This is a genomic window from Phenylobacterium sp. NIBR 498073, from assembly GCF_027286305.1.
Taxonomy (GTDB): domain Bacteria; phylum Pseudomonadota; class Alphaproteobacteria; order Caulobacterales; family Caulobacteraceae; genus Phenylobacterium.
Map to the genome: position 1 here is coordinate 549911 of NZ_CP114599.1, position 53776 is coordinate 603686.

The 53776-nt window shown below is 69.7% G+C and carries 59 protein-coding genes (2 of these 59 cut by a window edge); 27 read left to right on the top strand and 32 right to left on the bottom strand.

The annotated features are described in order from the left end of the window. Positions 1-118: the beginning of an amidohydrolase family protein gene (locus O4N75_RS02780; protein ID WP_269627863.1), read on the bottom strand. It extends 1235 nt beyond the left edge of the window; 118 of the gene's 1353 nt are visible here — the first part of the coding sequence; its start codon is at positions 116-118; its stop codon lies off the left edge, out of view. A gap of 76 nt (positions 119-194) precedes the next feature. Between O4N75_RS02780 and O4N75_RS02785 the strand changes: the two genes are divergently transcribed. The 4 genes from O4N75_RS02785 (at position 195) to O4N75_RS02800 (ending at position 3144) form a co-directional block, all read left to right on the top strand. After that, complete coding sequence (locus O4N75_RS02785; RefSeq protein WP_269627864.1) at positions 195-581, top strand: VOC family protein; 387 nt, start codon at positions 195-197, stop codon at positions 579-581. Between the two features lie 67 nt (positions 582-648). Continuing rightward, positions 649-1527, top strand: a complete 879-nt coding sequence (locus O4N75_RS02790; RefSeq protein WP_269627865.1) for a TauD/TfdA family dioxygenase — start codon at positions 649-651, stop codon at positions 1525-1527. A gap of 63 nt (positions 1528-1590) precedes the next feature. Continuing rightward, the gene (locus tag O4N75_RS02795; RefSeq protein WP_269627866.1) at positions 1591-2403 is read left to right on the top strand and encodes an SDR family NAD(P)-dependent oxidoreductase; all 813 of its coding nucleotides are present in this window, start codon (positions 1591-1593) and stop codon (positions 2401-2403) included. Between the two features lie 69 nt (positions 2404-2472). After that, on the top strand, positions 2473-3144 hold the full coding sequence (locus O4N75_RS02800) for an MOSC domain-containing protein (RefSeq protein WP_269627867.1): 672 nt from the start codon (positions 2473-2475) through the stop codon (positions 3142-3144). Here the strand turns inward: O4N75_RS02800 and O4N75_RS02805 are convergent. Next, positions 3141-3866, bottom strand: a complete 726-nt coding sequence (locus tag O4N75_RS02805; protein ID WP_269627868.1) for a glutathione S-transferase N-terminal domain-containing protein — start codon at positions 3864-3866, stop codon at positions 3141-3143. The genes O4N75_RS02800 and O4N75_RS02805 overlap by 4 nt on opposite strands. A 179-nt stretch (positions 3867-4045) precedes the next feature. Here O4N75_RS02805 and O4N75_RS02810 point away from each other — a divergent pair, with 179 nt between their 5' ends. Both O4N75_RS02810 and O4N75_RS02815 read left to right on the top strand, forming a co-directional pair. Further along, entirely contained in the window at positions 4046-4411 is a 366-nt protein-coding gene (locus tag O4N75_RS02810; protein ID WP_269627869.1) for a response regulator, read from the top strand. Then, positions 4408-5235: a protein-glutamate O-methyltransferase CheR gene (locus O4N75_RS02815; RefSeq protein ID WP_269627870.1), complete on the top strand. Its 828-nt coding sequence runs from the start codon at positions 4408-4410 to the stop codon at positions 5233-5235. Before O4N75_RS02810 ends, O4N75_RS02815 begins: the two co-directional genes overlap by 4 nt. A gap of 113 nt (positions 5236-5348) precedes the next feature. Here O4N75_RS02815 and O4N75_RS02820 read toward each other — a convergent pair whose 3' ends face one another. Genes O4N75_RS02820 through O4N75_RS02835 form a run of 4 tightly spaced genes read right to left on the bottom strand, consistent with a single transcriptional unit; the run spans position 5349 to position 8054 of the window. Then, a complete protein-coding gene (locus tag O4N75_RS02820) occupies positions 5349-5486 on the bottom strand; it encodes an entericidin A/B family lipoprotein (protein ID WP_267233848.1) in 138 nt (45 codons plus the stop codon). Positions 5487-5523: 37 nt separating this feature from the next. Then, complete coding sequence (locus tag O4N75_RS02825) at positions 5524-7248, bottom strand: sensor histidine kinase (RefSeq protein ID WP_269627871.1); 1725 nt, start codon at positions 7246-7248, stop codon at positions 5524-5526. Positions 7249-7260: 12 nt separating this feature from the next. Further along, entirely contained in the window at positions 7261-7866 is a 606-nt protein-coding gene (locus O4N75_RS02830; protein WP_269627872.1) for a sigma-70 family RNA polymerase sigma factor, read from the bottom strand. Continuing rightward, entirely contained in the window at positions 7866-8054 is a 189-nt protein-coding gene (locus O4N75_RS02835) for a NepR family anti-sigma factor (protein WP_269629426.1), read from the bottom strand. Before O4N75_RS02835 ends, O4N75_RS02830 begins: the two co-directional genes overlap by 1 nt. A gap of 223 nt (positions 8055-8277) precedes the next feature. On the opposite strand from O4N75_RS02835, the gene O4N75_RS02840 reads away from it, so the two are divergent. Next, positions 8278-9069 (top strand): response regulator, encoded by a 792-nt coding sequence (locus tag O4N75_RS02840; RefSeq protein ID WP_269627874.1) that lies wholly within the window; start codon positions 8278-8280, stop codon positions 9067-9069. 20 nt (positions 9070-9089) lie between these two features. On the opposite strand, the gene O4N75_RS02845 is transcribed toward O4N75_RS02840, so the two are convergent. Beyond that, positions 9090-9368: a hypothetical protein gene (locus tag O4N75_RS02845; protein ID WP_269627875.1), complete on the bottom strand. Its 279-nt coding sequence runs from the start codon at positions 9366-9368 to the stop codon at positions 9090-9092. A gap of 20 nt (positions 9369-9388) precedes the next feature. Next, the gene (locus O4N75_RS02850) at positions 9389-9589 is read right to left on the bottom strand and encodes a hypothetical protein (protein ID WP_269627876.1); all 201 of its coding nucleotides are present in this window, start codon (positions 9587-9589) and stop codon (positions 9389-9391) included. 131 nt (positions 9590-9720) lie between these two features. Between O4N75_RS02850 and O4N75_RS02855 the strand changes: the two genes are divergently transcribed. Beyond that, positions 9721-10038 carry a hypothetical protein gene (locus O4N75_RS02855; protein ID WP_269627877.1) on the top strand — a complete coding sequence of 106 codons (318 nt, stop codon included), beginning with the start codon at positions 9721-9723 and terminating at the stop codon, positions 10036-10038. 205 nt (positions 10039-10243) lie between these two features. Here the strand turns inward: O4N75_RS02855 and O4N75_RS02860 are convergent, their stop codons facing one another. Then, complete coding sequence (locus tag O4N75_RS02860; protein ID WP_269627878.1) at positions 10244-10702, bottom strand: OmpA family protein; 459 nt, start codon at positions 10700-10702, stop codon at positions 10244-10246. 83 nt (positions 10703-10785) lie between these two features. Beyond that, positions 10786-11121 (bottom strand): YMGG-like glycine zipper-containing protein, encoded by a 336-nt coding sequence (locus O4N75_RS02865; RefSeq protein ID WP_269629427.1) that lies wholly within the window; start codon positions 11119-11121, stop codon positions 10786-10788. 141 nt (positions 11122-11262) lie between these two features. Between O4N75_RS02865 and O4N75_RS02870 the strand changes: the two genes are divergently transcribed. Further along, positions 11263-12141: a diacylglycerol kinase family protein gene (locus tag O4N75_RS02870; RefSeq protein ID WP_269627879.1), complete on the top strand. Its 879-nt coding sequence runs from the start codon at positions 11263-11265 to the stop codon at positions 12139-12141. Then, positions 12138-12938, top strand: coding sequence for a metallophosphoesterase (locus tag O4N75_RS02875; protein ID WP_348649519.1), 801 nt, complete (start codon positions 12138-12140; stop codon positions 12936-12938). The genes O4N75_RS02870 and O4N75_RS02875 overlap by 4 nt, the downstream gene beginning before the upstream one ends. A gap of 33 nt (positions 12939-12971) precedes the next feature. Here O4N75_RS02875 and O4N75_RS02880 read toward each other — a convergent pair whose 3' ends face one another. The 4 genes from O4N75_RS02880 to O4N75_RS02895 all read right to left on the bottom strand — a co-directional run bounded on the left by O4N75_RS02880 (position 12972) and on the right by O4N75_RS02895 (position 14625). Further along, positions 12972-13145 carry a DUF1328 domain-containing protein gene (locus tag O4N75_RS02880; protein ID WP_183771352.1) on the bottom strand — a complete coding sequence of 58 codons (174 nt, stop codon included), beginning with the start codon at positions 13143-13145 and terminating at the stop codon, positions 12972-12974. A 63-nt stretch (positions 13146-13208) separates the two neighbouring features. Continuing rightward, a complete protein-coding gene (locus O4N75_RS02885) occupies positions 13209-13835 on the bottom strand; it encodes a superoxide dismutase (protein ID WP_269627880.1) in 627 nt (208 codons plus the stop codon). 77 nt (positions 13836-13912) lie between these two features. After that, positions 13913-14305 carry a hypothetical protein gene (locus O4N75_RS02890; protein WP_269627881.1) on the bottom strand — a complete coding sequence of 131 codons (393 nt, stop codon included), beginning with the start codon at positions 14303-14305 and terminating at the stop codon, positions 13913-13915. Next, positions 14302-14625, bottom strand: coding sequence for a hypothetical protein (locus O4N75_RS02895; RefSeq protein ID WP_267233861.1), 324 nt, complete (start codon positions 14623-14625; stop codon positions 14302-14304). The genes O4N75_RS02890 and O4N75_RS02895 overlap by 4 nt, the downstream gene beginning before the upstream one ends. A gap of 173 nt (positions 14626-14798) precedes the next feature. On the opposite strand from O4N75_RS02895, the gene O4N75_RS02900 reads away from it, so the two are divergent. After that, positions 14799-16211, top strand: a complete 1413-nt coding sequence (locus O4N75_RS02900; protein ID WP_269627882.1) for an HWE histidine kinase domain-containing protein — start codon at positions 14799-14801, stop codon at positions 16209-16211. A gap of 136 nt (positions 16212-16347) precedes the next feature. Here the strand turns inward: O4N75_RS02900 and O4N75_RS02905 are convergent, their stop codons facing one another. Together O4N75_RS02905 and O4N75_RS02910 are read right to left on the bottom strand one after the other, a co-directional pair. After that, positions 16348-17394 (bottom strand): hypothetical protein, encoded by a 1047-nt coding sequence (locus O4N75_RS02905; RefSeq protein ID WP_269627883.1) that lies wholly within the window; start codon positions 17392-17394, stop codon positions 16348-16350. Positions 17395-17436: 42 nt separating this feature from the next. Beyond that, on the bottom strand, positions 17437-18240 hold the full coding sequence (locus tag O4N75_RS02910; protein WP_269627884.1) for an alpha/beta fold hydrolase: 804 nt from the start codon (positions 18238-18240) through the stop codon (positions 17437-17439). Positions 18241-18339: 99 nt separating this feature from the next. Between O4N75_RS02910 and O4N75_RS02915 the strand changes: the two genes are divergently transcribed. Continuing rightward, on the top strand, positions 18340-18891 hold the full coding sequence (locus tag O4N75_RS02915; RefSeq protein WP_269627885.1) for a cytochrome b: 552 nt from the start codon (positions 18340-18342) through the stop codon (positions 18889-18891). A 25-nt stretch (positions 18892-18916) separates the two neighbouring features. After that, on the top strand, positions 18917-19612 hold the full coding sequence (locus tag O4N75_RS02920; RefSeq protein ID WP_269627886.1) for a VIT family protein: 696 nt from the start codon (positions 18917-18919) through the stop codon (positions 19610-19612). A 126-nt stretch (positions 19613-19738) separates the two neighbouring features. On the opposite strand, the gene O4N75_RS02925 is transcribed toward O4N75_RS02920, so the two are convergent. Then, positions 19739-19948, bottom strand: a complete 210-nt coding sequence (locus tag O4N75_RS02925; protein WP_269627887.1) for a cold-shock protein — start codon at positions 19946-19948, stop codon at positions 19739-19741. 256 nt (positions 19949-20204) lie between these two features. On the opposite strand from O4N75_RS02925, the gene O4N75_RS02930 reads away from it, so the two are divergent. Beyond that, positions 20205-20384 carry a hypothetical protein gene (locus O4N75_RS02930; protein WP_348649520.1) on the top strand — a complete coding sequence of 60 codons (180 nt, stop codon included), beginning with the start codon at positions 20205-20207 and terminating at the stop codon, positions 20382-20384. Positions 20385-20427: 43 nt separating this feature from the next. On the opposite strand, the gene O4N75_RS02935 is transcribed toward O4N75_RS02930, so the two are convergent. Then, positions 20428-21636, bottom strand: a complete 1209-nt coding sequence (locus O4N75_RS02935; RefSeq protein ID WP_269627890.1) for a CaiB/BaiF CoA-transferase family protein — start codon at positions 21634-21636, stop codon at positions 20428-20430. A gap of 104 nt (positions 21637-21740) precedes the next feature. Here O4N75_RS02935 and O4N75_RS02940 point away from each other — a divergent pair, with 104 nt between their 5' ends. The 4 genes from O4N75_RS02940 (at position 21741) to O4N75_RS02955 (ending at position 24516) form a co-directional block, all read left to right on the top strand. Then, positions 21741-22328, top strand: a complete 588-nt coding sequence (locus O4N75_RS02940) for a DUF4142 domain-containing protein (RefSeq protein ID WP_269627891.1) — start codon at positions 21741-21743, stop codon at positions 22326-22328. A gap of 235 nt (positions 22329-22563) precedes the next feature. Beyond that, positions 22564-23259, top strand: coding sequence for a fumarylacetoacetate hydrolase family protein (locus tag O4N75_RS02945; protein ID WP_269627892.1), 696 nt, complete (start codon positions 22564-22566; stop codon positions 23257-23259). Beyond that, positions 23256-23900 (top strand): maleylacetoacetate isomerase, encoded by a 645-nt coding sequence (maiA, locus tag O4N75_RS02950; RefSeq protein ID WP_269627893.1) that lies wholly within the window; start codon positions 23256-23258, stop codon positions 23898-23900. The genes O4N75_RS02945 and maiA overlap by 4 nt, the downstream gene beginning before the upstream one ends. Further along, a complete protein-coding gene (locus O4N75_RS02955; RefSeq protein ID WP_269627894.1) occupies positions 23893-24516 on the top strand; it encodes a carbonic anhydrase in 624 nt (207 codons plus the stop codon). Before maiA ends, O4N75_RS02955 begins: the two co-directional genes overlap by 8 nt. Before the next feature lie 180 nt (positions 24517-24696). Here O4N75_RS02955 and pbpC read toward each other — a convergent pair whose 3' ends face one another. Together pbpC and O4N75_RS02965 are read right to left on the bottom strand one after the other, a co-directional pair. Next, complete coding sequence (gene pbpC / locus O4N75_RS02960; protein WP_269627895.1) at positions 24697-26748, bottom strand: penicillin-binding protein 1C; 2052 nt, start codon at positions 26746-26748, stop codon at positions 24697-24699. A gap of 173 nt (positions 26749-26921) precedes the next feature. Further along, positions 26922-31958, bottom strand: a complete 5037-nt coding sequence (locus O4N75_RS02965; RefSeq protein WP_269627896.1) for an alpha-2-macroglobulin — start codon at positions 31956-31958, stop codon at positions 26922-26924. 170 nt (positions 31959-32128) lie between these two features. Here O4N75_RS02965 and O4N75_RS02970 point away from each other — a divergent pair, with 170 nt between their 5' ends. After that, the gene (locus O4N75_RS02970; protein WP_269627897.1) at positions 32129-33562 is read left to right on the top strand and encodes a DUF1254 domain-containing protein; all 1434 of its coding nucleotides are present in this window, start codon (positions 32129-32131) and stop codon (positions 33560-33562) included. Between the two features lie 79 nt (positions 33563-33641). Further along, positions 33642-34670: an MBL fold metallo-hydrolase gene (locus O4N75_RS02975; protein ID WP_269627898.1), complete on the top strand. Its 1029-nt coding sequence runs from the start codon at positions 33642-33644 to the stop codon at positions 34668-34670. 8 nt (positions 34671-34678) lie between these two features. Here the strand turns inward: O4N75_RS02975 and O4N75_RS02980 are convergent, their stop codons facing one another. From O4N75_RS02980 to O4N75_RS03005, 6 genes are all read right to left on the bottom strand, one after another. Next, positions 34679-35182: a GNAT family N-acetyltransferase gene (locus O4N75_RS02980; RefSeq protein ID WP_269627899.1), complete on the bottom strand. Its 504-nt coding sequence runs from the start codon at positions 35180-35182 to the stop codon at positions 34679-34681. Then, the gene (locus O4N75_RS02985; protein WP_269627900.1) at positions 35179-35502 is read right to left on the bottom strand and encodes a MazG nucleotide pyrophosphohydrolase domain-containing protein; all 324 of its coding nucleotides are present in this window, start codon (positions 35500-35502) and stop codon (positions 35179-35181) included. The genes O4N75_RS02980 and O4N75_RS02985 overlap by 4 nt, the downstream gene beginning before the upstream one ends. A 26-nt stretch (positions 35503-35528) precedes the next feature. Next, entirely contained in the window at positions 35529-35954 is a 426-nt protein-coding gene (locus tag O4N75_RS02990; RefSeq protein WP_269627901.1) for an acetyltransferase, read from the bottom strand. Positions 35955-36051: 97 nt separating this feature from the next. Next, positions 36052-36861 (bottom strand): methyltransferase domain-containing protein, encoded by an 810-nt coding sequence (locus O4N75_RS02995; protein ID WP_269627902.1) that lies wholly within the window; start codon positions 36859-36861, stop codon positions 36052-36054. A 65-nt stretch (positions 36862-36926) separates the two neighbouring features. Then, the gene (locus O4N75_RS03000; RefSeq protein WP_269627903.1) at positions 36927-37904 is read right to left on the bottom strand and encodes a nitronate monooxygenase family protein; all 978 of its coding nucleotides are present in this window, start codon (positions 37902-37904) and stop codon (positions 36927-36929) included. A gap of 138 nt (positions 37905-38042) precedes the next feature. Further along, positions 38043-38411 (bottom strand): hypothetical protein, encoded by a 369-nt coding sequence (locus tag O4N75_RS03005; protein ID WP_269627904.1) that lies wholly within the window; start codon positions 38409-38411, stop codon positions 38043-38045. Between the two features lie 96 nt (positions 38412-38507). On the opposite strand from O4N75_RS03005, the gene O4N75_RS03010 reads away from it, so the two are divergent. Genes O4N75_RS03010 through O4N75_RS03025 form a run of 4 tightly spaced genes read left to right on the top strand, consistent with a single transcriptional unit; the run spans position 38508 to position 41948 of the window. After that, positions 38508-39380 carry a crotonase/enoyl-CoA hydratase family protein gene (locus O4N75_RS03010; protein WP_269627905.1) on the top strand — a complete coding sequence of 291 codons (873 nt, stop codon included), beginning with the start codon at positions 38508-38510 and terminating at the stop codon, positions 39378-39380. Positions 39381-39389: 9 nt separating this feature from the next. Continuing rightward, on the top strand, positions 39390-40055 hold the full coding sequence (locus O4N75_RS03015; RefSeq protein WP_269627907.1) for an HAD family hydrolase: 666 nt from the start codon (positions 39390-39392) through the stop codon (positions 40053-40055). 29 nt (positions 40056-40084) lie between these two features. After that, entirely contained in the window at positions 40085-41545 is a 1461-nt protein-coding gene (locus O4N75_RS03020; protein ID WP_269627908.1) for an amidase, read from the top strand. 37 nt (positions 41546-41582) lie between these two features. Next, the gene (locus O4N75_RS03025) at positions 41583-41948 is read left to right on the top strand and encodes a hypothetical protein (protein WP_269627909.1); all 366 of its coding nucleotides are present in this window, start codon (positions 41583-41585) and stop codon (positions 41946-41948) included. An 18-nt stretch (positions 41949-41966) separates the two neighbouring features. Here O4N75_RS03025 and O4N75_RS03030 read toward each other — a convergent pair whose 3' ends face one another. Continuing rightward, on the bottom strand, positions 41967-42419 hold the full coding sequence (locus O4N75_RS03030; protein WP_269627910.1) for an NUDIX pyrophosphatase: 453 nt from the start codon (positions 42417-42419) through the stop codon (positions 41967-41969). A 40-nt stretch (positions 42420-42459) separates the two neighbouring features. Beyond that, complete coding sequence (locus O4N75_RS03035; RefSeq protein WP_269627911.1) at positions 42460-43929, bottom strand: NAD-dependent succinate-semialdehyde dehydrogenase; 1470 nt, start codon at positions 43927-43929, stop codon at positions 42460-42462. A gap of 171 nt (positions 43930-44100) precedes the next feature. Between O4N75_RS03035 and O4N75_RS03040 the strand changes: the two genes are divergently transcribed. The 3 genes from O4N75_RS03040 to O4N75_RS03050 all read left to right on the top strand — a co-directional run bounded on the left by O4N75_RS03040 (position 44101) and on the right by O4N75_RS03050 (position 47935). Beyond that, a complete protein-coding gene (locus tag O4N75_RS03040) occupies positions 44101-44274 on the top strand; it encodes a hypothetical protein (RefSeq protein WP_267232406.1) in 174 nt (57 codons plus the stop codon). Positions 44275-44377: 103 nt separating this feature from the next. Next, positions 44378-46186, top strand: a complete 1809-nt coding sequence (locus O4N75_RS03045) for a M2 family metallopeptidase (protein WP_269627913.1) — start codon at positions 44378-44380, stop codon at positions 46184-46186. Between the two features lie 114 nt (positions 46187-46300). Next, positions 46301-47935 (top strand): TadE/TadG family type IV pilus assembly protein, encoded by a 1635-nt coding sequence (locus tag O4N75_RS03050; protein ID WP_269627914.1) that lies wholly within the window; start codon positions 46301-46303, stop codon positions 47933-47935. Positions 47936-48001: 66 nt separating this feature from the next. On the opposite strand, the gene O4N75_RS03055 is transcribed toward O4N75_RS03050, so the two are convergent. From O4N75_RS03055 to O4N75_RS03070, 4 genes are all read right to left on the bottom strand, one after another. Next, entirely contained in the window at positions 48002-49441 is a 1440-nt protein-coding gene (locus O4N75_RS03055) for an MFS transporter (protein WP_269627915.1), read from the bottom strand. Positions 49442-49546: 105 nt separating this feature from the next. Continuing rightward, on the bottom strand, positions 49547-51028 hold the full coding sequence (locus O4N75_RS03060) for an MFS transporter (RefSeq protein ID WP_269627916.1): 1482 nt from the start codon (positions 51026-51028) through the stop codon (positions 49547-49549). Positions 51029-51140: 112 nt separating this feature from the next. Further along, entirely contained in the window at positions 51141-52673 is a 1533-nt protein-coding gene (locus tag O4N75_RS03065) for an MFS transporter (protein WP_269627917.1), read from the bottom strand. Between the two features lie 22 nt (positions 52674-52695). Beyond that, positions 52696-53776: the 3' portion of an MFS transporter gene (locus tag O4N75_RS03070; RefSeq protein ID WP_269627918.1), read on the bottom strand. The gene runs 419 nt beyond the window's last position; the window shows 1081 of its 1500 coding nt (coding positions 420-1500); the start codon falls outside the window, past its right edge; the stop codon is at positions 52696-52698.

The window sequence follows — 53776 nt, forward strand, 5'->3', positions numbered from 1 at the left end:
CGGCATGGATGACGGTGGCCGGCTGGGCCTGGGCGGCGGCCTGGCCGCTCGCGCCCATACTCAGGACAATGGCGGCGCCGAGAATTTTAGCGGCGGTGGGCGCCGAGACTCTACGCATGGATACTCCCCCCTTTAAAAGCGGCCTGCACTCTAGCTTCGGTGGCGCCGGGGTCTAGAGGCCAATTGGAGGTTCAATGACCCAACGCCTGGCCCTCACCGCGCTCGTCGTCCGCGATTACGACGAGGCGATCGGCTTCTATGTGAACCAGCTCGGCTTCGACCTGACGCACGACGACGACATGGGCGGCGGCAAACGCTGGGTGGTCGTCACCCCGCGCGGCTCGCAGGGCGGGCTGCTGCTGGCCAAGGCGGCGGGCGAGGTCCAGGCTGCGCGGGTCGGCGACCAGACCGGCGGCCGGGTCGGCTTCTTCCTGCATACGGACGACTTCGCCGCCGACCACGCGCGGATGGCCGCGGCGGGCGTCAGGTTCTTGGAGGCGCCACGCCAGGAACCCTATGCGACCGTGGCGGTGTTCGAGGATCTCTATGGCAACCGATGGGATCTCTTACAGCCGAAGTGAGCGCTTCTGACTCGCGCTCGCGGCCCAGGCGTTGTTTGATCCTCCCAGCCAAGAGGGAGATGGTCCGATGTCAGGCCTCACGATCCGCAAGGTGGCCGGCGCCCTGGGCGCCGAGATTTCCGGCGTCGACCTGTCCGCCGACCTGCCGGACGCCGTGATCGAGGAGATCCGCGCCGCCTTCGTCCATCACCAGGTGGTGTTCTTCCGCGACCAGACCCTGAGCCCGGAGGCCCAGCTGGCCTTCGGCCGCCGCTTCGGCCCGCTCAACATCCATCCCTATGTCGCCGGCATGCCCGGCCATCCCGACGTGATGGAGATCGTCAAGGAGCCGGGCGACAAGGTGAACTTCGGCGGCGGCTGGCACTCGGACATGAGCTTCCTGGAGACCCCGTCGATCGGTTCGATCCTCTATGCGGTCGAGATCCCGGAGTGGGGCGGCGACACCCTGTTCGCCAGCCAGGCCGCCGCCTACGAGGCGCTGTCGCCCGGCCTGAAGGCGACGCTGGAGAGCCTCAACGCCGTCCATTCCGCGGGCCGCGAATACTCCGCCCAGGGCCACTCGGCCCAGAAGCGGGCCTCGATGAAGGTGGTCGAGGCCGAGGGCGCGGTCGGCGAGTTCGTCCATCCGGTGGTCAAGGTCCACCCCGAGACCGGGCGCAAGGCGCTCTATGTGAACCCGGCCTTCACGATGCGCATCGACGGCTGGAGCAAGCGCGAGAGCAAGCCGCTGCTCGACTTCCTGTTCGAGCACTCCCGCTACGAGGCCTTCACCTGCCGCTTCGCCTGGGCGGCCGGCTCGGTCGCCTTCTGGGACAACCGCTCGGTCTGGCACTTCGCGCTCAACGACTATCCGGGACAGCGGCGGCATATGCGCCGCGTCACCGTCGACGCCTGGCCCGCCACGGCGGGCAAGCCCGCTCTCCAGCACGCGGAGGGCGTATCCTAGGCGGGGCCGAAACACCCCGTTTCCAAATAAAAACAAAGACATTTCATTAGGGAGATTTCGAGAATGGTCACCGTCAATCCGAACGGGACGTTGAAGGGCCGCGTCGCGCTGGTCACCGGCGCCAGCCGCGGCATCGGCGAGGCGATCTGCGCCCGCCTGGCGCAGGAAGGCGCCAAGGTCGTGGCCTCGGCCCGCACCGCCGAGAGCGGCGAGAGCCGCCTGCCCGGGACCCTGCAGGACACCGTCGAGCGCATCGGCAAGGCGGGTGGCGAAGCCGCCTTCATCAAGGCCGACCTGGCCCAGGCGTCCGAACGCGAACGCCTGGTCGAGGAAGCGACCGCCCTCTACGGCCCGGTCGACATCCTGATCAACAACGCCGCCATCACCTATTTCATCCCGGTCGAGGAGTTCCCGGAAAAGCGCTTCAAGCTGATGATGGAGGTGCAGGTCTACGCGCCGTTCCACCTGTCGCAGCTCGTCATTCCCGGCATGCGCGACAAGGGCGCCGGCTGGATCGTTAACATCTCCTCGCCGGCCGGGATCCATCCCAAGCAGCCTTACGGTCCAGGCCGGGGCGGCACCGTCTACGGGATGTGCAAGGCGGCGCTGGAGCGGTTCTCGACCGGCCTGGCGTCCGAGGTCTACGCCGACAACATCGCCGTCAACGTGGTCTCGCCGGGGCTGGTCGACACCCCCGGCGTCGCCGTCCACGGCCTGATCAACGAGGCCACCAAGAGCCGGGTGCAGCCGATCGAGTACATCGCCGAGGCGGTCTATCGCCTGGCCTCGGGCGACCCGCAGACGGTCACCGGCCGGGTCGACTACGCCGAGCCGCTGCTCAAGGAGCTGGATGTTCAGCCGGCCGCGCTGATCTGACGAACTGGTCTGGCCGGAGGTTCATCAGCGGACCTTCCGGCCAGACCTCTCGCCGTCTATCGCGGCCCTATGCTTCGCCTCGATCACCTGCTCGTCGGCCAGGTCGCTCCGCTTGGGCAGACCCTCAGCGGCATCGCCAAGGCGCCGGTCGCCGGCCCGCTGCGCCTGACCCCCACCGGCTTTGAGGGCGACGCCCAGGCCGACGCCCGCGTCCATGGCGGCCCGGACAAGGCGGTCCACCACTATCCGTTCGAGCACTACGAGCTCTGGCGCGCCGAGCTTGGCGCGCGTCCGGCCCTGGCCGCGCCCGGCGGCTTCGGCGAGAACCTCTCGACCCGCGGCCTTGATGAGACCCAGGTCGCGATCGGCGACGTCTTCCGCCTGGGCTCGGCGGTGATCGAGGTGTCCCAGGGCCGCCAGCCCTGCTGGAAGCTCAACCTGCGCCTCGACGTCCCGGACATGGCTCAGAAGGTTCAGTCCACCGGCCGCACCGGCTGGTACTATCGCGTGCTCGAGCCTGGCCTGGTCGCGCCCGGCGACCGGTTCGAGCTTCAGGACCGGCGCTCGCCCGACTGGACGATCCACCGGCTGTGGCGGACGCTCTATGTCGACACCCTGAACCGTGAGGAACTGGCCGCCATGGCCGCCCTCGAGCACTTGCCCGAGAGCTGGCGCAAGTACGCGCGGCGGCGGCTAGAGACGCGCCGGGTCGAGGACTGGTCCGCCCGTCTGGGCGGCTAGGCGGCGGGCGCGGGCCGGGCGCGCTGGTTGTAGAGCAGTCCGCGCCGCCGCTCCTGCTCCTGGGGGGTGATCGACGCCGGGTCTTCGCCGGGGTCGACGACCACCGCCATGCCCCGCTGCACGGCCGGGCGCGCGCTCATCTCGTCGAACCAGCGCTTGAAGTACTTGAACTCACCCATGTCGATGCCCTGCAGCTCCCAGCTGGCGGTCCAGGGGAACGAGATCATGTCGGCGATGGAATAGTCGTCGCCGGCGATGTAGCGCCGGTCGTAGAGCCGGTTGTTCAGTACGCCGTACAGCCGGTGGACCTCGTCGTTGAAACGCCGCTGGGCGTAGGACTGGTCGCCGTGCTCGGGGGCCACGCGGCTGAAGTGGCCGCGCTCGCCGAACTTCGGACCCTGATTGGCCATCTGCCAGATCACCCACTGGATGACCTCGTACTTGCCGCGCACGTCGGCGGGCAGGAAGCGGCCGGCCTTCTCGGCCAGGTAGATCATGATCGCGCCGGACTCGAAGACGCTCAGCGGCGGGCCGCCGTCGGCCGGCGCGTGGTCGACGATCGCCGGCATGCGGTTGTTCGGCGAGATCTTCAGGAAGTCGTCGGTGAACTGGTCGCCGCGACCGATGTGCACCGGCGCGACCTTGTACGGCAGCTCCAGCTCCTCCAGCAGGATCGTCACCTTCTTGCCGTTCGGCGTCGGCCAATAGTGGACGTCGATCATCGCAGGCCTCTTGCAACGGGTATGGGAAGATCAGCCTAGGCCGCGCGGGCGGCCCCTCAATCGACAATTTCTGATCCGACCCTCAGCTTCCCCGGCCGGCGCGGCCGATTTCCGCCTGGCGCCATACGGCTCCTTAACCAACCAGGCGCGAGAAACGCCACGAGAGAGGAGCGCCCAGGTTGAAGACCTGTCTCGTCGTCGACGACAGCCGCGTGATCCGCAAGGTCGCGCGCCGCATCCTGGAGGACATCGGCTTCGAGATCGCCGAGGCCGCCGACGGGTTGGAGGCGCTCGCCTGGTGTCGCGCGGCCATGCCCGACGCAGTGCTGCTGGATTGGAACATGCCGGCCATGTCGGGCATCGAGTTCCTGCGCATCCTGCGCCAGGAGCCGGGCGGCGAGCAGCCGACCGTGGTCTTCTGCACCGTCGAAAACAGCGTCGAGCGGATCCGCGAGGCGCTCGACTGCGGGGCCGACGAGTACATCATGAAGCCGTTCGACGGCGACATCATCGCTGCGAAGTTCGCGCAGGTCGGGCTGGCATGACGCTGGGTGACCGCGAACTGGTGGCTCAGCTCTGCGCGGCGCGCGCGGGCGTGCGGGTCGATCCTCAAAAGACCTATCTGATCGAGAGCCGGCTGGCGCCGCTGGCCCGTCGCGAGGGCTTCGGCAGCATCGGCGACATGCTGGCCCTGCTGCGCGAGCGGCGCGAGGAAAGGCTGGCCTGGTCGATCGTCGAGGCCATGGCCCAGTCGGAAAGCGCCTTCTTCCGCGACCGCGAGCCGTTCACCTTGTTCCGCGACGAGGTGCTGCCGTCCCTGGCGCGGCTGCGCGGCGCCGAGCCGGTGCGCATCTGGTCGGCGGCCTGCGCCTCCGGCCAGGAGGTCTATTCGCTGGCGATGATCGTCGAGGACGAGCGCGGCCGCCTGCCGGGCCTTAAGGTCGAGCTGTTCGGCACCGACATCGGCGAGCGCCAGCTCGAAAAGGCTCAGAGCGGGCTCTACACCCAGTTCGAGATTCAGCGCGGTCTGCCGATCCGCCAGCTGATCCGCCATTTCGAACCGTCGGACGACATGTGGCGGGTGTCGCCGCGCCTGCGCCAGATGATCCGCTGGCGGCGGGTCAACCTGGTCGCCGACCTCAGCACGGCCGGCCGCTTCGACGTGATCTTCTGCCGCTATGTGCTCTCGACCCTGGTCGAGCCGATGAAGGGGCGGCTGCTCATCAACCTGGCGCGGGCCCTGAGCCCGGACGGCTTCCTGTTCCTGGGCGAGCAGGAATCGGCGGCGGGGCTGTCGGACGCTTTCGAGCCGGTCGCCGGTCGACCCGGCCTGTACGCCCGCAATCCAGCCTACCGCGTCGCCGCCTAGGCCCCAGGGGCGATGGCGGACTCCGAACGCGCGAAAGCCGCCACCCGGCGCTTGTGGCGGGGTGACGGTCTCAACGCTTCGTCACGGCGGCGGGCCGCCGAATGGAAGCAGCCCTACTTCTTGGCGTCTTCGGCGGTATTGGTCACAGCCTGTCCGGCGGCCTTCACGTCCTTGCCGGCCCCGGACACGGTATTGCAGGCGGTGACGGAAAGACTGGCGGCGAGAACCGCGAGGATCACGAACTTACGCATGAGAGATCTCCCCTTGATTGCGCACCGAGGCTAACGGTCAAGCCGCGGCCTGGTTCCCTCGCGCGGCGGGGCGCCGACCGGCCTGCTCGTCCATCGGGGTGGGGAAGATCAGGCGGGCGGTGATGCCGCCCTGGTCGTTGCGTACGACCTCGGACCGGCCGCGCAGCTGACGGCCGAAGGCGGTCATCAGGGTGCGGCCGACGCCGGAAGTGGTCAGGGCGTCGGGCGGCGCATCGCCGTCGTCGCTGATCTCCAGCTCGGCCTCGTCGCCGCGGACGATGAAGTTGACCCGCAGGGTGCCGCCGCGCCCGGCGAAGGCGTGCTTCTGGGCGTTGGTCACCGCCTCGACCGCGAACAGCGCCAGCGGCGCCAGCCGGTCGGGGTCGATGACCAGGTCGTCGACGTGGATCTCGGTCCGCACATTGGCGCCGTGGCTGATGTCGGCGGCGATCAGCTGGGCGGTCAGCTCCTCAAGGAAGGTCCGCAGGTCGACCCGCTTCAGATCGGGGCCCTGGTAGAGCGCCCGGTAGATCAGGGCCAGCGCGGTGATCCGCTGGCGGGTGTCGGACATCGCCGCCCGCGCCGCCGGGTCGGTCAGGGCCCGCTGCTGCATGTTCAGCAGCGAGGAGATGACCTGCAGGTTGTTCTTCACCCGGTGGTGGATTTCGCGCATCAGGTCGTCCTTCTGCGCCAGGGATTCGCGCAAGGACGCGTCGCGTCCGACGATGGCGTCGGCCATGTCCTCCAGCGTCTCGGCCAGGTCGCGGATCTCCGGCGGGGCCTGGTCGGCCTGCACCGGCCGCACGCTGAACCGGCCGCGGGCGTAGAGCGCGGCGATGCGCTGCAGATAGGCGATCCAGCGGATCACCACCCGCTCGGTCACCACCGACACCGCCACCAGCGCCAGGATGAAGGTCAGGATCGGGAAGACGATGCTGGTCAGCGGGTTCAGCGTCGCCCACGAGAACAGCCCGCCCGAGCGCGCTGACAGGATCACGAACAGTTCGTCGCCGACCAGCGGCGCGGCCGAATAGACCCGTCGCTGGCCGCGTGCGTCGCGCGCGTACCAGACCATCGAGCCCTGTTTCAGGGCCTGGGCCCGCCAGTCGCTGGGCAGGACCGGGAAGGCCTCCTTGTCGGTGGCGTTGATATAGGTGCCCTGGCCGTCGGTCAGGGCGACCTCGGAGTGCTGCGGCAGCGAGCGGTCGGCTGTGCGCGGGGCCAGGCTCTCCAGCGAGATCACCGCCACCAGCGCGCCGTCGAAGCCGACCCGCGGATCGTGCGCGGGCACCGCCGCCAGCAGCGCCGGCACGGTGGCGTAGTTGGCGCCCGGGTCGCGGGTGATCACCAGGCTGTCGCCCTTGGACAGGCTCTGGAACCAGGGGCGGCTGGCCCGGGCCATGTCGGCCGGCACGTCGCCGGCCGCGCAGGCCACCCGGCCGCGCCGGTCGAAGCGGATCAGGTTGTGGTAGCCGGGAATGCGGTGGGTCACCTCGGCCAGCCGCTGGGCGCAGTTGAAGCCGACCGAGCCGGGGGCCAGCGTCTCCAGCAGGATGTCGGCGGCCTCCATGCGCGCGCGGGCGGTGGCGGCGCTGCGCTCCGAGGCCGCGGCCAGGTCCTCGCGCAGCTGGACGCCCTCACGCCGGAACGAGATCGCCGATTGCAGGATGCCGAGGATCAGTACGGGCAGGAGCGCGGCCGCCAGCGCCGCCGTCAGGCGGACCCGGATGGTGGAAAGCGATCCCCAGGGCGTGCCGTCCATGCTTCCGCCCTATCAGCGAGCGGTGCTCAACCGCTCCGCGTCCGCCAGGATGGCGCTCATGGCGTCGCCGGCTGCGCTTCCATCCCGCTCATAGCTCCCGTCCTCGAGAATGCTGTGCAGCGCCTTGCGCGCGCGGCTGACCCGGCTCTTCACCGTGCCGACGGCGCAGCCGCAGATCTCGGCGGCCTCCTCGTAGGCGAAGCCGCCGGCCCCGACCAGGATCAGCGCCTCGCGCTGCTCGGCCGGCAATTGGGCGAGGGACAGCCGCAGTTCGTCCAGCGCCACCGGCGCTTCGGGATCGTCCACCGCCACCAGGGTCCGCTCGGCGGCTTCCTGGTCCAGCTGGCTCTGGCGCCACGAGCGCCGCTTCTCGGAATAGAACTGGTTGCGCAGGATCATGAAGGTCCAGGCCTTCATGTTGGTGCCCATCTGGAAACTGCTGCGCGCGTCCCAGGCCTTCATCATGGCGTCCTGCGCCAGGTCGTCTGCGCTGGCCGGATCCCCGGCCAGGGTCCGGGCGAAGGCGCGCAGGTGGGGGATCAGTTTGACCAGCTCGCGCTTGAACGCGTCGTCGTCCGCCTGGGTGTTCGTCGGCCGGGCCTTGCTGTGCTCGGCCATCAGCCGTTCTCCGCTGACTTCTTGTCCGCTTGTCGAAGAATGGCGAGGAATTCCTCGGGCACAGGTTCGCTGACGACCTCGTCGAACATCTGGCGCAGGCGCACCCCAATGGCCTGTTGGCGCAGGCGGGCTTCGTCCAGCGCAGCAGGCGCTCGGCGACGGTCCTCTGTGGCACGCTGTTCTATCATGGCCTCGGCGCCCGGCTTTCGCTGAGCCCGCCCCCTCGGTTCGTCCTGGTCGCCCGTCAACGCCTCACCCCACCCAGGGTTCCAAACTGTAGACATAATAGCGCTGAGGAAAACCTCGTTCTGACGGAACCGGTTCCCAAGGCCTACGTTCGGGCACATGATGGACCTGCCCAGGGAGCCAATCCTGGTCGGCTGCATCGAACTCGAGAGGGAGGAGTTTGATTTGAGTCTTCTTGCCCGACTGGCGCCGCACCTGCCGTATGTACGGCGCTATGCCCGCGCTTTGACTGGCGACCAGACGACTGGCGACCACTATGTTCGCGTCGCGCTGGAAGCGCTTGCGGCCGGCGATCGGGTGCTGGAGGCCAATCTGACGCCTCGGGTGGCGCTGTATCACGTGTTCCACGCGATCTGGCTGACCAGCGGCGCGCAGCTCGAGGCGCCGGGCGAGGAGGGCGGCGACGACGCCAGCCAGCGGCTGATGCGCATCGCCCCGCGCTCGCGCCAGGCGTTCCTGCTCACTGCGCTCGAAGGCTTCACCCCGTCCGAGGCCGCCCAGATCCTGGGCGTGGAGTTCGGCGAGGTCGAGCGGCTGATCGCCGAGGCCCAGGCCGAGATCGACGCCGAGCTGGCCACCGACGTGCTGATCATCGAGGACGAGCCGGTCATCGCCGCCGACATCGAGGCCCTCGTCACCGAGATCGGCCATACCGTGGTCGACATCGCTGCGACCCGCACCGAGGCGGTCGACGCCGTCGCCCGCAAGACCCCGGGCCTGGTGCTGGCCGACATCCAGCTGGCTGACGGCTCGTCGGGCATTGACGCGGTCAAGGACATCCTCGCCCGTCATGACGTGCCGGTGATCTTCATCACCGCCTTCCCCGAGCGCCTGCTGACTGGCGAGCGTCCGGAGCCGACCTTCCTGATCACCAAGCCGTTCCAGCCGGAGACCGTGAAGGCGGCCATCGGTCAGGCGCTGTTCTTCCATCCGCGCAACACCCGCAAGGCGGCCTAGGCGCGCCGCGGGCGGCCGCCCTAGCGGACGCTCGCGGCCCCGTCCGGCGTCGGCGTGCTCTGCAGGGTGCCGTGGGCCGGTTCGCCGAGGTCGAACGACTGGGCCGTGCGCACCGCGCCGGCCTTGCTGGCTGGCGTCGCCGCCTGCTCGCCCGCTCGCCACGACCATGCGCCGAACAGCGCCAGGGCGGCCAGGGCGGTGGACACCGCCAGCACCCAGAACATGTGCACGCCGATGCGTCCTTGCCGCGCACGCGTCGCGTTCAGCGCGGCTCGGGTGGTGGAGCGGGTCGTGGCCATATGGCGTCGCCTCCTGAGGTCTAGAACGGCAATCGGTCGAGCGGGCCAGGGGGCGTCGGACGGGCGGCGTCGCCGCGGACCACCGACATCTGGCCGAGCAAGGCGCCGGCCAGCGCCACCGACAGGATCACCGCCAGCGCCCACCAGCGGCGGCGCAGCGAATGACCGTGATCCTCCTGCGCGCCAATTGCGCCGAAGCGCTCGTTCCGCTCATGGATCATGGCCTCTCCCCTGACCAGGCGGACGAACTTGCCCGCGTCTGGCTAACGTTCCGCAGGGGGCGGGCGTTCCGCACGCGATTTTGCGCGCCGGCGGGGTTCGACAAGCGCGCGCCGGGCCTTATCTATAGGCCATGAAGAGGACCAAGCTTTTCGCCGGCGCCTTCGCGGCGCTCACCCTGGCCGGGACCGCCCAGGCCCAGGCCCCCGCCGCGCTGGAGGGCAAGATCGTGCGCGGCCAGGACGGCGTCGTGCTCGGCGTCGTCGAGCGCGTGACCTATCGCGACAACGGCGCGCCCGCCCAGGTGCTGGTGCGGCCCAAGGGACCGCCGACCGCCGGCCCGCGCAGCCTCTCCTACAGCGCGCTGCGCCAGGAGGGCGGCGAGCTCACCGCACCGCTGACCCAGGCGGAGTTCAACGCCATGCCGGCGGTCAACGTCGCGCCGAAATAGGCCAGGCTAACCGCCGCGAAAAAAATCGCGCGGTGCGGGAACGAACCGATTTCACGTGGGTTTATGGATTGCGGAGGCGGCGACGCCCCCCCCGACTTGAGACCGGCGAACATGCCGGTCTGCCGCCTCCGCACCCCTTTTCTCGATGATGCGCACTCAAGAGGCGGGCCCTGGGCCCGCCTTTTCTTGTGGGCGCTCCTGCCCGCTAGGGCGCGGTCATCACCAGGGTGACGTCGGCGCGGCGGCGCAGCGGACGGGCCTCGCCGTCCTGGTTCACTGCGCCTTGCTGGCCGGCGGCGGCCAGGTCGAATTCCCCGGCCGGCAGGCCGGTGGCGATCAGCGTCCGGGTCACCGAGGCCACGCGCTGCTTGGACAGCTCCAGATTGGCGGCCGGCGCGCCGACCGCGTCGGCCAGGCCCAGCACCTTCACCCGCTCGACCTTGCAGGCCTTGGCCGACGTGGCAGCCTGCGACAGCACCGCGCGGCCCTCGTCGGTGACCTCGGCGCTCTCCGGCTCGAAATAGATGTGGACGGTCAGGTCCTCGCAGGCGACGGGGGTCTCGATCTTGGCCCGCGGCCCGCCGGCCGGTGTGGTGGCGCATCCGGCCAAGGCCAGTCCGGCGCCCAGCGCCGCGATCGTCCACGTCTTCGTTCCCAGACCCATGATCCCGCAGCCCTCAAAATGACGATGGACGGACAGCATAGCTGACCGTCCATCGCAGGCTAGTCTAGGTTGCGTGGTCGCGATTAACGCGGGCTGCCGTCTTCCCAGTAGTAACGGCCCGAACCGTTGTCGTAGTAGTAATATCGGCCCACGCGCTCGTCGTAATATTGGCGGCGGTTCTGGTTCTGCGCGCCGCAGCCGCCGTCCTGGCGGCAACCGCGCACCGCGCCCGCGCCGCCGCCCAGGGCCGCGCCGATGGCCGCGCCGGTCCCGGCGTCGCCGCTGCCGACATTGTTGCCGATCACCGCGCCGGCCAGGGCGCCGAGGGCGGCGCCGCCGGCGGCGTTCCGCTCGACGTTGCCGGAGGTGGTGCAGGCGCTCGCCAACAGGCCGGCGCCGGCCAGGGCCGCGAGCGGCATGAGAGATTTGGCCTTGAGCATAGGGCTCTCCTTACTTATCCCGCCGACCCCAACGCGCGCGTTACGGCAGAGTTCCGGACGGAACCGCGTCCAACCGCCGCCGTTAGGGGGCTGCTCCTATGGGGCGCTGACAGAGGACCTATGGCTCAGGCACCGAAGATATCCCGCATCGAGGCGGTGGTGAATGTCGCATCCGGCGGCGCGAACGCGCAGGACGCCGAGCAGATGCGCGCCCTGCTGGCCGGGTACGGCGCCCACGCCAACGTCCAGGTGGCCGACAGCGGCGAGATCGAGCGGCGGCTGCGCTCGGCGGTCGACGCCGCGCCCGACCTGCTGGTGATCCTGGCCGGCGACGGCACGGCCCGGGCGGCCGCCGACATGGCCGGGCCGCAAGGGCCGATGATCGCCCCGCTGCCGGGGGGCACGATGAACATGCTGCCGCATGCGGTCTACGGCGCGGTCCCCTGGCGCGAGGCCCTGACCGACGCCCTGGAGAGCGGCGTCGAGCGCGACATCGGCGGCGGCCTGATCGAGGGGCGCAGCTTCCTGGTCGCGGCGATCCTCGGGGCACCGGCGCTTTGGGCGCCCGCGCGCGAGGCGGTGCGCGAGGGCCAGCTGCGCCTGGCCTTCGCCCGCATGCGGCGGGCCTGGCGGCGGGCGTTCTCCGGACGCCTGCGCTACGCCCTCGACGACGGCCCGCGCGGCAAGGCCGAGGCCCTGGCCTTCCTCTGCCCGCTGGCCTCTACCGCTCTCTCCGACGAGGCCCAGAGCCTGGAGGCCGCGATCATCGATCCCCAGACCGTCGGCGAGGCTGCGCGCATCGGCTTCAAGGCGCTGGTCGACGACTGGCGCAACGACCCGGCGGTCCGGGCCGGCCCCTGTCGTCGGGCGCGGGTCTGGGCGGCCAGCCGGGTGCCGGCCGTGCTCGACGGCGAGCCGGTCTGGCTGGCGACCAACGCCGCGGTTGACTGGCGGCCCCAGGTCGCCCGGCTGCTGGCCCCGCGGCGGGAGGCCGGATGATCCGCATCGCCCACCTCTCCGACATCCACTTCGGCGGCGAAAACGTCGCGGCGGTGGCGGGGGCGGCGCAGGTGCTGCGTGGGGGCGAGTTCGACCTGACCATCGTCTCGGGCGACCTCACCCAGTTCGGCGCCGTGAGCGAGTTCGAGGCCGCGGCCGGGTGGCTGGCCTCGCTGCCCGGGCCGCAGCTGGTCTGTCCGGGCAATCACGACGCGCCCTACCTCGCCTGGTGGGAGCGGTTCTTCGACCCGTTCGGCCGGTTCTCGCGGATCATCGGGGCGGCCGAGGCCCAGACCTTCGCCGGCGCCGGTCTGGCGGTCTACGGGCTCAACACCGCCCGCGGCGTGCAGCCCCGCGCCAACTGGTCCAAGGGCCAGATCTCCCGCGCTCAGAGCCGTGCGGCGCTGGCCTGGCTCGCCGCGGCCCCGCCGGAGGCGCTCAAGGTGGCGGTCGTGCATCATCCGTTGGTCGAGATGATCGGCGGGCCGATGACGGGCAGGGTCTGGGGCGGGCAGGCGGCGGCCCGCGCCCTGGCCGAGGGCGGCGTCGACCTGGTGTTGTCGGGGCATGTCCACGCCCCGTTCGTCTGGCCCTATCCGTTCGCCGGCGGCGCCGCCCATGCGGTCGGGGCCGGCACCCTGTCGGTGCGCGAGCGCGGCGTGGCGCCCAGTTTCAACCTCATCGAGGCCGACGCCGGGGAGATCCGCGTCGTCGCCCAGGGCTGGACCGGTTCGCGGTTCGAGCCGCTGCGCAGCTGGGCGGTCGACCGCAGACGGCAAAACGCCCGCCCCGGCTAGGGGCGGGCGTTCCGCGTTTTCAGTACTTCGAGTCTAGAGCGCGCCGCGCCCTCGAACCAGGTGCATGACGAGGGAAACCACGAACAGCACCAGGAACACGAAGAACAGAATCTTGGCGACGCCCATCGCGGCGCCGGCAATGGAAGTAAATCCGAGTACGCCAGCGATCAGGGCGACTACCAGGAAGGTCAGAGCCCATCCAAGCATGTCGTTTCTCCGGTTATTGCGTCCGAAGATATAAACGCTTGGCCGTGCGTGACGTTCCGAGACCTAGACCGGGCCGGGGTGAGTCCAGCCGGCCGCGCCCTTTCGGGCGGCGTCGTACTGGGCCTGGGCGAACGTCCAGTTCGGCAGCGCGTCGAACCAGGCCTTCAGGAAACCTTCGCGGTCGTTCTTGTGGTCCAGATAGTAGGCATGCTCCCACAGGTCGCAGACCAGCAGCGGAACCACGCCGGCCTCGGTCAGCAGGTTCACGCCGTCGTGCGTGTCGACGATCGACAGCGTCTCGCCCTTGGCGGCCAGCCACACCCAGCCCGAGCCGAAGTGGCCGACGCCCTTGGCGACGAACTGCGCCTTCAGTTGCTCCAGCCCGCCGAAGTCGCGCTCGATGGCGGCGGCCAGGTCGCCGGACGCCTTCTGGCCGGGGGCGCTCATGCATTCCCAGAAGAAGGTGTGGTTCCAGGCTTGGGCCGAATTGTTGAACAGCTTGGCCTGGCCGACCGCGCCGCGGATGACGTCTTCCAGCGAAGCCGGCTTGGCGCCCGACTCCTGCAGCATCTGGTTCATGACGTCGAAGTAGCGCTTGTGATGCTTGCCGTGGTGCAGGTGCATCGTGGCCTGCGAAATGACAGGCTCCAGCGCGTCGTGGGCGTACGGAAGGTTCGGCAATTCAAACATGTCAATTTCCTACGGGGGAGGGAATGCAGGCGTGCGCCCGCGGTCCCACACTAACCCGAACTGTGGTGATTGGTTCTCTAGGATTTAGAGGCGCGGCCCGCGAGCATCGCCGAAACGATGGTGGCGGTGGTCCGCGGGTTCTTCAGCGCCACCGCGGCGACGGCCCCGACCACGCCCAGCGCGACCCACGGCTTGGCCTGGGCCAGCTCGAACATCCGCGAGGTGAGGTCCTTGTCCTGGTCCCGCCGGTTGTGGCGGCGGGGCGGGCTGGCCATCATCAGCAGCACCATCCCGATGACCCCGGCCAGCAGCGCGGCCGCGGCCGCCACCAGCACCCCGGCCCAGGCCTCGCCGACCACGGGGGTCAGGCCCGCATGCAGGGCCATCGCCAGGAACACCACGCAGACGACCGCCGTCGCGGCGAGCGCGACGGCGGCGACGACGTAATAAAGCGCTCGCTTGAGGATCAATTTTTGCGGCCGCTGGCCAGCAGCAGGCCGATCAGCAGGCCGACGCCGAGCGCCGCGCCGGTGGCCACCAGCGGGCGTTCCTTGACGCGTTCGACGACATAGCGCTGGGCGTCGTCGATGTGCTCGCCGGCGTTGTCGGCATAGGTGCGGCTCTGCGCGCGGATCTGCTCCAGCCCTTCGGCCACGACCTTCTCGAACTTCTTGGCCGCCTCGCTGAAGCTGCGCTGCGCCTCGGCCGACAGCTTGGAAGCGGAGTCGGCCATCGATTGGGCGGCGGCCTTGGCTTCATCTTTCGCGTGGTCGACGGCGTTGGTGGCCATGTCGGATTCTCCAAGTATTCAGCAGGTAACGCAGGGATGGCATGGAAGCCTTGCCACAACGTCAAAGGCAATAGCAGGTTCCGAAAATTGACTGAAAGACTCCGCGCGCAATTCAGGGCATACAACCTTTGGTTCCTGTCGCTCGGACCCGAACCCCGCTTAATGGTCGCGCCATGGTGAAGCCCGCCGCTGGACGCAATCTGGATCATGAACGCCTCGAACTGGCGCTCGAATCCGCACGCCTGGGCGACTACGAATGGGACATGGTCGAGGACGTCGTGCGCATCAGCACGCGCATGTCCGAGGTCAGCGGCCTGCCGGCTGGCGAATGGCCCGCGGAAAAGGGCGAGTTCCTCTATCGCGGCGTGCATCCCGAAGACCGCGACCGCACCCGCCAGTTCATGCAGGACTCGATGCGCGCCGAGGGCCGCTTTGAGGCTGAATACCGCCGCATCCGCCAGGACGACGGCCGCACTGTCTGGATGCGCACCTCGGGGCTGCTGGTCTGCGACGAGGCCGGGCGGCCGGTCCGCGCGGTCGGGGTGGCCCAGGACGTCGGCGACCGCCGGGCCGAGGAGGACCGTCGCCGCGCGCTGATGGCCGAACTCGACCACCGGGTGAAGAACGTGCTGGCCGCAGTCCAGGCCCTGGCCGTGCAGACCGCCAAGCGCACCACCTCGCTCGACAGCTTCCTGTCGACCTTCTCGGGCCGGCTGAAGTCGATGGCGTCGGCCAACGAGCTGCTGACCGCCGCCCGCTGGCGCGGCGCGGCCATCGCCCATCTGGCCGCCGCCGAGCTCGGCGGCATTGCGCCGGGCCAGACCCGCTGGGAAGGGCCCGAGCTGTTCCTGACCCCGCGCGCGGCCAACGCCCTGTCGCTCGCCCTGCACGAACTGGCCACCAATGCGGTGAAGTACGGGGCGCTGTCGGTCGAGAGCGGCCGTGTCGACGTGCGCTGGACCCAGATCGCCGACGGCGGCTTCGAGCTGTTCTGGACCGAGACCGGCGGCCCGCCGGTGGTGGTCCCGACCCACAAGGGCTTCGGCACGACCCTGCTGGGCCAGGTCACCGGCCGCGAGCTCAACGGCGAGGTCGAGCTCGAATATCGCCGCGGCGGCGTCAGCGTGCGCCTGCGCGCCGGCCCCGCGGCCGTGGTCTCGCGGCCCGAGACCGTGCCCGAGGCCCCGGCCCCGCGGAAGATCGAGGCCACGCCCGCCGCCCAGGGCCCCGTCGACCTGCGCGGCAAGCGGGTGCTGATCGTCGAGGACGCGGTGCTGCTGGCCCTGGAGCTCGAGACCGGCCTGGCCGACGCCGGCGCCCAGGTGGTCGGTCCGGCCTATGAACTGGCCGAGGCGATGAGCCTGCTGGCCGGGCACATCGACGCCGCCGTGCTCGACGCCAACCTCAATGGCCTTGCCGTGACCCCGGTGGCCGAGGCGCTGGCCGCCCGCGGCGTGCCGTTCGTGTTCGCCACCGGCTACGGCGACAGCGGCGCGCCCATGGGCTTCGACGCGCCGATCATCCGCAAGCCCTACGACGTCACCCAGGTGGCCGCCGCGGTCGGCGCGCTGCTGGCGCCCGGCTAGGGCGCCCCCAGCGGCGCCAGGTCCTGCAATTTTGCGACGGCGCTACGAAACCGATTTCAAATTCAACAACCTGCTCTCTCGCAATCATATCGCTGATTGTATGCCGGCCACCGCTCCGGCCGCCCGGGCAGGCGAGCTAGACCGCCTCGGCGAGCGCCGGCAGGGGCGCAGGATGCAGCCAGCGTTGGGGACGCTCGTGCAACTCGGCCAGCGCCTGCCGCACCGCTGCGATCGGCGTCTCCCACATGTTCGGCGGCGGGATGGTGGTGTTGTCCAGGACGTTCATGCAGGCGTTGGCTTCGAACACCAGCAGCTCGCCGTCCGGCCGCAGGGAGAGGTCCAGCCCGAAGTGGTCGAGCCCCACCGCCGCACGGATGGCGTTCAGCATCGGCGCCAGGCGCGGCAGGGTGTCGGCTTCGAACCTGGCCAGCGCTGCGGCTTCCTCGGCCTGGGCGCCGGCGACGCGCCCGTCCGAATGCAACAGCCAGCGCTCGCCGATGATCAGGTGGCGCCAGAACACCCGCTGGCCGACGGTGATCAGCCGCAGTTTGCGATAGAGGCCGTCGGGATCGGCGAAGTCGACGAATTCGCTGGCGTAGATCGCCTCGTCGACCCCCAGCGAAATGTGTGCGGCCTCCAGCTGTTCGCGGCTGTCCAGCCGTATCAGTCCCTTGCCGCCATGTCGGCCGGCCGGCCGCAGCAGCAGCGGAAATCCGAGCCCGGCCTCGAGGATTGCGGCGATCAGTTCGCTTCGGGTCGGCGCGCTCAGCCGCACCGTCCGCGGGACCCGCACGCCGGGGATCGCGGCCAGGAGCGCGGCGCTGCGGTCGCGCCGCGTTCTCAGCACCGCGCTCGGGTGGTTCAGCACCGGCAGGCCGGTCTGCGCGGCGATCTGCGCGGCCTTGAGCAGCGCGTGCTCGTAGAGGTCGGGATCGGCCATGTAGTTGACCAGCGGAACCCGGGGCAGCTTCAGCTGGAACGCCGAGGCCCGGTTCTCCAGCCAGAGGTCGCGCCCGCGGACGCGCAGTTCAGGCATGTAGGAGAGATAGCTCGCCGTGCCGTAGACCACGAACCGCGGCCGCCCGAAGCCGCTGGCCGCCATCATCTGGATGTCGCCGCCGGTCGGCGCGCTGACCAGGAACAGGAAGTCGGGGCGGGGCTCGTTACGGGGAATCTCTGGCACGCGCAGTGCCATAATCTCCGTGCCCGTCCCTCGCAAGCACGGCTAGCGGGGCGCGTTCAGAAAGGCGATCATGTCGCGCACCGCGGCGCGATCCTGGATCATGAACATGTGCCCGCCCTCATAGAAGCGCAGCTCGGCGCCGGGGATCCTGCCGGCCATCCGCTCCAGCGTCTCGGGCAGGGCGATCCCGTCATAGCGGCCCCCTGCCACCAGCGTCGGGATGGCGATCTCTCCTAGTCGGTCCCAGGCGTCGTGGTCGGCTCGCGCTTCCAGCTGCCGGTGCGCGCCCTGGGCGCGGCCCGGTTCGTCGGCATAGGGTTCGGCGGCGGTCATGGCGATGATCGGGGCGTAGAGGTCCGGATTGGCCGCGGCCCAGGCGTCGTCCCGGCGGGTGTCGGAGATCGGCGTCAGGTATTTCGCCCGCTCCTCGCCCTTCAGGTGCTCGATCTCGTGGAACGGGAACGAGGCCCCGCCCGCTCCGCCCGGCGAGGTGCAGGCCAACACCAGCCGCCGCACGCGGCCCGGATGGCGCAGCGCCAGCTCCTGGGCGACCATGCCGCCGAACGAAACCCCGACCACGTGGGCGCTGTCCCACCCCTGGTTCGCCATCAGCGCCGCGGCGTCGTCGGCGTAGTCGGCCATGCTGTAGCGCACGTCCGGCTTGTCCGACCGGCCCAGCCCCCGCTGGTCATGGCTGATCATGTCGAACGCCTTGGGGAACGGGCCGTCGAACTGGTTGGGCTTGGTCCGTAGGTCGCCGCCGGTGCCAGAGATGAACAGCAGCGGTTCGCCCGCGCCCGCGCGTTCGAAATAGAGGCTTAGGCCGTTGACTGCGGCGATGGGCATGGCGGTGTTGGATCCTGCGGCAGGCGCTGCCGCCCTTTGAGTTCAATCAATGCGGGGACGACAGCCTCGCCTCTAGCGTTCGGAGAGGCAAGGAGTCCCATGTCGCTCACCAACACACGCGCCGCCTATGGCTGGATCGCCATCGCCCTGCACTGGATCAGCGCGGTCGGCGTCACCGCCCTCTATTTCCTCGGCGAGCGGATGGAAGACGCCGCCGACCGCGCCGAGAAGATCGCCGCCCGCGATCTGCACGTCTCCGTCGCGATGCTGCTGATCGCCTTCCTCGCCGCCCGGCTGTTCTGGTCCGCGTCTCAGCCTTCGCCCCGGCCGATCGAACAGAACCGCGTCCTGCGCATCGCCGCCCACGCGGTCCAGGGCCTTTTCCTGCTGATGATCGCGGTGCTGATCGTGACCGGCCCGCTGGCCGTCTGGTGGACCGGGCAACCGTTGCAGGTCTTTGATCTGCTCGCGATCCCCAGCCCGTTCGCCGCTCGCGTGGACTGGTTGCACGAGGCCTGCGAGGAGGTGCACGGCGCGGCCACGAAGCTGTTCTGGCCGCTCATCGGCCTGCATGTCGCCGGCGCCGTAAAGCATCTGGTTTACGACCGCGACCGCACGTTGCAGCGTATGCTCTGGGTGCGCCGGGCGTGATCGCCGGCGCGAGCGAGGGGCGTCGATGAATCCGAAGCATCAGGAAATCCACTTCGTCGAGCGTATCGGCTGGCTGCGCGCCGCCGTCCTGGGCGCCAACGACGGCATCGTCTCGACTGCTTCGTTGATCGTCGGCGTGGCCGCCGCGGCTCAAGGGCGCTCGGACATCCTGGTCGCCGGGGTCGCCGCCCTGGTCGCCGGCGCGATGTCCATGGCCGCGGGCGAGTACGTCTCGGTCAGCTCCCAACTCGACACCGAGACCGCCGAGCTGTCGCGCGAGCGGGCGGAGCTGGCGACCCAGCCGGAGTTCGAGCGCGAAGAACTGACGGCGATCTATGTCGCGCGCGGCCTCACTCCCGAGCTCGCCCGCCAGGTCGCCGAGCAGCTGATGGCCAAGGACGCCCTCGGCGCCCATGCTCGCGATGAGCTCGGCATCAACGAGACCACCGCCGCCAAGCCGATCCAGGCGGCGTTCACCTCGGCCCTGACCTTCTCGGTCGGGGCGGGGCTGCCGCTGCTGGTGGCCGCGCTTGCGCCGTTGCCGGTCGTGGTGCCGGCGGTCTCGGCCGCTTCGCTGGCCTACCTCGCCGTTCTGGGGGCGATCGGCGCCCGCGCAGGGCAGGCGCCGATGCTCAAGCCAGTGCTGCGCGTCACCTTCTGGGGGGCGATGGCCATGGCCGTCACCGCCGGCGTCGGGGCGCTGTTCGGGGTGGCGGCCTAGAGCCTTTCCCACTCAATCGACCCTGTTCATTCCGGTGGCTTGATTCAAGCCAGCCGGAACAGAGTCTAGCGCATGAAAAACGGCCCGGCGCAGGCGCCGGGCCGTTCATCCGTCGATCGGATCCGATCAGACCGCCTGCAGCTGGCCGGCGGAGTTCTTGCCGCTGCGCTTGTCGCGCTCCAGCTCAAAGCTCAGCTTCTGGCCCTCGTGCAGGGTGGCCATGCCGGCCCGCTCCACCGCCGAGATGTGCACGAACACGTCCGCGCCGCCATCGTCAGGCTGGATGAAGCCGAAGCCCTTTTGGGCGTTGAACCACTTAACCACGCCAATAGTCATTGCTTGTCCCTTTCCGGACATGAGTTCTCGCGCCCAGATCGGGCCGCTCGATCAAATTTTCGGAGAGGTCCGGAGGCAATTGTGAAGCTGATCTCTCAAGTAGAACTAGCGTCACGGCAGCGAGCCAAAACGATATTTGACCCATGCAAGCTGCGGGAAATTTTCACCGGCAGCAAGAAATATATGGAAAACTCGCCTTAGGGCGGCGGGATATGCTATGGCATTGCGAATGCAAAAAGGTTTGGAGCGGGCCGTCTTGACGGTCGCATTTCGTGACGGCGTCTGGGCCGTCGAGTTGGACGGCGACACCTTCGGGCACTCGCCCGAGAAGGACATCGCCAAGGCCGCCGCCAACAAGCGGGCGCGCGAGGTGCAGGACGACGGCCGTCCCTGCCAAGTCCGCGTCAGCGGCGAACTCGGCTTCTTCGCCACCTGACGCCTCCACCCGCCGGAGGCGAGGCCGGACGGGGGCTTTGACTCTAAACCACTCCCTTGGCCCGTAGCCCGGCCACCTCGTCGGCGCTGAACCCGACCTCGGCCAGCACCTCGTCGGTGTGCTGCCCGAGGTCCGGCCCCGGCCAGCGCACCGCGCCCGGCGTCTCCGACAGCTTCGGAAAGGCGTTCTGCATCTTGACCTTGCCGAACGCCGGGTGGGGCAGTTCGACGATCGCCTCGCGGGCCTGGTACTGCTCGTTCTCCAGCATGTCCGGGGCGCGGAACACCCGTCCGCAGGGGATGGCGGCCGCCTCCAGGTGCTCGATCAGCGCCGGCAGCGTCCAGGTCGCGGTCCAGGCGGCGATGATCTCGTCGAGCTCCTTCTGGTTGACCCCGCGCGCCGCGTGGCTGACGAACTTCGGGTCGGCGGCCAGGTCGGCCCGGCCCATCGCCTCCGCCAGCCGCGCGAACACCGTGTCGCCGTTGCCGCCGATCAGGATCATCTCGCCTTCCACGCACGGATAGACGTTCGACGGCGCGATGCCGGGCAGGATCGAACCCGACCGCTCGCGAACATAGCCGGTCAGATCGTACTCGGTGACCAGGTTCTCCATCACCGCCAGCACGCTCTCGTACAGCGCCGCGTCGATCATTTGGCCGCGCCCGGTCCGCTCGCGCGCGTGCAGCGCCATGGTGATCCCCATCACCGCGTGCATGGCGGTCAGCGAGTCGCCGATCGAGATGCCGGCCCGCGCCGGCGGCCGGTCCGGTTCGCCAGTCACGTGGCGCAGGCCGCCCATCGCCTCGCCGATCAGCCCGTACCCGGCCCGCTTGGCGTAGGGGCCGGTCTGGCCGAAGCCCGACACCCGGGCGACGATCAGGCGCGGATTGCGCGCGGCCAAGGCCTCATAGCCCATGCCCCATTTTTCCAGCGTGCCGGGCCGGAAGTTCTCGATCAGCACGTCGGCCTGGTCGATCAGCTTGGTCGCGATCTCGCGGCCCTCGGGGGTGCGTAGGTCCAGGCCCACCGAGCGCTTGTTGCGCCCGATCACCGGCCACCACGGCGACAGCCCCTTGGGCAGGCTGCGGCCCCACTGTCGCATCGGATCGCCGGTCTTCGGATCCTCGATCTTGATCACGTCGGCGCCGAAATCCCCAAGGATCTGGCCGCAGAACGGGCCGGCGATCAGAGTCCCCATCTCGACGACCTTCAGGTCCTTCAGCGGTCCATTGTTGGCGGCGACGTCGGTCACGTTTGTTCCCTCCCCGGAACTGATCACACATCCGTGAGTTTTGAACGGGTGCGTCGTCCGTTGGACCTTCGCCGATCACCTTAGTCAATCTTGAGGAGGGTTTGATGACCCGTCACCTGCTTATCGCGGGCGTGGCCGTGGCTGCCTTGTCGCTGGCCGCCTGTGGGCAAAAGACCGAAACCAAGGGCGCGGCGACCCCGGCCGAACAGGCCGCGACGCCCGACGCCAATCCGGCCGCGACGGTCATCACCCCGTCAAACGAGGCGGCCGCTCCCGACTTCGTCGCCAAGGCCGCAGCCAGCGACATGTTCGAGGTCGAAGCCGCCAAGCTCGCTCAGACCAAGGCCAAGAATCCAGGCGTGAAGAAGTTCGCCGACGAGATGGTCACGGCCCATACGAAGTCGACGGCCGATCTCAAGAAGGCCATCGCCGATTCCGGCCAGACGCTGGCCCTGCCGACGGCCTTGCCGAAGGACCTGCAAGACAAGCTGAGCGACCTCGGCAAGGCCGAGAACTTTGACAAGGCCTATATGGACAATCAGGTCGACGCTCACCAGGCCGCGCTCGACGTCCTGCAGCGCTACGCCCAGGACGGCGACGTCCCGGTCATCAAGGCCTTCGCCGCCGCCACCGCCCCGACGGTGCAGCAGCACCTCGAAAAGGCCCGCGTCGTCCGCGACGCGGTGAAGTAGCGCCTCAAAGTGTCATCCCGGAAGGCGCGCAGCGCCTGTCCGGGACCCATGAACACCAGATCTTTCGGATCGAGCCCTGCGCCCTCGGCGCGAATGGGTCCCGGTCTTCGGCTTGCAGCCGAAACCGGGATGACACGCAGATGGCCTCCTCAAGCGAGACATCCGGCAAAAAACCGCTCGTCCTCCCACTACGGCAGGGTTCACATCACCCTTTCCCAGGCGTAAGGGCGGCGCCATGACATCCTATGTCCTGCCGCCGCATGCTCCCGCCTCCGTGCCCGTGGAGGGCGAGGCGGCGGCTTTCCCGGTCCGGCGCATCCTCTGCGTCGGCCGCAACTATGCCGCCCATCGCCGCGAAATGGGCGGCGACGACCGTGATCCGCCGTTCTTCTTCGCCAAGCCCGCCGATGCGATCGTTCCGCCGGGCGGCCAGGTCCGCTATCCGCCGGCCACCTCCGACCTGCATCACGAGATCGAGCTGGTCGTCGCCCTGAAGGGCGGCGGCGCCGACGTGCCGCCCGCGCAGGCGCTGTCGCTGGTCTACGGCTATGCGGTCGGCGTCGACCTCACCCGCCGCGACCTGCAGAACGCCGCCAAGGCCAAGGGCCATCCCTGGGACGCGGCCAAGGGCTTCGACGCCTCGGCCCCGATCTCGGCGATCCGCAAGTGGGACGGGGCCCCGCCGCAGGGCCGCATCGCGCTTTGCGTCAACGGCCAGCTGCGTCAGCAGGGCCAGGTCGCGGACATGATCTGGACCCTCGCCGAGGTGATCGCCGAGGCCTCCAAGCTCTGGACGCTGGCGCCCGGCGACCTGATCTTCACCGGCACCCCCGAGGGCGTCGGCCCGATCGTTCCCGGCGACCTCGTCGAGGGCGAGGTCGAGGGCGTCGGCCAACTCAAGTTCACGGTGTCCGCCGGAGACGCGTCATGAGCCTCACCCTGCATTCCTACTGGCGCGCCACCGCGCCCTATCGCGTCCGCATCGGCCTCAACCTCAAGGGCCTCGACTACGGCTATGTCGGGGTGAACCTCTTGAAGGGCGAGCAGCACGCCGACGACTACGTCGCCACGCGCAACCGCCAGCACCTGACCCCAGCGCTGGAGACAGACGGCCACGTCCTCGTCCAGTCGCTGGCCATCCTGGAGTGGCTGGAAGAGACCCATCCTGCGCCGGCTCTGCTGCCGACGGACGCGTTCGAGCGCGCGGCCGTGCGGGCCATGGCCGCCATCGTCGCCTGCGACATCCACCCGCTGAACAACATGCGCATCCAGAAGGCGCTGGAGCAGTTCGGCGTCGATGAAGCCGGCCGCCTCGAATGGAGCCAGCGCTGGATCGTCGACGGCTTCTCGGCCTTGGAGCCGATGGTCGCCCGCCACGGCCGGGGCTTCGCCTTCGGCGACGCGCCGACCCTCGCCGACTGCTGCCTCGTGCCCCAGGTCTACTCGGCCGAACGCTACAAGGTGGACCTCTCCCCGTTCCCGGCCATCGCCGCGGCCGCCGCCCATGCAGGCGCGCACCCGGCCTTCGCCGCCGCCCATCCCGACCGCCAACCGGACGCCGTGCATGCTTGAAGACCTGAAGGAAAACAACCGCATCTGGGCGGCTGGAAAGCTCTCCGTCGATCCGGGCTTCTTCAAGCGCCTCGTCGCCCAGCAGAGTCCGGAATACCTGTGGATCGGCTGCTCCGATAGTCGCGTGCCGGCCAACGAGATCGTCAATCTCGACCCGGGCGAGCTGTTCGTGCACCGCAACGTCGCCAACCTCGCCCCGCCGCAGGACGCCAACTACCTGTCGGTGCTGCAGTTCGCGGTCGACGTGCTGAAGGTGAAGCACATCATGGTCGTCGGCCACTACGGCTGCGGGGGCGTGGCCGCCGCGGTCGACGGCCAGCGCCGCGGGCTGGTCGACCACTGGCTGCACCCGATCCGCGAGGTCTACGCCGATCACCGCGCCGAACTCGAGGCGCTCCACGGCCACGAGCGGATCGACCGCCTGACCGAGCTCAACGTCATGCGCCAGGTCCGCAACGTCGCCTCCGACGTCTTCGTCCAGGACGCCTGGGCCCGCGGCCAGAGCCTCAGCGTCCATGGCTGGGTCTATTCGATCGCCAACGGCCTGGTCACCGACATGAACTGCGCTATCAGCGGCCCCGCCGACCTCGACAAGGCCCGCGACGAGGGGCAGTAGGGTTGCGAAAGCCGCCGTTCATTCGGTGAAGGCGTCATCCCGGAAGGCGCGCAGCGCCTGTCCGGGACCCATGAACACCTGATGGTGCGGATGTCGCGACAGTCTCATTCCCATTCCCGCCTGTTCGGTGCGAATGGGTCCCGGTCTTCGGCTGCGCCGAAACGGGGATGACACCTTCAGCTACTTCACCCGCACCCGCGCGCTAGCCTTGCGGCCCGCCTCATCAACCACCGTCAGCCGATAGAAGCCCGGTCCCTTCGGCCGCCATATCGTCCGTCCACTGACAGGGTCGGCGGCCAGCGGTTCGCCGGCCGCATACCAGCTCAGCCCCTCGCCGCCGGCGGCCAGCACCAGGCCGCGCGAGGCCGGGCCGAACGCCTCGACCTGCACGGTCGAGCCGTCGGGCGGGAAGATAAGCCGCGGGCCGGCGTTGCGGGTCTCCAGCCGCGCCAGGGCCTGCGGCGCGCCGCGCGGCGCGATCGGCCTGGGCGCGCTGGCCGGGGCGTCGATCAGGTCGGCGGCGTCGAACAGCAGCGGCAGCGCCGCGTCGCGTCCGGTCAGTCCGCCGCGCGCCCCGCCGTCGGCGCGGCCGGTCCACACCACCACCACGTAGGGTCCGACCACCCCGGCCGCCACCGCGTCGCGGAAGCCGTAGGAGGTGCCGGTCTTGAAGGCCATCACCGGCCGCCCCTTGGTCAGGGCCGCGGCCGTCGCCCCGGCCGGGGGCGGGGTCTCGCGCAGGATGGCCAGCACCTGGTCGGCCGCCTCGGCCCGCATCAGCCGCCGCCCGGGCGAGCGTTCGCGCCGCGCGGCCTCGTCCACCGTCCAGGCTAGCGGCTTGGCCACCCCGCCGTCGCCCAGCGCCGCGTACAGCACCGCCAGGTCGCGCAGGGTGATCCCGACCCCGCCCAGCGCCATGGCCAGCCCCGCCTCGCGGGTCTGCGCCCGGGGCCGCACCAGGTTCACCCCGGCCCCGTCGATCCGCGCCTCGAACGCGGCGGGCCCGACCTTGTCCAGCAGCTCCACCGCCGGGACGTTCAGCGAATAGGTCAGCGCCTCGCGCGCCGTGACCTTGCCGCGGAAGATGCGGTCGAAATTCTCCGGCTGGTAGTCGCCGAACCGCCGCGCCGCATCGTCGATCTGCGTGTCCGGCGCGGCCAGCCCGTCGTCGAACGCAAAGCCGTAGATGAACGGCTTCAGCGCCGAGCCGGGCGAGCGCACGGCCCGGGTCATGTCGATCCAGCCGCCGGGCCGCGCCAGCCCGCCCGAGCCGACCGCCCCGCGCACCGCCCGGCCCTTGATCTCGACCACCAGGATCGCCGCCGTCGCCTCGGGGCCTTGGGCCTGGGCGGCCCGCGCGGCCAGCGGCTCCAGCCGCGCCTGCAGCCCGGCGTCGAGCGTGGTCGGCACCGAGGCCAGGTCCGCGGGCGCGGCCCGCGCCAGCTCGCCGGCGACGTGCCAGGCCAGGGCCGGGAAGGCGCTGCGGCCGGGCAGGGGTTCGTCTTCGGCCTCGGCCGCGGCGGTTTCGCTCAGGATCCGGGCGCGGATCATCTTGTCCAGAACCGCGCGCCGCGCCGCCCGGGCCGCTTCGGGGCGCAGGTCCGGCCGCCGCGCTTCCGGCGACTGCGGCAAGGCGATCAGCAGCGCCTGCTCGCCGTCGGTCAGGGTTTCCGGTTCGTGGCCGAAGTAGGAGAGGCTGGCCGCCCGCACGCCCTCCAGGTTGCCGCCATAGGGGGCGAGCGTCAGGTACAGCGCCAGGATCTCGCGCTTGGAGAGCCGCGCCTCGATCTGCACGGCCCGCACCATCTCGATCAGCTTGGCGGGCAGCGTCCGGGGCCGCGGCTCCAGCAGCCGCGCGGTCTGCATGGTCAGGGTCGAGGCGCCCGAGCTGACCCGCCCGGTCGCCAGCGCCGACCCCGCCGCCCGCGCCACCGCCAGCGGATCGACCCCCGGATGGATCCAGAAGCGCGCGTCCTCGATCGCCACCAGCCGCTTCTGGAACGTCGAGTCGGTCCGCGCCAGGTCGGCCCGGATGCGCCAGCGCCCGTCCTCCACCGGCAACGCCCGTAGCCACGCCCCGCGCCGATCCAACGCCACCGGCGACGACCGCTCCGCCCGCCCCATGTCGGGCGCCAGCACGGCATCGGCCGCAAACACCGCCGCCTCGACGCCCAGCAGGGCGATCAGGGAGAGGGTCAGGCGGCGAACTCGATTTGTGTTGGCGAAGGCCATGCGCCCTTAGAGTGTCATCCCGGTTTCGGCCGCAAGGCCGAAGACCGGGACCCATGAACGCCTGATCGCGCCGGAAGGGGCGAGCGCCGCGCCAGGAACTCCCGACACGGCGTCAATGGGTCCCGGCCTTCCGCTTCGCTTCAGCCGGGATGACACCTGGTGGCTGGGCGTCCTCATGGCCCGGGCGCGATCACCGTGCGGCTGGCGCCGGTGCGCGCGTTCAGGCTCGGACGGTACATGTCCTTGGCCTGCGCCCCCGGCAGCAGGAAGTCGCCCGGCGTCACCGCCCGCGCCACATAGGCGAAGGTGAAGGCGCCCTTGCCGGCCAGATCCATGGCCGCGACATAGCGGTCGTCGCGGGCCTCCTGGACGTCGGCGCTGGAGAGCTCTCCGAGGAACTTGAACGGCCCGCTCTGCGCATCGTCAGGGCCCAGCACGGTCTCGATCTCGAAGCCGGCCGGCAGCGGGTCGTCCACCACCAGCGACATCGACCGGCTCTGTCCCGAGCGGCCCGACACCACCACGATCACCCGCTCGCCCTGGGTCAGGGCCGCGGGATCGACCGCTCCGCCGCTGAACCCGACCAGCCGCTTGGAGAGGCTGATGCCGTTGTCTTCGGCCGGCGGCGGGGCGACCGGGGTCCCGGTCACCGTCACCGTGCGCCACAGCGCGCCCTTGCCGGTGTTGACGAAGCGGGCCTCGGCCAGCTTGCCGACCGCCCAGCGCGGCGCCCCGCCGACCGCGGTCAGCGGCTGGGCGCCCTCCGCGTCGATGCGGATCGCCCCGGCCGCCTTCAGCATCCAGTGCGCGGCCTGCAGCAGGCGCGCCTGCTCCTGGGTGTTGAGGCTGTCCGGATCCTTGACCGCGTTCTCCAGCCGCTTCTGCAGCCCGCGCGCCAGGTCGGTCTCGCCGGCCTCATAGGCCAGAGCCGTCACCGCGGCGATGTCGCGCAGCGGGCTCTGGTACCAGTCGGCCTCGTCGCGATAGCCGAGCGCGGCGATCGCCTGGCGGAAGGCCGAGCGCGCCCGGGCCTTGTCGCCCATCATGGCCAGCCCCGCGCCGACCTGGGCCTTGGCCAGCGGCGAGGCCTCGGTCTTCATCTGCACGTCGTGCCACCAGCGCAGCCGCGCCAGGTCGCCGCGCCCGCCCTTGGCCAGCATGTAGAGCGCATAGGCCGAAGCCCGGCTGCGCATCCGCTCGGTCGCCTTCTTGGAGGCGTCCGACCCGCCGGCCCACCAGTCCGGATACTCCATCCGGTAGGAGACCGAGGCCCAGCCTTCCGGCCGCGAGACCTGGCGCATGGCGCTCAGCGCCCGGTCGATCGCCTCCTGCGGCACCGGCGTCCCGGCTTTCTGCGCTTCCAGCAGGAAGTCGGTGACATAGGCGCCCAGCCAGGGGTCGGCCTCGCCGTCGCCGACCCGCCAGAGCCCGAAGGCCCCGTCCAGGGTCTGGCGGTCCAGAAGCCGCCCGACCGCCCCGGCCAGCGCCACCGACGAGCGCTTCAGCTTCGGATCGCTGGCGACCTCCGCCGCATAGATCAGCGGATAGGCGGCCGACACCGTCTGTTCGGTGCAGCCGTAGGGATAGCGCGACAGCGCGTTCGCGATCGGGGCCGGGTCGAAGCCGCGGAACGGCGAGTAGCTGACGTGCAGGGTGACGTCCCCGGCCGCGAGGCCCGCCAGCAGGCTCGAGGCCGGCGTGAACGCCGCCCCCGGCTGCTGCAGTTCGTAGGTCGTCCGGGTGATCGGGCTCCAGCCCAGCCGCGTCTGGATCGGATAATCCTTGGCGGTCGAGAAGCCGGGGCCGGAGACCTTGAACCCGACCTGGCCGATCCCGGCCCGGCCCGGGGCGCTGAACGGGATCTTCTCGGCCACGCGTTGGCCGAGCGCCAGCTGGAACGCCTTCTTGAACGGCGCCAGCACCCCGCCGCCGCTGGTCAGCTCGGCGACATAGGCGCCGACCTTGCCCTCGATGTTGTGCAGCTCCAGCGTCGCGAACGCCTTGTCGCCCGGCGCCAGGAAGCGGGGCAGGGCGAGGTCGGCGACCACCGCCTCGCGCACGGTCAGCGGCTTGCTGGCCGAGCCGACCGCGGCGTCGGTCCAGGCCACCGCCATCAGCCGCAGCTCGCCGTTGAACTGGGCGGTCGGCAGCTTGATCACCGCCTTGCCGTCGAGGCCGGTCTCGACCACGCCCGACCACAGGGCCACGGTCTTGATCGGCGTCACGCTCAGCCCCTCGCCGCCGATGCCGTCGGCGCCGAAGTTGACGTTGGCCGGCGCCCCCAGGTTCGGGTCCAGCAGCCGCCCGTAGTCGTCGCGGTAGTCGAGCGTCAGCGCCCGCTTGCCGAAGTACCACTTCACCGGATCGGGACTCTGGAACTTGGTCAGTTGCAGGATGCCCTCGTCGACCGCCGCCAGGGTGACCCGCGCGCGGCCGCCGAACCCGGCGCCCTTGATGGTGATCGGCACCTCGACCAGCGCCTTGGAGTCGATCTTGGCCGGGGTGTTCAGCTCGACGGTGAGCTTCCGGTCCTTCGGGTCCAGCGGCACATAGACCAGGCCCAGCGCCCGTCGCGGCTTGGGCGAGGCGACCGGATCGCGCGGCTGCACCACGCTGACCAGCACATAGGCCCCGCCGCCCCAGGCGGCGCTGGTTTTCAGCTTCACCGTCGCCCCGTCCTTGCCGACGGTGACGGTCTTCAGGTCGATCAGCCGGTCGGTGGCGACCGCGATCTGCGCCTCGCCGGCATAGGGCGGCTTCAGGGTGATCTCGACGGTGTCGCCTTGCGCATAGGGCTTGGCCCCGGCGCTGACCCGCACGAAGTCAGGCGCCTCGACGTCCTTGGCCGGCGCGCCCCAGCCGGAGGCGAAGCGGATGACGCTCTTGGCGCCGCCCGGCCCGGTCATCTCCAGCCGGTAGTCGCCCCAGCCCAGCCGGCGGCTGATCCGGGTCGGCTGGCCGGCGGCGAGGTTCACATTGGCCCGCGCCACGACCACGTCGCGGCTGGTCCGCCGCCACTGCCAGCGGCCGTCCTGCTGGAACCAGTCATAGTCCCAGTTCTCCGAGATCAGGGTGTAGGTCGTGCCCGGCGCTGCGATCCGCTGGCCGGCCGCGTTCACCGCGATCAGGTCGATCAGCATGGTCGGGTCGCCCGACCCGCCCGCGTCGCCCTGGTCGATCTTGGCGCCCAGATAGACGGCCTTGGTCCGCACCTTCAGGTCCAGGCCCTCGCGCACCGGGCGCCCGCCCGGCTCGAACACGCTGGCGGTGAAGCTGGCGGTCAGCGGCTGGGGCGTGTCGCCGGCCTCCTCCGAGGACAGCGCCAGCACCGCGCGGCCCTCGCCGTCGGTGACGGTCTGGCCGATCTCCAGGAACTTCTCGGCGAACGGCTCGCGCTGGTCGCCCCACTGATAGCCTTCGAAGGCCGGGAACGGGTTGGGATCGACCCGCAGCCGAGCCTCGCCCTGGGTCTGCAGCCCCGCGCCCGACGCGCCGTAGAGGAAGCGAGCGGTGACGTCGATGTTGCGGGTCTCGCCGGCCTTCATCGGCACGGCCTCCTGGCCGACGGCGGTGACCGCCAGCCGCTGCGGCGCGAAGTCCTCGACCTGGAACGACAGCTCGCCGGCCGGCTTATCCAGCCCGTCGATCTCAAGTCGGGCCAGCCACCGCCCGCGCGGCGCGCTCTTGGGCAGGGCGATGTCCACCGGCACGGCGCCCAGCGGCGCCTTGTCGAACGGATAGCGCTTGTATTCCACGCCCGAGGGGCGGCGGACCACGATCGCGCCCTTGCGGTCCTTCACCGCCTTGGCCTCGCGGTCGCGCAACAGGGCGTTCAGGTGCACGGTCTCGCCGGGCCGATAGATGCCGCGGTCGGCATAGAGATAGCCGTCGATCGCGCTTTGCGCCGTGCGGCCCGAAACGCCGCTGTCCTCGGTGCGCCCGCCGATCCCCTGCTTGGACAGGTCCACTGGCGCGCGGTCCAGGTCCAGCACCGCCAGGTCGCCCTGCGGGCCATAGGCCATCACCATCTTGGCGTCGGCCGCGCCTTCGCCGTCCAGCAGCGGGCGGTCGAACCGCACCCGGCCCTGCGCGTCGCTCTGGGCGACGGCCAGGTCCTCGCCGTTGCGGGCGACCAGGGTCACGCGCACGTTCGGCATGATCTTGGCGGTCTTCAGCGAGCGGACCACCACGTCCAGCGCCTCGGAGCCGTCATAGGCCGACAGCGCCATGTCGGTGAACACCACCCAGCGCCGCGCCTGGGCCGGCGGGTTGGGATCGTAATCGTCGTCGCCGCCTTCACCCTTGATCGAGCGGCCGCCCGAGGCGTCGCGCACCTTGATCACATAGGCGCCGGGCTTCATCTCCTTGAGCACCGCGCCCAGCGGGAACACCGTCGTCACCCGCTCGCCGGCCCCTTGCGTGGCGACCGGCAGTTCGCCCTTCCAGACCACCCGGCCCTCGTCGTCGGGGCTGTCCGAGCCGTAGTCGCCCGGCCACTCGCCCTCGGCGGTCGGGTCGGGGGCGCTGATCGACTTGCGCACCAGGTTGCGGTCGACGACCCGCCAGACCTCGACCGACAGGCGGCTGACATTGACCGTCTCGATCCCGACCCCGTCGGAATCCTCGCGCGGCAGGATCACGCCCTCGCCGGCGAACCCGACGAAGGGCGGGCGCTCACCAAAGGTAAAATCGACGTCGGCGTTGGCCGCCAGGGTTTCGCCGGTCTTGGCCGGCAGTCCCTTCAGCAAGGTCACCCGGCGGTCTGCGAAGCCGGTCCCGCCGATGCAAAGCTCCGATCCCTTCACCGTCACGGCCGGCTTCCCGCCCAGGTCGGGCGAGATCAGCACGTAGTCGGCATAGGACCTGGCCGGGTCCAGCGCCCGGGTCAGCTCGATGCAGGCGGCCGGCTGGTTGGCCGAGGTGTCGATCCGGTGGCGCCAGACCGCGAACCCTTCCGGCTTGGGGATGCCGCGCCTTGCGGCCTTGGCGTCGCGCGGCTTGCCGAACAGCGACCAGCCCTGCGCGCCCGGCGCGGCGGCGGTCTCGGCCGCGGGCTTGCCCAGCCAGTCGACGCCCTTGGCCGACAGCACCCCGCCGCCGAACGCCGCGATCACCAGGCCGGCGGCCATCAGGCCGGGCATCTTGCTGGCGCGAAGCTTGGCCAGCCAACCTTTCGGGGTCGGCGTCGCCGGCGTCTGATCGCTCGCCATTGGTCTCTCTCAAGCTGGACAGAATGTCGCAGCGATGGGACGCGAAAGGCTCCGCCGCGTCAATCACGGGTAGGTAACGTTCCCCAGGCGCGTCCTGGGGATTTCGCCCGATTTCCCCGCCGACGCCGGCGCCTAGGCTCCTCCTCCCAGTCCCCGCGAGGAGCGCTCCCATGGCCGACGATCTCAATCCCGCCGCCGCCCACCACTGGCTCGGCAGCGAAACGCTGAAGACGCGGGAAGGCGAGTTCCCGTTCAAGAACGGCTACCCGACCGCCGAGGCCGCCGCCCGCCTGCGCGAACGCCTGGTCTTCAACCGCGCCGTCGAGGCGTTCCTGGTGCAGATGCACGGCGTCTCCTGGCTCCACGTCTGGAAGGGCGTCGCCCAGGCCGGAACCGGCGCCCCCAACCAGCTGGTGCTCTGGGAACAGCTGATGGACGGCGAGACCCTGCTGCTCACCGGCAACACCGAGACCGTCTACGGCCTCGTCGCGATCGACCTGAAGCGCGACGGTCCGGTGGTGATCGAGGCGCCGCCCGGCCTGCTGGGCGGGGTCAGCGATCTCTGGCAGACCGAGACCCTCGGCATCGGCCCGACGGGCGCCGACAAGGGGCAAGGCGGCAAGCTGCTGCTCCTGCCGCCCGATCATGATGGGCCCGCGCCGGCGGGCTACATCGCCGCCAAGTCACGGACCTACGGCCTCGTCTTCGGCGTGCGCGGGTTCCAGGTCGACGGTAAGCCGGACAAGGCGGCCGAGCTGATCCGCCAGACCAAGGTTTACCCGCTGTCGCAGGCCGCCGCGCCGCCGGCCCTCACGGTGTTCAACGGTTCGCGCCGGCAGGTCGACACGCTGTTCTCGGACAATGTCTCGTTCTTCGACGACCTGGCCTGGATGATCGCGCGCGAGCCGCAGGACGTGATTCCCAGCCACGAGCGCTTCCAGCTCGCCGCCATCGGCATCGAGAAGGGCAGGCCCTTCCAGCCCGATCCCGCCCGCCGCGCCCTGCTGGACGAGGCCGCGCGCATGGGCGGCGCCATCGCCCGCGCCAACAGCTTCGACAGTCAGGACGAGGCGCGCCTCGTCTATCCAGATCGGCGCTGGGAGTGGGCGTTTCTCGGCGGCAGCGCGGCCTGGGACAGCCAGGGCTATGTGAACACCGACCGCCGCGCCAGCTTCGCCTACATCGCCATCGGAATGTCGCCGGCCATGGTCGACAAGCATGTCGGTCTCGGCTCGCAATATCTCTGGACCCCGCGCGACGCCGACGGCGACTATCTGGACGGCGCCCGCAACTACCGGCTGCACGTGCCGGCGAACCTACCGGCCAAGAACTTCTGGTCGGTGGTGGCCTACGACGCCGACAGCCGCTCGATCCTGCGCAACAGCCAACCGTTCCCGTCGATCAGCACCTACACCAGGCCGCAGCCCAATCCGGACGGGTCGATCGACATCTGGTTCGGACCCAAGTCGCCGGTCGGCAGGGAAGGGAACTGGATCCAGACCGTTCCGGGCAAGGGCTGGTTCACCCTGTTCCGCTTCTATGGTCCGCTGGAGCCGTTCTTCGACAAGACCTGGAAGCCGGGCGACATCGTCAAGCAAGACTAGGCGTGCGTCCGGGCGCCGCCGACCCTTGCGCTCGGCGCGACTCGGCGCGACTGTGCGGCCGCGTAACAAGGGTCGCCCAATGATCTTCGAGCAAGTCGCCACGGGCGGATGCCAATCCTATCTCGTCGGCTGCGAGGCGACCCGCGCTGCGGCGCTGATCGACCCGGAGTTCAGCCAGATCGACCGCTATGTCGGCCTCGCCGGCCAACTCGGCCTGCACATCCGCTACGTGATCGACACCCACACCCACGCCGACCATTTCTCGGCCAGCCACGAGCTGCAGAAATTGCTGCCGGCGCCGGTGGTGATGAACCGGCTCAGCCCCGCGCCCTATGCCGACCTGCGGCTCGACGACGGCGACATGCTGATCGTCGGCGAATTGCGTCTCCAGGCCCTGCACACCCCCGGCCACACGCGCGATTCCATGTGCCTGGTGATGGCCGACCGGGTGTTCACCGGCGACACCCTGCTGATCGGCGGCACCGGGCGCACCGACCTGCCGACCGGCGATCCCCATGCCCTCTATGAGAGCCTGTTCGACAAGCTGCTGAAGCTGCCGCGCGAGACGCTGGTCTACCCGGCCCACGACTACAAGGGCCGCAGCTGCTCCACGATCGGCGATGAGATCGACACCAATCCCCGCCTGGCGAAAACCGACCGCGCCGAGTTCGTCGAGATGATGCAGAGCCTCGACCTCTCGGCCCCGACCCACCTGACCGAGGCGCTGCGCACCAATATGAGTGGCGGCAAGACCGTCGCCCGACTGCTGGCCGAGGCCTCGGCGAAAGTGCCGTTCATGTCGCTGGCCGAGCTCCACGGCCGCCTGGGCGGCAACAGCCGCGATCTGGTCGTGCTGGACCTGCGCGAGAAGGACGCCTTCGAAGCCGGCCACATCCCCGGCGCCCGTCACCTGCCGCGCGGCCAGCTCGAACTGCGGGTCAACGCCGAGCTGCCCGACCCGACCGTCCGCATCATCGCCTGCTGCGAATTCGGCAAGATCTCGACCCTGGCGGCGGCCACCCTCCGCGAACTCGGCTTCACCCGCGCCGTCGCCCTCGACGGCGGCCTCAAGGCCTGGCGCGAGGCCGGCTACGAGCTGGAGGTCTGAGCGGGGGGCTAAGCCGCCTCGAACCGCAGCACCGGCCCGTTCCAGTCGGGCCCGGCGATGTCCAGTTCCTCGACCGGCCCGGCCGCGCAGGCGGCCGCGACCTTGCGCCAGAAGGCCAGCGCCCCGGTGTTGGCGCGCGCCACGGCGATCTCCCAGCTCCCCGGTTCGGCGGCGATCAGCGCCTGGGCCGCCGCCCGCCCGGCGCCCTGGCCGCGATGTTTGCGCACCACGAAGAACTCGGCCATCGAACGCCGCGCCGGCAGACCCGAATGGGCCGCGTCGTTGATCAGCGCAAAGCCCGCCGGCGCCTCGCCCGCGGTCAGCAGCCAGGCCGACCAGTTCGGCCGTCCGAAGAACGGCTCCAGCGGATAGTCCGTGAACCGACCATCGGCGCCCAGTTCGCCGCGCGCGCTCCCGGCCCAGAACTCCGAGAAGTCGTGGGTGTAGAGCTGGAAGAGGTTCTGCAGCACGGCGCCGTCGCCACACGCGGCCCGCACGATCGCCAGGCTCATGGCCGCGCCTCCAGCCTGGCTTCCAGCTCGTCCATGGTCGTCTCGAACGCCGCTTCCAGATCGACCTCGTACATCCGCGCCAGGGTCATCACGCTCCACAGGCAGTCGGCCAGCTCGTGCGCCAGCTTGCCCTGCACGTCCGGGATCGCCCGAACGCCCTCGGCCGCCTGCACCAGCTTCATCAGGTCGCCGACGTCGCCGACGAAGCCCAGCGCCACCTCCTCGCGCGTCCAGGCCCGCCCATAGCGCCGGGACTCGGCTTGACCATAGAGCTCGCGCACGCGCCACGCGCGTTCGGACATCGAATTGAAGCTGGTCATCTCGTCTCCGTCGCGGACACCCTAGCCTAGCATCGCCGCATCGTCAGGATCGGGAAGGGCCGCCCCTCGCTGTCCAGGTCCGAGCGTTCCGTCACCGTGAAGCCGAGCCGCTCGTAGAAGGCGACGGCCCCGGGGTTCTGCTCGTTGACGCCCAGCCAGGTCGCCCCGCGGGCCAGGGCGTGGTCGATCAGCGCCCGCCCGACGCCGCTGCGATGCACGGCCGGATCGACGAACAGGCTGACGATCTCGTCGCCGTCCAGGCCCATGAACGCCACGGGCTGGCCGGCCATCTCGGCCGTCCACAGCTCGGTGTCGCTGGAGAGATAGCCGCGCATCTGCGCCTCGATGGCGTCGATGTCGGCCGGGGTCAGGAAATGGTGAGTCGCCTCCACCGCCGCCCGCCAGAGCGCGAGCAGGGCGGGGGCGTCGGCGGGCGTGGCGCGTCTGATCATCGGGGCTGGATAGGCGCAGCGGCCGCTCAGGCCAACCCCGCCCGCAGCCGCTCGAACGCGCTCTGTCCTGCTCCACGTTCGCCGATCGCAGGCCCGGTCATGGCTCGCCCTCCGCGTGCGGCGCCGCCAGCGGCCGTCCCCAGGTCAGCCGCGAACTGACCTCGAAGTTGACCTTGCCGCCTCGGGCATACGGGGTCAGCACAGTCCGCAGGTCGGCGTCGAACGCGTCCGCCAGATCGCCCATCTTCGCGCGCGCCCAGCTGGCGCGCGAGTGCTCGGCCTCGATCAGGTCCTCGACCGACTGCTCGACCTGGGCGGTGAAGGTCTCGACGCCGACCCGGTCGAACCAGGGCTCGTGCGCGCTCATCAGCGCCTGGTGCGCCGGCCCGTTCCAGACTCCGCCCATGCGGCCGACCCAATGCCTGATGACCGCGCGCCACGCGCCGATCCACGGCGCCTGCGCCGGACCGTCGCCGTCGATCAGCGCCATCAGCCCCCCCGCGGTCAGCGCCGAGGCGAGCTTTGGGAAGACGCGGGCGGGATCGACCCAGTGCACGCTCGCCCCCATCACGATCAGGTCCAGCGGCGGCTCGATCGGCGCGGCCTCGGCGGTGGCTTCGATCCAGGCGATGTTGGGGTGGGCGGCGGCGTCGAGTTCGCGCCCCAGCCGCAGCATCGCGGCCGACGGATCGACCGCCAGCACGTCTTCGAACTGGGCCGCCAGACCCCGCCCCAGCTTGCCGGGGCCGCAGCCCAGGTCCAGCAGGCGCCCGCGGCCGGGCGTCAGCGCCAGCAGCCGCGCGTACAGCGCCGGCGGATAGTCGGTCCGGTGCGCATAGGCGCGGGCCACGTCCTCATCCAGAAACTCCGCGCCGGTGTTGACGGCGCTCGCCTGTGTCGCGGGCATGGCGCTCTCCGCCGCCGAGGGTTGGCGCAGCCAGGGGAGGGGGACTTGCGTCCCCCTCCCGCCCCTTAAGCGTCGAGCAGCCCGACCAGCCGGCCGCGGATGATCTGCTCGGCCTCGGCCATGGTGCGTTCGATCAGCTCCTGCACGCTCGGCACGTCGTGGATCAGGCCCGCGACCATGCCGCACGACCAGCCGCCGGCGTCCATGTCGCCGTCGCGCAGGATCCGCGGATAGACGCCCGCCACCTCGGCGGCGATGTCGGCGAAGGTGACCTTGTCGCCGAGCTCCTTTTCCTTCTCCAGCAGCCGCTCGACGCCGGCGTTGACCAGCACCCGCTCGGTGTTGCGCAGCGGGCGCATGATCAGGCGGGTGTCCAGTTCGCTGGCCGCCACCAGGGCGTCCTTCACGTTCTGGTGGACCGGCGCTTCCTTGGTGGCGATGAACCGGGTGCCCATGTTCATGCCGTCCGCGCCCATGGCCAGGGCCGCGACGAGGCTGCGGCCGTCCGCCATCCCGCCCGAGGCCAGAAACGGCACCTTCAGCTCCTCGCCGGCCCGCGGCAGCAGGATGAAGTTCGGCACGTCGTCCTCGCCCGGGTGGCCGCCGCACTCGAAGCCGTCGACGCTGACCGCGTCGCAGCCGATCGCCTCGGCCTTCAGCGCGTGGCGCACCGAGGTGCACTTGTGGATCACCACGATGCCGGCTTCCTTCAGCATCGGCAGCCACTTGGCCGGATTGTTGCCGGCCGTCTCGACGACCTTGATCCCGCTCTCGACGATCACCTTCACGAACCCCGGATAGTCGGGCGGCGTCACCGCCGGCAGGAAGGTCAGGTTCACTCCGAACGGCTTGTCGGTCATGGCCCGGCAGCGCTCGATCTCGGCCTTCAGCTTCTCCGGCGTGCCCTGGGTCAGGCCGGTGATGATGCCCAGGCCCCCGGCGTTCGACACCGCCGCCGCCATCTCGGCGAAGCCGACAAAGTGCATGCCGCCCTGGACGATCGGGTGCTGGATGCCGAGCAGTTCGGTGATGCGCGTCTTCATGGTGGCGTTCCCCTGTTGGTCGTGCGCGTCCTGGCGCGCGCTGTTCGGCGTCCTGCATCGCCTATCGCCGGCCGGCCCGCAACGGCGGATCGCGACGAGCCGGCCTTCGCCGGGATGAGCGGGGGAGGGCCCAGGCCCCTAGTGCCCGCCCTCGACCCACGGCACGCCCGCGTTCCGGAAGACGTCCGCCAGCCCCGCCTCCAGGTCCAGCGCCTCCCAGCGGCCCAGCGGATTGAGATGAGCGACGAGGTCTGGCAGCAGCCGCACCCCGAACCGCCGCACCGGCCCGCTGGCCTTGTAGCCGGTCTTATGCTGGTCGAAGCGCAGGTCCGGATCGCGCGAGGTCTGGCCGACATAGAGCCCCCAAGGGTCGGCCCGGCGCTCGTCGCGCAGCAGCACGACATAGACCGAATGCCTCGCGCCTCGCGCCCGCCGCGTCTGCGCCGTGAGCGTCAGCGCCGCGCGCCGCGCCTTGGCCAGCCAGAGCGGTCCGGAATCCTGAAGCATGGCGCGACCCTAGGCGGCGCGCGCGCCGCTGTCTGCTGGACGCGGCCCCATGCGTGTGCTCACTCACCGCCGCACAACACGAGGGGAGAGATCGACATGGCCTACAACACCCTGCTCTGGGAGGTCGAAGACCGCGTCCTCACCCTCACCCTCAACCGTCCCGAGCAGATGAACGCCTTCACGGTCGAGATGGCGCACGAGCTGATCGACGCCTTCGAGCGCGCCAGCGAGGACGACGCCGTCGGCGCCATCGTCGTCACCGGCGCCGGCCGCGCCTTCTGCGCCGGCATGGACCTGTCGGCGTCCGGCAACGTCTTCGGCCTGGACGAGAGCCAGGCCCCGACCCTGGCCGACATGCACGATCGGCTGGACGACCCGGCTGTCCGCGACGGCGTGCGCGACACCGGCGGCCGCGTCACCCTGGCGATCTTCGACTGCAAGAAGCCGGTCATCGCCGCCATCAACGGCGCGGCGGTCGGCATCGGCGCGACCATGACGCTGGCCATGGACATCCGCATGGTCTCGGAAAAGGCCCGCATCGGCTTCGTGTTCGGCAAGCTCGGCATCGTGCCGGAGGCCTGCTCCAGCTGGTTCCTGCCGCGCCTCGTCGGCCCGCAGCAGGCGCTGGAATGGGTGCTGTCGGCCGAGATCTTCGACGCCGCCGAGGCCCAGCGCGGCGGTCTCGCCCGCTCGGTCCATGCGCCCGAAACGCTGGTCGCCGACGCGCAAGGACTGGCCCGCAAGTTCATCGCCGGGCGCTCAGCCGTCGCCGTGGCCCTGGCCCGCCAGATGCTGCTGCGCAACGCCGCCCAGCCGCACCCGCTGGAGGCCCACCGCGTCGACTCCCTGGCGATGTTCTACGCCAGCATCGGCGACGGCAAGGAAGGCGTCGCCGCCTTCCTTGAAAAGCGCGCCCCGCAGTTCACCGGCCGCGCCTCGCAGATGCCGCCCTTCTATCCCTGGGAATAGCGGCCGGTCATGCCTCCGACCATCCTCCTCGACCTCGACGGCGCCCTGGTCGACTCGCTGCCGGGCATCGAGGCCAGCGGCCGTGCGGCGCTCGCCGCGCTCGGCCATCCGCCTGATCCGGCGCTCGACATCGCTGCGATGATCGGCCCGCCGATCGAGGAGATGATGCAGCGGATGCTGGCGCGGTACGGCGATGACCGGGTCGCCGAAGGCGTGGCCGCCTACCGCGCCGACTATGGCGCGCGCGGGCTGCTGGCCAGCGCCCCGTATCCGGGCATCCCCGAGGCGCTCGACGCCCTGCGCGCGGCCGGCGCCCGGCTGATCCTGGCGACCTCAAAGCGCCGGGTCTTCGCCGAGCGGATCCTCGACCACACGGGCCTGGCCACACGGTTCGCCGCGGTTCACGGCTCCGAGCCCGGCGGCGCGCTGGATCACAAGCCCGAGCTGATCGCCCATATCCTCGCCCGCCACGACCTCGATGCGGCCGCCTGCGTGATGGTCGGCGACCGCCGCCACGACATCGCCGGCGCCCGAGCCAACGGCATGCGCGGCCTCGGCGTGCTCTGGGGCTACGGCGCGCGGGAGGAGTTGGAGGCCGCCGGCGCCGACGCCCTGGTCGCCGCCCCGCACGACCTCGCCGCCGCGGCTCTGGCCCTGGTCGCGAGGACACGTTGAGCGGCTGAATCAAGCTTGGCTGTCGCGGCGTGACCGCGTTCACGAGGCGTCCGCGCAACGCTGGAGAGGTCGAGGTGAAGCAGTCGGACTATCTGGAACATGACGCCGTCGGCCTCGCCGGGCTGATCGCCCGCCGCGAGGTCAGCGCCGCCGAGGTGCTGGAGGCCGCCGTCGAGCGCCTGGAGGCGGTCAACCCATCGATCAACGCGGTGATCTACACCGACCTCGCCGCCGCCCGCGCCGAGGCCGGGCAGGCCCGCGCCGGCCCGCTCGCCGGCGTGCCGTTCCTGGTCAAGGACTACGCCGCCCACGTCGGCGGCTGGCCGACCTCGGCCGGCTCGCGGCTCTACCAGCATGAGGTCGCCGCCGCCGACGCGCCGATCGTCAGCGCCTATCGCCGCGCCGGCCTGGTGATCTTCGGCAAGACCAACCTGCCGGAACTCGGCCTCGACGCCACGACCGAGCCCGACCTGCACGGCCCCACCCGCAACCCCTGGGACGTCGCGCGCACGGCCGGCGGCTCCTCGGGCGGTTCGGCCGCCGCGGTCGCGGCCGGCATCGTGCCCGCCGCCCACGCCAGCGACGCCGGCGGCTCGATCCGCATCCCGGCCTCCTGCTGCGGCCTGTTCGGGCTCAAGCCCTCGCGCGGGCGGGTCTCGTTCGCCCCGGCCAGCGACGGGCTGGCCGGCTTCGACGCCCAGCACGCGATCACCCGCAGCGTCCGCGATTCCGCCGCCCTGCTCGACGCCGTCTGCAGTCCCGAGCTCGGCGATCCCTACAGCGCCCCGCCGCGCCAGCGCCCGTTCCTGGAGGAGTGCGCCCGCGATCCCGGTCGCTTGCGGGTCGGCTTCACCACCGAGGCGTTCGAGGCCGGCGCCCTCTCGCCGGAGTGCCTCGCCGCCGTCGCCCGGACCGCCAGCCTGCTGGCGAGCCTCGGTCACCAGGTCGAGGAGGTCGCCCTGCCGGCCGGGCTCGACGGCGCCGTCGCCGCGTCCGGCGCGGTCCTTGCCGGCCACATCGCCGCCGACCTCGACGCCCGCGCCGAGCAGCTCGGCCGGCCGATCGCCGAGGCCGACGTCGAGCCGTTGACCTTCGCCCGCTACCAGCACGCCCAGGGGTACAGCGCCTCGGACTATGTGCGCTCGCTGCGGGTCATTCACGCCTATGGCCGGGCGATGGCCCAGCTGCTGGATCGCTATGACGTGGTGCTCGCCTCGACGCTCGGCTCGCCGCCGGTCCCGCTCGGCGTGCTGCGCGGCGCCGCGCCCGGCGCGGCCGGAATCGTCCGCCGGGCCTTCATGCCCAACACCCGGATCTTCAACCTCACCGGCCAGCCGGCGATGAGCGTGCCGCTGGCCTGGACCGACGACGGCCTGCCGGTCGGCGTTCAGTTCGTCGCGGCCATGGGCGGCGAGGCGATCCTCTTCCGGCTGGCCGCCCAGCTGGAGGTCGCCGCGCCCTGGGCCAGCCGTCGGCCGCGGTTGATTTAGTCGACGTATCGGACGACGTTGCCTGCCTGGGGTGGAGTTGGGCGAGGCCTTCCTTGGGATGTTGGCGCTCGCGATGGGCCTGCTCGCCGCTTGCTCTCATGAGCGAGCCGACCCCCGGGGCCAGCCGGAAATCTATCGCGGACCCTTGACGGTGGTCGCTAAGGATCACTCCGGCGGCACAATCATCCAGCGCTCGGCGGAGGCGCGGAGCCGGACCACCTGGCTGCGCCCCGACGGCCGCTCGCACGATCTGATTTCGGACGGCGTCATGATCCGCCGGCATCTGGAACGCTTTCCCGATGGCGCCTCCAGCATCGAGTGGGAAGCGATCAGCGTCTCGCGTGCGCCGCTGCCCTCAAACACTTTTGTCCCGCCCTCCGGCGGGGCTACAGGCGGATCCTAGCGCCGGACGGCGCGCGGCTCAGCCCTCGGTCAGGCGGGTGTTGAGCTCCCAGAGCGCGGTGCGATTGCTGTCCCACTGCAGCCGCTCGCGCGCCTGCGCGTAGGTCAGCCATTCGAACGCCAGATGTTCGCCCGACAGGCCGATGGTCTCGCCCTCGCCGACCTCGACGCCGAACGCCAGTTCGCGCACGACGTACACGCCCGCACCCCAGCTTGGCCAATCGCGGAAGATGCGGGCGGGGACAGTGGCGTGCGCATCCAGCTTTATCCATCGCCGGGCCCCCGTCAGGCCGGTCTCCTCGGCGAGCTCGCGCCTAGCGGCCCGCCGCGGCGTCTCCCCGACTTCAACGCCGCCTGCGACGGCCTGCCAACAGGCCGCGTCGCCGTCGGCGCGTCGGAACACGCCGTATTCGAAACCGGCTTCCGGTGTTCCGCGGAACGGCAACACCAGGACGTTCACGGGCGTCCGCATAGCTTGTTCCCCCACCGCAAAAGTAGCGGCCGCCCGGCCCCTACCGCAACGCCAGGGTCAGGGCCTTGACCTGCATGTAGTCGGCGATGCCGTAGACCGAGCCCTCGCGGCCATAGCCGCTCTGCTTGACCCCGCCGAACGGGTTGGCGGCGTTGGAGATCAGCCCGGCGTTGATCCCGACGATGCCGGACTCGATGGCCCGGCCGACCCGCATCGCCCGGTTCAGGTCGTCGGTGAACAGGAAGGCGGCCAGCCCGAACTCCGAGGCGTTGGCCCGGGCGATCGCCTGTTCCTCGGTCTCGAACTCGAACACCGGGACCAGCGGGCCGAAGGTCTCCTCGTGACAGAAGAGCTCGTCGTCGCCGCCGAAGGTCACGGTCGGCGCAAAGAAGTTGCCCTCGATCCGCGCGCCGCCGGTCAGCACCCGGCCGCCGGCCGCGACCGTGCGGGCGATATGGTCCTCGACCTTGGCCACGCCCTTCTGATCGATCAGCGGCCCGATCACCGTACCCTCGGCGAAGGGATCGCCGACCTTCAGGGTCTTCACCTTCCGGGTCAGGGCTTCGACGAACCGCTCGCGGATCCCAGCCTGCACATAGACGCGGTTGGGGCAGACGCAGGTCTGGCCGCCAGCGCGGAACTTGCCGGCCACCGTCCCCTCGACCGCCACCTCCAGGTCGGCGTCGTCGAACACCAACAGCGGCGCGGCCCCGCCCAGCTCCATCGACAGCCGCTTCAGGGTCGGGGCGCACTGGGCCGCCAGCGTGCGGCCGACCCCGGTCGAGCCGGTGAACGACAGCTTGCGGATCAGCGGCGAGGCGGTCAGCGCCCCGCCGACCACGTCCTGCGCCCCGGTCACCACCGAGAAGCAGCCGGCCGGAACCCCCGCCTCCAGCGCCAGGGCGGCGAGGGCGAGGGCGGTGAACGGCGTCGCCGAGGCGGGCTTCAGCACCACCGGGCAGCCGGCGGCGAAGGCGGCCGCCGCCTTGCGGGTGATCATTGCGGCCGGGAAGTTCCACGGGGTGATCGCGGCCACCGGACCGACCGGTTCCTGGAAGGCGAGGATCAAATCCTGCCCGTTGGGGCTCTGGATGGCCTTGCCGTCGAGGCTTTGGGCCAGGTTGCCGAACCAGGTGACGAAAGAGTTTGCGTAGCGGATCTCGCCCAGCGCCTCGGCGAACGGTTTGCCGTTCTCCAGCGCGATGATCGCGGCCAGCGCCTGCTCGTGCTGGCTAACCTTTTGAGCCCACTTGGAAAGGATCGCGCCGCGCTGGGACCCCTTCAGCGCCGCCCAGGGGCGGAAGGCGTCGTCGGCGGCCCGAATCGCTTGCTCGACCGCCTCTTTCGGCAGCTTTGGGACCCGTCCGATGAGCGTCCCATCGGCAGGATTGACGACCTCGATGACATTAGCGCCCTCGGCGGCGATCCACTCGCCGGCGACCAGCGCGGCCTGGCGGATCAGGCCCGCGGCGCCGGCCTTCCGTTCGTCCACAGACGGTTGATCTGGCATGGAAATCCCTTTCGCCGCTTACGCCCGCCTATAGGTTCCAGGGGCGGCCCCAGGTTCCGATGAAACTTTTCGTGTTGCGCCGCAACCGCCCGAAAGCTTGACTCGCGCTGGTCTTGGAGTCGTCATAAAGCGGACATGCCGCATTGCAGCATGAGTTTCGCGGAGGCGCATGTGACGGATCTTCCGTTCGCCTATTCCCTGGCCCACGCCGAATGCGGCTGGGCCTGGCGGATCTTCGACGAGGACGGCGAAACCGTCGCCCAGGGCCTCGACCTGTCGCAATCCGACGCCCAGGCCTCGGTCGAAAGCGCAATCCGCATGGCGGCCTCGGAGGCCCGCGCCTAGGCGCTTTCCCAAGCGCCGCTTGACGGCGTCTTCCTCAGACGTTTCTTTCCCTGGCAGCGCGGCCTTGAAGGCCGTATCTGCCGTTTTGGGGACGTCTCGCCGCATGAAATCGCAGTTGTTGGCCGCCACCGCGGTCGCTTTGTTCGCCTTCGCCCCGGCTTCGGCCCAGGCGCCCAAGCCCGCCAAGCCGACCCCCGCCGAGGCCAAGGCCTTCGTCGACAAGGCCGAGGCCGAGCTCGCCGCCTTCAACCAGTACGTGGCCAAGTCGGCCTGGGTGCGGGCGACCTACATCACCGAGGACACCCAGTGGCTGGAGGCCAAGGCCACCGCCGAGCAGAACGAGCTGACCGCCCGTTACGCCCGTGAGGCGGCCAAGTACGACGGCGTCGCCGTCGACCCCGTCACCGCCCGCAAGCTCAAGCTTCTCAAGCTGTTCCTGGTCTCGCCCGCCCCCAATCGGCCCGGCGCCGCGGGCGAGCTGGCGACCATCGCCACCCGCCTGGACTCGACCTATTCGGCCGGCAAGTTCCAGCACGGCGGCAAGACCCTGACTCTCAACGACGCCGAGGAGATCCTCGCCAAGAGCCGCGATCCGGCTGAGCTGAAGGCGGTCTGGGAGGGCTGGCATTCGGTCGCCCCGCAGATGCGCGGCGACTACGCCAAGCTGGCCGAGCTCTCGAACGAGGGGGCCCGCGACCTCGGCTTCAAGGACACCGGCGCGCTCTGGCGCTCCAACTATGACATGGACCCGGACAAGTTCGCGGCCGAGACCGACCGCCTGTGGAGCCAGGTCGAGCCGTTCTACCGCAATCTGCACTGCTACGTGCGCGGTCAGCTGAACGACAAGTACGGCGACGCCGTGCAGCCGCGCAAAGGTCCGATCCGCGCCGATCTGCTCGGCAACATGTGGGCTCAGCAGTGGGGCAACGTCTACGACGTGGTCCAGCCGAAGACCGCCTCGTCGAGCTACAGCCTCGACAAGCTGTTGGTTTCAAAGGGCTATGACCCGGTGAAGATGGTCAAGACCGGCGAGAGCTTCTACACCTCGGTCGGCATCTCGCCGCTGCCGGACACCTTCTGGAAGCGCTCGATGATCACCCGGCCGCAGGACCGCGAAGTGGTCTGCCACGCCTCGGCCTGGGACCTCGACGACCGCGACGACGTGCGCATCAAGATGTGCACCAAGGTCGACGCCGACGACTTCTACACCGTTCACCATGAGCTCGGGCACAACGTTTACCAACGCGCCTACAAGGATCAGCCGTTCCTGTTCAAGAACGGCGCAAACGACGGCTTCCACGAGGCGATCGGCGACTTCGTCGGCCTCTCGGCCCTGACCCCGACCTACCTCCAGCAGATCGGCCTGCTCGACAAGGCCCCGGGCGCGGACGAGGACATCCCCTTCCTGCTGAAGATGGCGCTCGACAAGATCGCCTTCCTGCCCTTCGGCCTGATGGTCGACCGCTGGCGCTGGGAGGTGTTCTCGGGCGAGGCGACGCCGGAGCACTACAACGACGAATGGTGGAAGCTGCGCCTTAAGTATCAAGGCCTGACGCCGCCCGGCCCGCGCCCGGCCGACGCCTTCGACCCGGCGGCCAAGTACCACGTGCCGGCCAACGTGCCCTACACCCGCTACTTCCTGGCCCATATCTACCAGTTCCAGTTCCACCGCGCGGCCTGCAACCAGATCGGTTGGAAGGGACCGCTGCATCGCTGCTCGGTCTACGGCGAAAAGGAAATGGGCCAGAAGTTCAACGCCATGCTGGAAATGGGCGCGTCCAAGCCCTGGCCCGAGGCGATGGCCGCCTTCACCGGCGAGAAGAACGCCGACGCCAGCGCGGTGACGGCCTACTTCAAGCCGCTGAACGATTGGCTGACCGTCCAGAACAAGGGCGAGTCCTGCGGCTGGTAAGCTGGTAAACGGGCGCCGAATTAAGCTTTGCCTTAACCGTCTTCGGCGCCCGTTCGTTTACGCTGCTCTGGCAAGCTCCAGCGGATTCAACTCTGAACTGCTGGGGCTCCAGGCGTGGAAAAGATCACCAAGCAAGTCGCCAGGCGTATTCATGGCATGACCGGGCGGCTCAAGGCCCGATGCGTCGCGGGTGTTCGCGACGAGCGCGGCGCGACCGCCGTCTTCTTTGCTGTGGGCCTGCTGCTGCTGGCGCCCGCCACCATGGGTCTGATCGACCTCTACATGATCACGACCCAGCGCGGCCAACTGCAGGACGCCCTCGATACCGCGACCCTCTATGTGGCGCGTTCGAACGCCATGACAGCCACCGAGATCCAGACCAAGGGCGACGCCGCCCTGCGGGCCAACCTCAAGCTGCCGGACGATCAGGACATCACGTCCACCAAGTTCGAACTGGCGGCGGACAAGATCACCATCAAGGGCGAGGCGACCATCGAGCCGCCCTCGATCGGGCCGCAGCTCTGGGCGCAGGCCGACATCCGCGCCACCTCCGAGGTGCTGCGCAACTCCAACAACGTCGAAGTCGCCCTGGTGCTCGACACCACCGGCTCGATGAAGGACTACATGGGCAGTCTGAAGACCGCGGCGAAGGATCTGATCGATCTGGTCGTGAAGGACCAGCAGTCGCCCTACTATACCAAGCTCGCGATCGTCCCCTATTCGGTCGGGGTCAATATGGGCTCCTACGAGGCCGGCGCGCGCGGCGCCGTGAAGGGGACTACGGCGATCACCGGCGCCAGCAAGACCAACCCGGTGGTCATCACCTCGCCGAACCACGGGCTCTATGAGGGTGAGCGGCTCGTCATCAACGGGGTGGTCGGCATGACCGCCCTGAACACTAAGACCTACATTGCGACGGGCGTGACGACCGATACTTTCAAGCTGCAGCGGTACGATAGTAACGACGAGAAGATCTATAACGTCGATGGTAGGAACTATGACGGCTACACGTCGGGCGGCACCGTGCAGTGCAAGGGTGAGGGGTGCAGCGAGAACATCTTCACCAACGCCAGCAGCACGTCGAACCGCATCCGGCAGACGACCTTCAGCAAGACGGCCTGCGCGACCGAGCGGCTTGGCGATCATGCCTATGACGACACCGCCCCGTCCGATGCGCCCGTCGGCTGGCACTATGCAGCGTCGTGCCCGTCGAAGCCCATCGTGCCGCTGTCGACCAACAAGACGACGCTGAAGGGGGTCATCGACTCGCTCTCAGACAGCGGCTCCACGGCCGGCCACATCGGGCTCGCCTGGGGTTGGTACATGGTTTCCCCCGAGTGGAAGGGGCTTTGGAAGGGCGCGAGCGAGCCGGCGGCCTATGGCACTGAACAACTGCTGAAGGTCGTGGTGCTGATGACCGACGGCGCGTTCAACACCCCTTACTGCCGCGGCGTCGCGGCTAAGGACGCCGGCAGCGGGGCTCCAAGCTCGAGCAGCCGGATCAACTGCGACGCCGTCAACGGCGATCCGTTCGTCCAGGCGGACAAGCTCTGCAAGGCTATGCGGGCCAAGGGCGTGATCATCTATACCGTCGGGTTCAACGTCGGCTCCGAACCGGAGGTCCAAAACCTGATGAACACCTGCGCGACCTCGCCGGAATACGTCTACATGCCGAACGGCGGTGAGGAGCTGAAGGTCGCGTTCCGGGCCATCGCCCAGGACATCAACTCGCTGCGGATCGCCAAGTAGCCGCCGCCGCGAGGATCGGAAGTTCAACGCGCCGGGCCTGCCGCCCGGCGCGTTTTTCTTTGCGCGTCAGCCGATGCGCTCGGGGCCCTCGCCGCCCTCGACCTGCTCGGCCTGGGCGGCCAGCTTGGCGAGGCTGGCGGCGTGGCTGTCGCGGGTGATGCGGTAGAGCGAGACGCAGAGGATCGCCGCGCCGTACAGCCCGCCCAGCACGAACAGGTAGGTCAGCCCCAGGTTGGAGACCACGCCTTCGCTGACCTGGCCCGGCTTGGCGTTCTGCGGGAAGCCGATCGCCAGCAGGATCATGCTCGAGGCGAAGATGCCGACGCCGGAGACCGCCTTCTGCACGAAGGCGGCGGCGGCGAAGAACAGGCCTTCGGAGCGACGGCCGGTGCGCAGCTCGGAGTCTTCCACCACGTCGGCGATCATCGACGAGATCAGGATCGCCGAGATGATCGAGAAGCCGGTCGAGAACACCGCCTGAACGAACAGGATCGGCAGCAGGGCCGGCGAGCTGTTGTCGGGGAACACGCCGGTCAGGCGCAGCGTGATCGGGGTGACGGCGATGACGAAGGACAGCACCTTGGTCAACTGGGCGGTCTGCTTCTTGCCCAGCCGCTTGGAGAGCGGGGCGGCGAAGCCAAAGGCCAGGGCCGCGGAGATGAAGTTGGCGGCCGCCAGAATGGCGATCTGGTTCGACGGCAGCTGCCAGAAGAAGGTGTTGAAGTAGAGGTTCAGCGACAGCACCAGCCCGCCGGCCATGGCGTTGAACAGGCCAGCCCCCATCAGCACCAAGAACGACTTGTGGCTGAGCGTGCCGACCATCTCCTTGGCCAGCTGGACGAGGGTCAGCTTGCGGGCCGGCGGGATGCGCAGGCGCGGGATCTGGTTGTGGGTGCCCATCGCCGAGATCAGGATCGCCGCGAAGATCACCGCAGCGGCGACATAGCCGTAGGTCACGTAGCCGGCCGGGTTCAGCTGGCCGACCGGGTGCTCGGCGTCGGGGGTCAGGAACACCTTCAGCGCCAGCAGGGTCATGGTCAGGCCGCCCCACCAGGCGAAGAAGTAGCGGTAGGACATGACCTTGGTGCGCTCGTCGTAGTCCGTCGTCAGCTCCGCCGCGAGCGCCGCCGAGGGGATCTCGTACATGGTGATGAAGCTGCGGATGATCACCGCGACCACGATCAGGTAGACGAACAGCGCCTCGTGCGACCAGCCTTGCGGCGGGTTCCACAGCAGCAGATAGGACAGCGCCACCGGCAGGGCTGCGGCGTACATGAACGGGTGGCGGCGGCCCCAGCGTGAACGCCAGTTGTCGGACACCTGGCCCATGATCGGGTCGAGGAAGCTGTCGATGATCAGGGCGATCATGATCGCCAGGCCGACCGTCGCCGACGGCAGACCGACCACCTGATTGTAGAAGATCAGCAGCAGATAGGAGAAGCCCTGGTCCTTGACCCCGAAGGCGACCGAGCCGAAGCCGTAGAAAAACTTGGTCGGGACGCTCAAGCGCCCCTGTTTTTGAGCATCTGGTACGGCGTCCGCCACGGTGTTTCCCCTAATTTTGTGTGCGCTTTTGTAAACACGACCAGGAGGGCGAGGGAAGGGGGCGTCTCAACCGGCGCTGGCGATCACCGGTTCGGCCTGGGGCGGATGGGCCGCGTCGCCGACGGTCTGCTCGCCGGCCAGCGCCGCCACGTTGCGCTCATGGGTCTCGCGGTCGATGCGGTAGAACACCAGCACCAGGATCGAGAGCATGTTCATTCCGAAGGTGATCGGCAGGTAGATCAGCGCCAGATGGCGCATGACCTCGGGGCCGACGGATCCGGCCGGGGCATGGGTCGGAAAGGCCACGAAGGTCAGCAGCAGGCCGCTCAGGAACACGCCGATGCCGGCGGTGAACTTGGGCAGCAGGCCGTTGGCGGCGAACAATAGGCCTTCTGAGCGTACGCCCGTGCGAACGGCGGCGTCCTCGACGATGTCGGCGATCATCGAGGAGATGATGATGTAGCCGGCGATGGCCAGGGTGGTGGCGATGAAGGCGTCGACCCACAGGATGGCGAACACCCAAGGCGAATGGTTCGGCGGCATCAGGTGAAGCAGCCGCAGCAGGATCGGAGCCGAGGCGGTGACCGTCGAGACGCTGAACAGTCCGAGCATCGCGGCCTTCTTGCCGAACGCCTTCGAGGCTGGAGCGGCGATCGCCACGCCCGAGACCGAGGCCAGCACCGAGGCCAGGGCCAGCATCGAGATGTTGGCGGCGCTGAGCCCCCAGAACTCCAGATAGAAGTACTGGCTCAGCGCATTGGTCATGCCCGCCGCCACGCCGGAGCAGAGGCCGGAGGTCATGACCACCACCAGCGAGCGGTTCGACAGCGTGCCGCCGATCTCGCGCAGCAATTGGGGCAGGCTCGCCTGCCGTTCGGGCGGAGCGGCCAGTTGCGGGACGTGTCGGTGCGTGCCGATGGCCGAGACCAGGATCGAGGCGGCCATCACCAGCCCGGCCAGGATCCCGTACTGAGCGTAGCCGTCCCGATTGAGGATCCCGCCGTTCTCCGGGCTCAGGAAGACCTGGTAGAGCACCACGTTCATCCCGAAGCCGCCGATCACCCCGAAGAAGAACCGGTAGCTGAACAGGCTGGTGCGCTGGTCATAGTCGGAGGTCAGCTCAGGGGCCAGGGCCTGGCTCGGCACCTCGTAGAGGCTGACGCAGATCCGTAGCAGCACCAGCATCCCGATCAGGTACAGGCCGATGCTCTGCGGCGGCCAGTCGGCCGGCGAGTTCCAGAAGCCGATGCAGGCGGCCGCCACCAGCGGGGCGGCGGCGTACATCAGCGGATGGCGGCGGCCCCAGCGGGTGCGCAGCTTGTCCGACCACTGGCCGATCGCCGGGTCGATGAAGGCGTCGAGGATCAGGGTGGCCATGATCGCCGTGCCGACCCACAGGGCCGGCAGGCCGATCACCCGGTTGAGATAGGGCTGCAGCACCGCCGAGGAGAGGCCGAGCGTGGCGACCCCGAAGGCCACCGAGCCGAAGCCGTAGAACACCTTCGAACTGACGCTCAGACGCCCGTCCGCCGCTTGGGCCTCGCCCATGCCGTCCTCCCTGACCAGAGGGCCGCGATCTTCGCCGCGGACGCCGCTGGTTCGAATATTCGGTACGACCGGGGCGCTGGCAAGCGCCTAATCGTCAGGGCAGGGGGGCGGCTCAGGCCTTGGGCGCGACCGGGCTCAGGTCGCCGGCGGGCCCGGCGGCTGCGGGCGAGGCTCCCTCGATCTGCGCGTCGGTGGTGCGGGTTTCGAGCGCGCCCTGCTGCAGCTTGCGCAGGTTCTCCTCGTGGGTGGTCTTGTCGATCCGGTAGAGGAACAGGCAGGTGATGGCGACCGCGTAGAAGCCGCCGATGGTCGGCAGGTAGATGAGCGCCAGGTTGCGCAGCAGGTCCGGATCCACCTGGCCCGGCTTGGCGCCCTGCGGGAAAGCGACATAGGCCAGCAGCACGCCGGAGACGAACACCCCGACGCCCGAGACGATCTTCTTGAACAGGTTGTCGGCCGAGAACAGTAGGCCCTCGGAGCGGCGGCCGGTCTTGACCTCGCTGTCCTCGACGACGTCGGCGATCATCGACTGCAGCATGATCCCGGTCATGATCGCCATGGCGCCGTTGGCCATGAAGTCGATGATCAGGATGCCGAACAGCAGGTTGGTGCCATTCTCCGGCATCACCCCGAGGATGCGCAGGCCGATCGGCAGCAGCAGGGCGATCACCGCCCCGAAGAACATGGTGATGGCCGCCATCCGTTTGCCGAGCTTGGCCGAGACCTTCGGGGCCAGGGTCACGCCGATGACGCTGGCCACCACGCCGGTGACGGTCAGCACCGCCAGCTGGCCCTGAGTCAGGCCCCAGAAGTAGAGATTGAAATAGAGCTCCAGCGCGGTCTTCAGGCCGAGCGAGACGTTCATGAACATGCCCGAGATGGTCAGGGCCACGAACGAGCGGTTGTTGAGGGTCGAGGCCACTTCGCCCAGCATCGCCCGCACCGTCACCTTCCGCTTCGGCGGCTGGCGCAGATAGGGGATCTGGTGGTGGGTCGCCCGCGACGAGATCAGGATGATCGTGAAGATCGTGATCGCCGCGACGATCGAATAGGTCTGCCAGCCGTCGCGCGACAGCAGGCCGCCGGTGCCGTCCGCGTTCTTCTTGAGGAACACCTGATAGACCAGCAGCTGCATGATCAGCCCGCCGGCCACGCCGCAGAATGAACGGATCGCGATCATGCTGGTGCGCTGGTCGTAGTCCTGGGTCAGCTCGGCCAGCAGCGCCGTCGAGGGCAGTTCGAAGAAGGTGTCGAACAGCCGGATGGTCAGCAGGCAGACCAGCATGTAGCCGAACAGCGCCTCCTCCTCCCAGCCGACCGGCGGGTTCCAGATCATGTAGAAGGCGATCGCGACCGGCAGGGCCGCGGCGTACATGAACGGGTGGCGCCGGCCCCATTTGCTGCGGGTGTTGTCCGAGATCTGCCCGACCATCGGGTCGACGAAGGCGTCGAAGATCAGCGCGATCATGATCGCGGTCGACACCATGGCCGGCGGCAGGCCGACCACCTGGTTGTAGAACAGCAGCAGGAAGGTCGTGATGCCGCGCTGCTTGATGATGTTGGCGGCGGCGCCCAGGCCATAGAGCGCCTTGGTCCGGAAAGTGATCGGCGGGCGTGGCGGCAGGCCGGCGGCGGCGTCGGTCATGTCGTGGAATCCAGGACTGGTGTCAGGCTTTGGAGGGTTGCGGCGATGCGGCCGGGGGCTCGGGCGCAGGTTCAGGCTCAAGCGCCTGGCCCGGGGCGCCGGATCGCGCGGCGGCCAGCTTGCGGAGGTTGTCCTCGTGCTTGGCCTTGTCGATGTTGAAGAAGCTGAGGCTGACGATGCCCAGGCCGAACAGCACCCCGATCACCGGCAGGTAGATCAGGCCCATATTGTGGATGATCTCCGGGTCGACCTGGCCGCGCTTGGCGTTCTCGGGAAAGGCGATCGCCGCCAGCACCGCGCCAGAGATGAACACCCCGACGCCGGAGACCAGCTTCTTGAACAGGTTGTCGGCGCTCATCAGCAGGCCTTCGGACCGGCGGCCGGTCTTGACCTCGGCGTCCTCGATGACGTCGGCGACGAGCGAGACCAGCAGCACCCCGGTGCCGCCCGCCAGCGCGGTGTTGATCACCGTCTCGACGATCAGCAGGCCATAGAGCAGCCCGGTGCCGTTGTCGGGCATGACGCCGACCAGGCGCGCGACGACCGGGCTGACCCCGACCAGCAGGGCGCTGGCGAACATCAGGATCGCGCCGTGCTTCTTGCCGATACGCTTGGCGATCTGCGGCGCGGCGACCACGCCCATCGCCGAGCCCACGACGCTGACGGTCACTAGCCCGGCCAGCTGCGACTGGCTGAGCTCCCAGAAATAGAGGCCGAAATAGATCTCCAGCGCGTTGCGGGCGCCGACGGCGATGGCGACGAACATTCCGGTGATGGTGGCGATGACGAAGGCGCGGTTGTTCAGCGTCGCGGCCACCTCGCGCGCCATCGCCCTGAAGGTGATTTTCCGGGTCGGAGCCTGGCGCAGATAAGGGATCTGGTTCTGGGTGCCGGCGGTCGACAGCAGGATGCAGGTGAAGATCAGCAGCGCGGCGCAGAGCGAGTAGGCGAAGTAGCCGTCGCGGGCCAGCACCCCGCCCGTGCCGTCCGGGTTCTCCTTCAGGAACACCTGGTAGGCCAGCACCGTCATGCCCAGCCCGCCGATCACCGCGAACAGCATGCGCAGCGAGATCAGCTTGGTGCGCTCGTCGTAGTCCTTGGCC

Bases quoted from the DNA above. Each gene is read 5' to 3' on its own strand.
- O4N75_RS02785 (WP_269627864.1), top strand. From the start codon at position 195: ATGACCCAACGCCTGGCCCTCACCGCGCTCGTCGTCCGCGATTACGAC.
- O4N75_RS02790 (WP_269627865.1), top strand. From the start codon at position 649: ATGTCAGGCCTCACGATCCGCAAGGTGGCCGGCGCCCTGGGCGCCGAG.
- O4N75_RS02795 (WP_269627866.1), top strand. From the start codon at position 1,591: ATGGTCACCGTCAATCCGAACGGGACGTTGAAGGGCCGCGTCGCGCTG.
- O4N75_RS02800 (WP_269627867.1), top strand. From the start codon at position 2,473: ATGCTTCGCCTCGATCACCTGCTCGTCGGCCAGGTCGCTCCGCTTGGG.
- O4N75_RS02805 (WP_269627868.1), bottom strand. From the start codon at position 3,866: ATGATCGACGTCCACTATTGGCCGACGCCGAACGGCAAGAAGGTGACG.
- O4N75_RS02815 (WP_269627870.1), top strand. From the start codon at position 4,408: ATGACGCTGGGTGACCGCGAACTGGTGGCTCAGCTCTGCGCGGCGCGC.
- O4N75_RS02820 (WP_267233848.1), bottom strand. From the start codon at position 5,486: ATGCGTAAGTTCGTGATCCTCGCGGTTCTCGCCGCCAGTCTTTCCGTC.
- O4N75_RS02825 (WP_269627871.1), bottom strand. From the start codon at position 7,248: ATGGACGGCACGCCCTGGGGATCGCTTTCCACCATCCGGGTCCGCCTG.
- O4N75_RS02830 (WP_269627872.1), bottom strand. From the start codon at position 7,866: ATGGCCGAGCACAGCAAGGCCCGGCCGACGAACACCCAGGCGGACGAC.
- O4N75_RS02835 (WP_269629426.1), bottom strand. From the start codon at position 8,054: ATGATAGAACAGCGTGCCACAGAGGACCGTCGCCGAGCGCCTGCTGCG.
- O4N75_RS02845 (WP_269627875.1), bottom strand. From the start codon at position 9,368: ATGGCCACGACCCGCTCCACCACCCGAGCCGCGCTGAACGCGACGCGT.
- O4N75_RS02850 (WP_269627876.1), bottom strand. From the start codon at position 9,589: ATGATCCATGAGCGGAACGAGCGCTTCGGCGCAATTGGCGCGCAGGAG.
- O4N75_RS02855 (WP_269627877.1), top strand. From the start codon at position 9,721: ATGAAGAGGACCAAGCTTTTCGCCGGCGCCTTCGCGGCGCTCACCCTG.
- O4N75_RS02860 (WP_269627878.1), bottom strand. From the start codon at position 10,702: ATGGGTCTGGGAACGAAGACGTGGACGATCGCGGCGCTGGGCGCCGGA.
- O4N75_RS02865 (WP_269629427.1), bottom strand. From the start codon at position 11,121: ATGCCGCTCGCGGCCCTGGCCGGCGCCGGCCTGTTGGCGAGCGCCTGC.
- O4N75_RS02870 (WP_269627879.1), top strand. From the start codon at position 11,263: ATGGCTCAGGCACCGAAGATATCCCGCATCGAGGCGGTGGTGAATGTC.
- O4N75_RS02875 (WP_348649519.1), top strand. From the start codon at position 12,138: ATGATCCGCATCGCCCACCTCTCCGACATCCACTTCGGCGGCGAAAAC.
- O4N75_RS02880 (WP_183771352.1), bottom strand. From the start codon at position 13,145: ATGCTTGGATGGGCTCTGACCTTCCTGGTAGTCGCCCTGATCGCTGGC.
- O4N75_RS02885 (WP_269627880.1), bottom strand. From the start codon at position 13,835: ATGTTTGAATTGCCGAACCTTCCGTACGCCCACGACGCGCTGGAGCCT.
- O4N75_RS02895 (WP_267233861.1), bottom strand. From the start codon at position 14,625: ATGGCCACCAACGCCGTCGACCACGCGAAAGATGAAGCCAAGGCCGCC.
- O4N75_RS02900 (WP_269627882.1), top strand. From the start codon at position 14,799: ATGGTGAAGCCCGCCGCTGGACGCAATCTGGATCATGAACGCCTCGAA.
- O4N75_RS02910 (WP_269627884.1), bottom strand. From the start codon at position 18,240: ATGCCCATCGCCGCAGTCAACGGCCTAAGCCTCTATTTCGAACGCGCG.
- O4N75_RS02915 (WP_269627885.1), top strand. From the start codon at position 18,340: ATGTCGCTCACCAACACACGCGCCGCCTATGGCTGGATCGCCATCGCC.
- O4N75_RS02920 (WP_269627886.1), top strand. From the start codon at position 18,917: ATGAATCCGAAGCATCAGGAAATCCACTTCGTCGAGCGTATCGGCTGG.
- O4N75_RS02925 (WP_269627887.1), bottom strand. From the start codon at position 19,948: ATGACTATTGGCGTGGTTAAGTGGTTCAACGCCCAAAAGGGCTTCGGC.
- O4N75_RS02940 (WP_269627891.1), top strand. From the start codon at position 21,741: ATGACCCGTCACCTGCTTATCGCGGGCGTGGCCGTGGCTGCCTTGTCG.
- O4N75_RS02945 (WP_269627892.1), top strand. From the start codon at position 22,564: ATGACATCCTATGTCCTGCCGCCGCATGCTCCCGCCTCCGTGCCCGTG.
- maiA (WP_269627893.1), top strand. From the start codon at position 23,256: ATGAGCCTCACCCTGCATTCCTACTGGCGCGCCACCGCGCCCTATCGC.
- O4N75_RS02955 (WP_269627894.1), top strand. From the start codon at position 23,893: ATGCTTGAAGACCTGAAGGAAAACAACCGCATCTGGGCGGCTGGAAAG.
- pbpC (WP_269627895.1), bottom strand. From the start codon at position 26,748: ATGGCCTTCGCCAACACAAATCGAGTTCGCCGCCTGACCCTCTCCCTG.
- O4N75_RS02965 (WP_269627896.1), bottom strand. From the start codon at position 31,958: ATGGCGAGCGATCAGACGCCGGCGACGCCGACCCCGAAAGGTTGGCTG.
- O4N75_RS02970 (WP_269627897.1), top strand. From the start codon at position 32,129: ATGGCCGACGATCTCAATCCCGCCGCCGCCCACCACTGGCTCGGCAGC.
- O4N75_RS02975 (WP_269627898.1), top strand. From the start codon at position 33,642: ATGATCTTCGAGCAAGTCGCCACGGGCGGATGCCAATCCTATCTCGTC.
- O4N75_RS02980 (WP_269627899.1), bottom strand. From the start codon at position 35,182: ATGAGCCTGGCGATCGTGCGGGCCGCGTGTGGCGACGGCGCCGTGCTG.
- O4N75_RS02985 (WP_269627900.1), bottom strand. From the start codon at position 35,502: ATGACCAGCTTCAATTCGATGTCCGAACGCGCGTGGCGCGTGCGCGAG.
- O4N75_RS02990 (WP_269627901.1), bottom strand. From the start codon at position 35,954: ATGATCAGACGCGCCACGCCCGCCGACGCCCCCGCCCTGCTCGCGCTC.
- O4N75_RS02995 (WP_269627902.1), bottom strand. From the start codon at position 36,861: ATGCCCGCGACACAGGCGAGCGCCGTCAACACCGGCGCGGAGTTTCTG.
- O4N75_RS03000 (WP_269627903.1), bottom strand. From the start codon at position 37,904: ATGAAGACGCGCATCACCGAACTGCTCGGCATCCAGCACCCGATCGTC.
- O4N75_RS03005 (WP_269627904.1), bottom strand. From the start codon at position 38,411: ATGCTTCAGGATTCCGGACCGCTCTGGCTGGCCAAGGCGCGGCGCGCG.
- O4N75_RS03010 (WP_269627905.1), top strand. From the start codon at position 38,508: ATGGCCTACAACACCCTGCTCTGGGAGGTCGAAGACCGCGTCCTCACC.
- O4N75_RS03015 (WP_269627907.1), top strand. From the start codon at position 39,390: ATGCCTCCGACCATCCTCCTCGACCTCGACGGCGCCCTGGTCGACTCG.
- O4N75_RS03030 (WP_269627910.1), bottom strand. From the start codon at position 42,419: ATGCGGACGCCCGTGAACGTCCTGGTGTTGCCGTTCCGCGGAACACCG.
- O4N75_RS03035 (WP_269627911.1), bottom strand. From the start codon at position 43,929: ATGCCAGATCAACCGTCTGTGGACGAACGGAAGGCCGGCGCCGCGGGC.
- O4N75_RS03045 (WP_269627913.1), top strand. From the start codon at position 44,378: ATGAAATCGCAGTTGTTGGCCGCCACCGCGGTCGCTTTGTTCGCCTTC.
- O4N75_RS03060 (WP_269627916.1), bottom strand. From the start codon at position 51,028: ATGGGCGAGGCCCAAGCGGCGGACGGGCGTCTGAGCGTCAGTTCGAAG.
- O4N75_RS03065 (WP_269627917.1), bottom strand. From the start codon at position 52,673: ATGACCGACGCCGCCGCCGGCCTGCCGCCACGCCCGCCGATCACTTTC.